Here is a 53,383-nt window from a genome sequence, read left to right as displayed (position 1 = left end):
TTTTTGCGAACCGGGCCGTCAACGTACCCACCCCTTTCGCAAACATCGGGTTTTTAGGGCACGGGGGCGAGGATGTACAAAAACACGGCCCCACAAATGGGGCGGGGGCCCGCCTTCTCGGCGGGCCCCGGCCCCTCCCGTGAAACGCCGAGCCCCTGGCTCGGCAGGCTCAGTCCATGTCGTCCCACGCGATCACGCCCCCCGAACCGAGATCGCCCAGCAGCGCCCGGAACCGCTCATATGCGGCCTGGCACGTCGAGTGCCGCTCATAGGAACGCGACGACACCGCTAACGCACCGCCGGCGGGTTCACGAAGTCGCCAGACCCAGCCGTTTCCCTCGGAGGTGTGGTGCACGCCCCCCGGTAAACCCTCGACCGCCGCGCACATTTCCTCGAACGCCGCTCTGCACTCGGCGTAGCTGCGGTACGTCAGGGCCGCTACGGCGACCACCCGCCCGTTCGTGGCGGTGAGTCGCCACAGGTAACTGCCGTCTGCGGATATGTCTATTTGGCAGCGCGTGCCGGGTACGGCCGCGCCCCCCTGTCTTGCCGCCATCCATCCCCACCCCTGCGGATCCCGTCTTCCGGAAGGCCGCATGTGCCGACGATGGTTCGCCGTTCATGCGGCACCCGCAGGGTAGTGAGACACGAGTGACAACGTTCGCCCTGCCTTAGTTGCCCCCGGCATGCTTCATGCGAAAGTTGCCCCTCGTTCACACAGCAGTCCTACAGCGGGCGCGAGAGCGGAACGAGGGCCTCCGGCGGCCGTCCCGGGGCGGGCCGCCGGGCCCGCGGTACGCGTAGGTGGTCGCCAGGTCCGCTGAAATTCCGGTTGAGTTTTCCCTTCGGCTTTCCATGGAATCGGCGCACCCGATATTCGGCCGCACTCCCTTTCCCGAAAAATCGGCAATCCTCTTCACTCGACCGCCAAAAACGTTCCGAAATCTCCACAGCGTGAGTACGCTGCCCACGTCAATTCGGGCCCGCCGAACGGGGATTGGCGGGTCGTGGCATTCAAACTTGGGGAATTCGGATGCGCATTTACTCTGCTGCCGTCGCCGCGTGCGGCGTCATAGCCCTGTCCGCACTCGCCGTGCCGGCCGCCCAGGCGGACGAGCAGTTCGGCGACACCGACATCACCAGCGTCGTCGTCAACAGCGGTGACCCCGTTGTCGTCGGCACGAGCGCGAGAACCGTCACCGTCGAGGTCACGGCGACCGACCCGACCGGCCTCGACGCGATCAACGCCACGCTCTACCACGGCTCGTACGCCGCCCAGGACGCCACCGTGGCCTCGACGGGGGCCTGCGGGCCGACGACCGCTGCGACCAGCACCTGCACGCTGACCTTCGACCTGGCCCCCGGCACCGCCCCGGCCAACGACGCGCTGGCCGGCTCCTGGAGCGTGAGCGCCTTCGCGATCGCCGCCGACGGCGACGCCGAGTTCCTGGACAGCGCGGCCACCTTCTCCCTGCAGCGCGAGACCCGGCTGACCGTCGACGCCACCCCTGAGCCGGTGAAGTGGGGCAAGGTCCTCACCGTCAAGGGCGGCATGCAGAACGCAGGCTGGGCGAACGGCACGAACGTCGCCGCCGAGGCCGGCCGGCCCGTGACGCTGCAGTTCCGCCAGAAGGGCTGCGCCACCTACAGCACCGTCAAGACCGTCAAGACCGCCGCCGACGGCACCCTCTCCACCACCGTCCGCGCGTACTCCGACGGCGACTACCGCTGGTCCTACGCCGGCACGGACGCGACCGCGGCCGCGGTGTCCGAGGGCGACTTCGTGGACGTGCGCTGACCCCTGAGAAAGCGGTGCCGGGCGGCCCACACGGGCGGCCCGGCATCGATCATCCGGTCGGCGTGCGATCGCCCGTCAGGCCACCGCCAGCAGAATCGCCAGCAGCACCGCGCCCGCCGCCGCGGGGCCCACGATCTCGTACGCCCAGCGCACGACCACGCCCTCGCCCTGCGCGGTCTCCGCCGTCCCCCGGCCCTCCTGCAGTTCCCGCAGATCGTCCATGGCCTGGTCGCTCGCCGCCCGGGTCGGACCGTCCGGCACGTTGCGGAGACCGCCCTGCACGAGGCCACGCGTGGTGTCCTCGCCGCTCGCCATCGCGCGTGCCTCGCGCCGGGCCGCCTTCTTGCGGGCGCGCAGCGACACCGGGATGGCCCAGAGCTGGAACTTCTTGCCGGACCGGTCGACGACCTCGTTCGAGTAGCCAGAGCGCAACGAGGCGACCTGCCCCCACGGCAGCACGATCACGCGGAAGGGGTTGCGGATGCGGAGGCGGTCCTCGTTCGCGTACACGGCGGGGCGGACGGTGAAGGCGACGATCAGCGGGACGACGAGGATCATCGCGGCGAGGGCCAGCCAGGGGGTGCGGCCGTTGCCCTGGAACAGGGCGTCGATGCCGAGCCAGGCGACGAGGCCCAGCAGGAGGACGCCGCCTGCGATGCCGCCGGAGGATCGGAAGACGCGGTCCTTGTTCTCGGGGTCCGGGGTGGTCATGCCGTTGATTCTGCCGCATGCCTGCGGCGGCTCGGCGGGGGCGCCCCTTCGCCGTGAGGGGTCTGGCCGTGCGCGGGTGCGGGCCCGTTGTGGCTGGTCGCGCAGTTCCCCGCGCCCCTTCACGTCGGACACCTCCCCCTCTCCTAGAAGGAACCGTTCTTCGGGGTGTACAGCCGCTACGCGCGTAGATATGCTCGTCTGGTGACCATGCCCACCACTGCACACACCCTCACGGACGTGGCGGCCTCCGAGAGCACGCTGCGTCGGTTCCTCCATGGGCTGCCCGGCGTCGACGCGGTCGGCCTGGAGGCGCGTGCCGCCTCGCTCGGTACCCGTTCCATCAAGACGACCGCGAAGGCGTACGCCATCGACCTCGCCATCTCGATGGTCGACCTGACGACGCTGGAAGGCGCGGACACCCCGGGCAAGGTCCGGGCGCTCGGCGCCAAGGCGGTCCGCCCCGACCCGACCGACCGTACGGCCCCCGCCACGGCCGCGGTCTGTGTCTACCCCGACATGGTGCCCGCCGCGAAGGAGGCCGTCGCCGGCTCCACGGTCAAGGTCGCCTCGGTCGCCACCGCCTTCCCGGCGGGCCGCGCGCCGATCGCCGTCAAGCTGGCCGACGTGCGGGAAGCCGTCGCCGCGGGCGCCGACGAGATCGACATGGTCATCGACCGCGGGGCCTTCCTCGCGGGCAACTACATGAAGGTGTACGACGAGATCGTCGCCGTGAAGGAGGCCTGCGGGGCGAGCGCCCGCCTGAAGGTCATCTTCGAGACCGGCGAGCTGTCGACGTACGACAACATCCGGCGCGCCAGCTGGCTCGGCATGCTGGCGGGCGCCGACTTCATCAAGACCTCGACCGGCAAGGTCGCCGTCAACGCCACTCCCGCGAACACGCTCCTCATGCTGGAGGCCGTGCGCGACTTCCGTGCCCAGACCGGCGTGCAGGTGGGTGTGAAGCCCGCCGGCGGCATCCGTACGTCCAAGGACGCGATCAAGTTTCTCGTCCTGGTCAACGAGACCGCCGGGGAGGACTGGCTGGACAACCACTGGTTCCGCTTCGGCGCGTCCTCGCTTCTGAACGACTTGCTGATGCAGCGTCAGAAGCTGGCCACCGGCCGCTACTCCGGTCCCGACTACGTGACGGTGGACTGATCCATCATGGCTTTTGAGTACGCACCCGCACCCGAGTCCCGCTCGATCGTCGACATCGCCCCGTCCTACGGCCTGTTCATCGACGGCGAGTTCGTGGAAGCGGCCGACGGCAAGGTCTTCAAGACGGTCTCGCCGTCCACCGAAGAGGTCCTCTCCGAGGTCGCCCAGGCCGGCGCCGAGGACGTGGACCGCGCGGTGAAGGCCGCCCGCAAGGCCTTCGAGAAGTGGTCGGCGCTGCCCGGCTCCGAGCGCGCCAAGTACCTCTTCCGCATCGCCCGCATCATCCAGGAGCGCGCCCGCGAGCTCGCCGTCCTGGAAACGCTGGACAACGGCAAGCCCATCAAGGAGACGAGGGACGCCGACCTTCCCCTCGTAGCGGCGCACTTCTTCTACTACGCGGGCTGGGCGGACAAGCTGGAGCACGCCGGCTTCGGTGCCGCCCCCCGGCCGCTGGGCGTCGCCGGCCAGGTCATCCCCTGGAACTTCCCGCTGCTGATGCTGGCGTGGAAGATCGCCCCGGCGCTGGCGACGGGCAACACGGTGGTGCTGAAGCCCGCCGAGACGACCCCGCTCTCCGCTCTGTTCTTCGCAGACATCTGCCGCCAGGCCGGTCTGCCCAAGGGCGTCGTCAACATCCTTCCGGGATACGGCGACACGGGCGCGTCCCTGGTGGCCCACCCGGACGTGAACAAGGTGGCCTTCACCGGCTCCACCGCCGTCGGCAAGGAGATCGCCCGCACGGTCGCCGGCTCGAAGAAGAAGCTCACCCTCGAACTCGGCGGCAAGGGCGCGAACATCGTCTTCGACGACGCCCCGATCGACCAGGCGGTGGAGGGGATCGTCAACGGGATCTTCTTCAACCAGGGCCAGGTGTGCTGCGCGGGATCAAGGCTGCTGGTCCAGGAGTCGATCCAGGACGAGTTGCTGGAGTCCCTGAAGCGCCGTCTGTCGACGCTCCGCCTCGGTGACCCGCTGGACAAGAACACGGACATCGGCGCGATCAACTCGGCCGAGCAGCTCTCGCGCATCACGTCCCTGGTCGAGCAGGGCGAGGCGGAGGGCGCCGAGCGCTGGTCCGCGCCGTGCGACATCCCCTCCTCCGGCTACTGGTTCGCCCCGACGCTCTTCATGAACGTCACCCAGGCCCACACCGTCGCCCGCGACGAGATCTTCGGCCCGGTGCTGTCCGTCCTCACCTTCCGCACCCCGGACGAGGCGGTCGCCAAGGCGAACAACACGCCGTACGGGCTGTCGGCGGGCATCTGGACCGAGAAGGGTTCACGGATCCTGGCGGTGGCGAACAAGCTGCGCGCGGGCGTGATCTGGTCCAACACGTTCAACAAGTTCGACCCGACCTCGCCCTTCGGCGGCTACAAGGAGTCGGGCTTCGGCCGCGAGGGCGGCCGCCACGGCCTGGAGGCGTACCTCGATGTCTGACCGTTTGAGCGTCTTCAAGACCTACAAGCTGTACGTCGGCGGGAAGTTCCCGCGTTCCGAGAGCGGCCGGGTGTACGAGGTGACGGACTCCAAGGGCAAGTGGCTGGCCAACGCGCCGCTCTCCTCCCGCAAGGACGCCCGGGACGCGGTGGTCGCCGCCCGCAAGGCCTTCGGCGGCTGGTCCGGCGCGACCGCGTACAACCGCGGCCAGATCCTCTACCGCGTCGCGGAGATGCTGGAGGGTCGCCGCGATCAGTTCACGCGTGAGGTGGCCGACGCCGAAGGGCTCTCCAAGTCCAAGGCGGCGGGGATCGTGGACGCCACGATCGACCGCTGGGTCTGGTACGCGGGCTGGACCGACAAGATCGCCCAGGTGGTCGGCGGCGGCAACCCGGTCGCGGGCCCGTTCTTCAACCTCTCCTCGCCCGAGCCCACGGGCGTCGTCGCTGTCCTCGCCCCCCAGGAGTCGTCCTTCCTGGGCCTGGTCTCGGTCGTCGCCCCGGTGATCGCGACCGGCAACACGGCGATCGTGGTGGCGAGCGAGAAGTCCCCGCTGCCCGCCCTGTCGCTGGGCGAAGTGCTGGCCACCTCCGACCTGCCCGGCGGTGTCGTCAACGTCCTCTCCGGCCGTACGGCGGAGATCGCGGCGCCCCTCGCCGCGCACCAGGACGTCAACGCGATCGACCTCGCGGGCGCCGGCACCGACGATGGCCTGGCGAAGGAACTGGAGATCGCGGCGGCCGACAACCTCAAGCGCGTCCTGCGTCCACAGCCTGTGGATTACACCGAGACCCCGGGCACCGAGCGCCTGACGGCATTCCTGGAGACGAAGACGGTCTGGCACCCGACGGGCTCGCTGGGCGCGTCCGGCTCGTCGTACTAGAGGCACTAGAGGTACCAGAGGTACTGGAGCCGCCGAGACCGGAGAGCCGCGCTTCCCCTCCGTCCAGGGGAGGCGCGGCTCTCTGTGATGCGCACTTCAAAGCCGGCCCACGGCTTCGATGAACAGCAAGTGAATGCCACACTGGTGTCCCGTGAGTTCCCAACCGGCCATACCGACGCGAGTCGTGCTGCTCTGCGGCCCCTCCGGCTCCGGCAAGTCCACGCTCGCCGCCCGCTCTGGTCTTCCGGTGCTGCGGCTCGACGACTTCTACAAGGAGGGCGACGACCCGACGCTGCCGCAGGTCCTCGGGAGCTCCGACATCGACTGGGACCACCCCGACTCATGGGACGCGGACACCGCCGTCGCCGCCATCGCGGAGCTGTGCCGCACGGGTCGTACGGACGTCCCGATCTACGACATCTCCCGCAGCGCCCGCACCGGCGCGGAGACCGTCGACATCGGCCGCACCCCGCTGTTCATCGCTGAGGGCATCTTCGCCGCCGAGATCGTCACCCGCTGCCGTGAGCTGGGCGTCCTGGCCGACGCGCTGTGCCTGAGCCGCGGACCGGTGCGCACCTTCCTCGGCCGTTTCCTGCGGGACCTGAAGGAAGGGCGCAAATCCGTACCGTTCCTGCTGCGGCGGGGCTGGCGGCTGATGCGCGCCGAGCGGTCCATCGTCGCCCGGCAGACCGCGCTGGGCGCACACGCCTGCGCCCGCGACGAGGCGATGGGGCGGCTGGCGGACGCGGCGGCCGGGCGGTGCGCGACGGCGCGTACGGCGGTCTAGGCGAGCCCTGGGCGTCGTACCGCACACACGAAAGCGGGACCGGACGGACCCCCCGGCCCTCCAGTCCCGCTCCTTTTGTGCTCCCCCGTGATCCCCGTGGTCCCCCGTGACCCCGTTGGTTCCCCCCGGAACCGCTCCCCCGTACTTCCCCCGTGCTCCCCCGTTACTTACGTCCCCCCCAGACCTTCAGGCGACAAGCTCCCCGAAGGACTCCTCCTCGTCACGGCCGAAGCTGAGGACCTCGTCCTCGCGCAGCCGGCGCAGGGAGCGCCAGATGCTGGACTTCACCGTGCCGACACTGATGTCGAGGATCTCCGCGATCTCCGGGTCGGTGCGGCCCTCGTAGTAACGGAGGACCAGCATCGTCCGCTGGAGTTCGGGCAGCCGGGCCAGCGCCTGCCACAGGACCGCGCGCAGTTCGGTGCCGCGCATCGCGTCCGTGTCGCCGGGCGTCTCCGGCAGTTCCTCGGTCGGGTATTCGTTCAGCTTGCGGCGCCGCCAGGCGCTGATGTGCAGGTTGGTCATCGTCCGCCGCAGGTATCCCCCGACGGCCGCCTTGTCACTGATCCGGTCCCACGCCCGGTACGTCGAGAACAGCGCGCTCTGCAGCAGGTCCTCGGCCTCGAAGCGGTCGCCGGTGAGGTGGTAGGCGGTTGCGTACAGGGAGGTGCGGCGCTCTTGGACGTAGGCGGTGAACTCCGCCTCCGACAGCGAGCGCCGACGCTCCCCCGAGTCCTCCCCGTACGCGGTTCCCCCGACCGTACCCATAGCGGCTACCGCCGCGGGCTCCCCCGTGAGACCGTCAACCACCGTCATGTACGCGGTGTGCTGACGCCCGGTGCCGCGAGCGCACCCCCGCCCGCTCACGGCACCGGACTTCTCGGAACCCCGGCCCCCGTTCACGTCGTGCAGACGCGTGACAACTGCGCTTGCGCTCGTGCTGTGCAGCGTGTTCATCTCGCGCCCCCCGTCGTGGACTTCCCGGTGTTCGGTCTCGCTCGGCCTTGTCTCCGGCCTCGCTTCCTTGCCTGTGCCCAAAAGCTTGCCGAGCCGACTTCATGGCCGTGTCCGTCGACTGTCACAGACCTGTCACAGGGGTCTGTGACAGGTACCTCACAGTCCGATCACGGAAAACAGCGCTACGTGCACGGAGCCGTACAAGTGTCGAAACCCCAGCCCCGCATGGGCCAGAATGAGCCCGTGCCTTCCCTGTTGCTGATCGAGGACGACGACGCCATCCGTACGGCCCTGGAGCTGTCACTGACGCGCCAGGGACATCGGGTTGCCACCGCTGCCACCGGTGAGGACGGTCTGAAGCTCTTGCGCGAGCAGCGGCCGGACCTGATCGTGCTGGACGTGATGCTGCCCGGCATCGACGGTTTCGAGGTGTGCCGGCGCATCCGGCGCACGGACCAGCTGCCGATCATCCTGCTGACCGCGCGGAGCGACGACATCGATGTGGTCGTCGGTCTCGAGTCCGGTGCCGATGACTATGTCGTCAAACCCGTGCAGGGACGGGTGCTCGACGCCCGGATCCGGGCCGTGCTGCGGCGCGGCGAGCGGGAGGCCAACGATGCGGCGACCTTCGGCAGCCTGGTGATCGACCGGGCGGCGATGACCGTGACGAAGAACGGCGAGGATCTTCAGCTCACGCCGACCGAGCTGCGGCTGCTCCTTGAGCTGAGCCGACGGCCCGGTCAGGCGCTCTCCCGGCAGCAGCTGCTGCGGCTGGTGTGGGAGCACGACTACCTCGGTGACTCACGTCTGGTGGACGCCTGTGTGCAGCGGCTGCGGGCGAAGGTGGAGGACGTGCCGTCGTCCCCGACGCTGATCCGGACGGTGCGCGGCGTCGGCTACCGGCTGGACAGTCCTCAGTGACACCAGCGCACGGGGGCTTCCGCGGCTGGGCCGCGGCACGCGCACGACAGGTGGCCCGGCTTCGCTTCACCAGTCTGCGGCTCCGGCTGGTCGTCGTCTTCGGTCTGGTCGCGTTGACCGCAGCGGTGTCCGCGTCCGCGATCGCGTACTGGCTCAACCGCGAGGCCGTGCTCACCCGCACTCAGGACGCCGTGCTGGCCGACTTCCAGCAGGAGATGCAGAACCGCGCGGGCGCCCTGCCCGAGCACCCCACTCAGGACGAACTGCAGCACACCGCGGGCCAGATGGCGAACAGCAGCCAGCGCTTCAGCGTGCTGCTCGTCGCCCAGGACGACAGCGGCCGGACCGTGTACGGCAACTCCGGCGCCCTGGACGGCTTCGCGCTCCAGGACGTGCCCAAGTCGCTGCGTACGGCGGTGAACAAGGAACAGGAGGTCAACGCGAACAACAAGTACGCGTACCACCTGTACTGGCAGCGCACCGTCGAGGACGGCACCCCTTATCTGGTGGCCGGCACGAAGGTGATCGGCGGCGGGCCGACCGGCTACATGCTCAAGTCGCTGGAGCCGGAGGCGAAGGACCTCAACTCTCTCGCCTGGTCGCTGGGGATCGCCACGGGCCTGGCGCTGATCGGCTCCGCGCTGCTCGCGCAGGCCGCCGCCACGACCGTACTCAAGCCCGTGCACCGGCTCGGGGTCGCCGCCCGGCGGCTCGGCGAGGGCAAGCTGGACACCCGGCTGAGGGTGTCCGGGACCGATGAACTGGCCGATCTGTCAAGGACGTTCAACGACGCGGCCGAGGCGCTGGAGAAGCGGGTCGCCGAGATGGCCGCGCGGGAGGATTCGTCCCGGCGGTTCGTCGCGGACATGAGCCATGAACTCCGTACGCCGCTCACCGCGATCACCGCCGTGACGGAGATCCTGGAGGAGGAGCTGGAGGCGGAGTCCGGGTCGATGGACCCGATGATCGAGCCCGCCGTACGGCTCGTCGTCAGCGAGACGCGGCGGCTGAACGACCTGGTCGAGAATCTGATGGAGGTCACCCGCTTCGACGCGGGCACCGCGCGGCTCGTCCTGGACGACGTCGACATCGCCGACCAGATCACCGCCTGCATCGACGCGCGGGCCTGGCTGGACGCGGTGGAGCTGAACGCCGAGCGCGGCATCCACGCCCGGCTCGATCCGCGCCGCCTGGACGTGATCATGGCGAACCTGATCGGCAACGCGCTCAAGCACGGCGGGTCGCCGGTGCGGGTGTCGGTGCGTGAGGCGGTCGAGGACGTCATCATCGAGGTGCGCGACCACGGGCCCGGCATCCCCGAGGACGTCCTGCCGCACGTCTTCGACCGCTTCTACAAGGCGAGCGCCTCCCGGCCGCGCTCCGAGGGCAGCGGGCTCGGCCTGTCCATCGCCATGGAAAGCGCGCACATCCACGGCGGCGAGATCACCGCCGCCAACTCCCCCGAGGGCGGTGCGGTGTTCACGCTGTCGCTGCCGCGGGACGCGTCGGAGCTGACGGCGCAGGAGACCGACGAGAAGAAGAACGGCAAGCGCGCGGAGGGGGAGGCCTGATGACCGTACGCCGATGGGCAGCCGTTCCCGTGCTCGCCCTGCTGCTGGCCGGGTGCGGGATCCGGGCCACCGAGGTGCCGACGGACTTCGGGCCCGCGCCGTCGCGCGTGCAGTGCGCGCAGACCGAGCAGGACGCCTCACCGCAGGCCTCGCGCGGGCTGCCGGTCCAGGTCTTCCTGCTGTGCCGCTCGTCGCTGGTGGCCGTCGACCGGACCGTACGGGTGCCCGACGGTGCCGTGGACTCCGAGCGGCGGGTGCTGGTGGCGCAGGAGCTCCTCGACGAGCTGGCCCAGACGCCGTCGGCGGCCGAGAAGGAGGCCGGGTACACCACGGACGTACGCGGCGGCATGACCGTCGGCGGCCCCCGCCCCGGCGACCCCGAGGACGCGCTGCGGCTGAGCAGCCCGCCCGAGGACCTCACCTCCTACGCCCTCGCCCAGGTCGTCTGCACCCTCTCCGACTCGGCCGCGGCCGAGGGCGACGGCTCGGTCATCCTCGGCGGCCCGGACACCGAGCCCGTACAGCGCTACGAGTGCACCGACGAGGTCCGCTCCAGGCCGGGGACGCAGGCGCCGCCGTCGACGGGGGTCACGGGCGGCTGACCTCGGTTCGAGCCCTGTGGCGCATGCCTCATACCTCTGTGTGTCGACTTTGCGGAACCGATCGTGCCGAGGGCCGCGTCTAGGGGGGCGTGCAGCGTGAAGGCTCCATCGGCGGCGGCGCCGCGATTCGCATCCGTGTGGCAGGGGGTGTCCTCCTCGCCGCACACCTCGCGCTCGTCGCCTGGCTCACGCTGCGTCCGCTGGACGTCCCCTGGGTGATGCCCGCCAATCTGCGTCCGTTCGCCGGCATCCGCGCCGATCTGGCACTGGGCTGGCCGGAGGCGGCCCGGCGCATCGGCGAAGGGCTCGCGCTCCTCGCGCCGCTGGGCGTGCTGCTCCCGCTGGCCCACGGCAGACTCCTCGCCTCCCCGCTCGGCTCCCTGGTCCGTACGATCACCGCGGGCGCCCTGATCTCGCTCGGCATCGAACTCCTGCAGACCGGCGTGCCCGGCCAGGTCGTCGACGTCGACTCGCTGCTGCTCAACACGGTGGGCGTGGCCCTCGCGCATCTCGCGCTGGTCCCGGTGGGCCGCTTTGCGCTCCGCCGCAGGACCGAGCGCAAACGGCGTACGACCGTCCGCCAGGAGGAGCCGGCTCAGGGTCGCACCCCGACGATTCCCAGGGTCGGGATCGCACCGTAGAGCGACGCTTTGCCCCCTTCGTCGCCGTAGCGTTGAAGACAGATGAGGCCACCACAGAGAAGGCCTCGCACCGACGCTCACGAAGGAGCCGCAATGACCGCCCTTGCCCGCCCCACCAACGGCCGCATGATCGGCGGAGTGTGCGCTGCGCTGGCACGGCGCTTCGGCACCTCCGCGACCACGATGCGCGTCATCTTCGTCCTGTCCTGTCTGCTGCCGGGCCCGCAGTTCCTGCTCTACATCGCGCTGTGGATCTTCCTGCCCTCGGAGGACAAGGCCCGCACGTCCTGGTAAGTGCCTCGCGTACTGGTAACTGCCGTGCGTATCAACGCCGATGGGGCGCACCCCCTGGATTGGGGTGCGCCCCATCGGCGCGCTTCGAAGGCTTCGCTCAGCCCACCGGCACCGCCTGGACCGGCACGGCCTGCACCGGCATCCCGCCGAGCAGCAGGGAGGCCGGGGCGGTGAGGCCCTGGGCCAGGGCCCAGCCGGCGAGGGTGGGGCCGGTGACCGGGGTGAGCACGTACGGCCCCTCGACGGCGCGCTCCTTCTCGCCGGCCGGCAGCGCCTTGGAGACGTCCTCCGCCGGCAGCGCCGTGGTGACCATCTTGGCGGTGTTCACCACCGACCCGGTGTCCGGAACGACGGCCGGGGCGGCGTGCGCGGCACCGGTTCCGGCTGCGGCGAAGGCGGCACCGAGCGCGGCGACACCGAGGGTCTTGGCAGCAGACTGCTTCATCGTGAATGCGTCCTTGAATAGGGCCGACGGGGATTGTTCACAACCGTAAACATCCCCCGCCGCCCACCGCAAATACCGAAATGCGGGCGGGTCGTGAATGCCGTCAGAATTTCGTGTGCGCTGACGCCCGGAAGCAGCCCAAGATCAATCCCCAATCATCCCCCGGATGCCGTAGAACCGCTGGTGGAAGCGTTCTCACGGAACAGCCATTCGGACTTCAGCTCGGCGTATCCCGGCTTGATGACGTCATTGATCATCGCCAGCCGTTCATCGAAAGGAATGAATGCTGACTTCATAGCATTGACCGAGAACCATTGCATGTCGTCAAGGGTGTACCCGAATGCCTCGACTAGGTGCTCGAATTCCCGGCTCATACTGGTGTGGGACATCAGCCTATTGTCGGTGTTCACCGTCGCCCGGAAATGCAGCCGCCGCAGCAGCCCGATCGGGTGCTCGGCGTACGAGGCCGCCGCACCGGTCTGCAGATTGGAGCTGGGGCACAGCTCCAGCGGGATGCGCTTGTCCCGTACGTACGAGGCCAGCCGCCCGAGCTTCACCGAGCCGTCGGCGTGCACCTGGATGTCGTCGATGATCCGCACCCCGTGCCCGAGCCGGTCGGCGCCGCACCACTGGAGGGCCTGCCAGATGGACGGCAGACCGAAGGCCTCGCCGGCGTGGATGGTGAAGTGGTTGTTCTCGCGCTTGAGGTACTCGAAGGCGTCGAGGTGCCGGGTGGGCGGGTAGCCGGCCTCGGCGCCGGCGATGTCGAAGCCGACGACGCCCAAGTCCCGGTAACGGTTGGCGAGTTCGGCGATCTCCAGGGCGCGGGCGGCGTGCCGCATGGCGGTGAGCAGGGCGCCGACGCGGATGCGGTGGCCGTTCGCACGGGCGGTCCGCTCGCCTTCCCGGAAGCCCTCGTTGACCGCCTCGACGACCTCTTCGAGGGTGAGCCCGCCTTCGAGGTGCTGCTCGGGCGCGTACCGCACCTCCGCGTACACGACACCGTCCTCGGCGAGGTCCTCCGCGCACTCGGCGGCGACCCGGACGAGCGCCTCACGGGTCTGCATGACGCCGACGGTGTGGGAGAACGTCTCCAAGTACCGCTCCAGGGAACCGGAGTCGGCGGATTCCCGGAACCAGACGCCGAGCTTGTCCGGGTCGGTCTCGGGGAGCTGGGAGTAGCCCGAAGCGCGGGCGAGGTCGACGATCGTGCCGGGGCGCAGCCCGCCGTCGAGGTGGTCGTGCAGCAGAACCTTGGGTGCCCGGCGGATCTGGTCCGAGCTCGGTGTGTTTCCCATCGGGGCAGTCTGGCTCGTCATTTTCGCACTCTAACTCCTACGCGCGTAGATCGCGCGTCGCGCGAATCCGTCGATACGCAACGGTGACCGTGCTGCAGGGTCGCGTACACCCCCACTTCTGACACTGTTCTGTCATGGCACAGCAAGCGACGCCGGTGCGCACGGCCCGGCTGGGGAGGACGCTCGGCCCGGAGCCGAGGGCGGTCGGCGGGGCGGTGCTGCTGCTCCCCGGCGGCGACGAGGTCTCCGCCCGCCGCCCCTCCCCGATGCTGGCAGCCGCGTCCGTACGGGCGTTGGGCCGCCGTCTGGCGCGCGCGGGCCGCGACGAGGGGCTGGTGACACACGTCGTGCACTACCGCTACCGCGGCTGGAACGGCAGCGAGGCGCATCTCGCCCGCGACGCGTCCTGGGCGGCCAGCGAGGTCGTACGACGCTATGGCGACGTCCCCGTCTGCCTCGCCGGCATCGACATGGGCGGCCGGGCGGCCCTGCGCGCGGCCGGTCACGACGCCGTCAACTCCGTGCTGGCGCTGGGCCCTTGGCTGCCGGAGGACGACGTGGCCGCGCCGCCCGAACCGGTGAAGCAGCTCGCCGGGCGGCGGGTGATGATCGTGCACGGCACGAACGACGAGCGCACCGACCCGGAGTTGTCGTTCCGGCTCGCGGAGCGGGCGAAGAAGTCCAACCGGAACGTATGCCGGTTCGAGGTCCACTCCGATCGGCATGGCTTGCAGCAGCATCGTGATGAAGTGCTGTCTCTTGCGGAGGACTTCGTGATGGGGGCGTTGTTCGGGCGGGCGTTTTCGCGGCCGGTGGAGGATGCGTTTGCGGCTCCGCCTCCTTTGGGGTTGCGTATGCCGCTTGCCTCCGGCTTTGGGCGGTCCCTTCGCCGTTGATGGTTGGGGTTGGTGGGCTGGTGCGGGTTTCGTCGGGGCTGGTCGCGCAGTTCCCCGCGCCCCTACGTCGGTAGCAGATTGCCTCGTTTTGACAGTAGGAACTTCTTGAAGGCGGCCACTGGGGGTGTGTCCGGGTGGCCGTCCAGCCATGCGACGCCGATTTCTCGTGCTGCTCTTGGGGCTGTGACTGTCAGTTCTACGACGCCTGGGCGTGGCACGGCCGGGGGCGGGAGGAGGGCTACCCCCAGCCCGGCGGCGACTAGCCCGCGCAGGGTTTCCGCCTCCTCTCCCTCGAAGGCGATGCGGGGTTTGAAGCCGGCCTCTTTGCAGAGGTCGTCGGTGATGCGGCGGAGGCCGTAGCCGGGTTCGAGGGTGACGAAGGTTTCGTCGGCGGCTTCGGCGAGGCGGATGCGTTTGCGGGTGGCGAGGCGGTGGTCGGCGGGGACGACGAGGCGGAGTTTCTGCTCGTCGAGGCGGCGGGCGACGAGGTCGGGGGCGTCGGGGACGGGTGAGGTGAGGCAGAGGTCCAGTTCTCCCGCGCGCAGCCGCTCGATCATCGCCTCGCCGTAGTTCTGGACGAGGCTGAACCTGACCCGCGGATGGTCGGCGCGGAAGGCGCTGATGAGGCCGGGGACGGTCTCCCATCCCATGGTGTGCAGGAACCCGAACGCGACCTTGCCGGCGGCCGGATCGGCGTCGGCGCGCACCTCGTCGGCGGCGCGCTCGATCTCGGCGAGGGCGCGCTCGACGGAGGTGAGGAAGGTGCGGCCGGCGGGGGTCAGGGACACCGTACGGCCGCGGCGGGCGAACAGGTCGACGCCCAGGTCCTGTTCGAGGCGGACCATGGCACGGGAGAGGGTGGACTGCGGGACGTTCATCTCCTGGGCGGCCCGGGTCACATGCTCGGTGCGCGCGACGCCGGCGAAGTAGGCGAGGCGGGGAGCGAGCAGCATCGTCATGGCTGTCATGTCTTCTGTGTCACTGGACGGTGACAGGCGGGCCTGTGACCTCTGCTGATGCACCATGGGAACGATTATGCCGATTCCATGCATTGGACGGATGAGTGCGGGCTCTTTACCTTCGAAGCATGCCTGCTGCCAGTACCGAGGCGTCCACCACCGTGGGCGCCGACTCCGTTGTTCCCACCGTCTCCGCCGTCTCCTCCGACTCCCGCATGGCTCCGGGAGGCCCCGGCTACCGCCGGATGAGCTTCGCCCTGTTCCTCGCGGGCGTGGCGACCTTCGCGCTGCTGTACTCCACCCAGGCCCTCCTCCCGCTGATCTCCGGCGAGTTCGGCGTGACGGCGAGTGACGCGAGCTGGACGGTGGCGGCGGCGACGGGCGGTCTGGCGCTGTTCGTCCTTCCGATGAGCGCGCTGTCGGAGCGTTACGGCCGTCGTACGGTGATGACGGCGTCGCTGGTGGTGGCGGTGACGGTCGGGATGCTGGTCCCGTTCGCCCCCTCGCTGCCCGCGCTGGTCGCGCTGCGGGCGTTGCAGGGCGCGGCGCTGGCGGGGCTACCGGCCTCCGCGACGGCGTATCTGGCGGAGGAGGTCCGGCCCAGGGCGCTGGTGACCGCCATCGGTCTGTTCGTCGCGGGCAACAGCGTCGGCGGGATGAGCGGCCGGGTCATCACCGGGTGGGTCGCGCAGGAGTGGGGCTGGCGGGTCGCGGTGGGCGTGATCGGCGCGCTCGCCGTGGCCTGCGCGGTGGCGTTCCGGCTGCTGCTTCCCTCCCCGAAGCACTTCAGGCCGGGCTCGCTGCGGCCCCGCGTGCTGGCCCGCACGGTCCGTGACCACCTCGCCAACCCGCTGCTGTGCCGTCTGTACGCGATCGGCGCGCTGTTCATGACCATCTTCGGCGGCGTGTACACGGTGATCGGCTACCGCCTGACCGAGGAGCCGTTCAGCCTCCCGCAGGGCATCGTCGGCTCCATCTTCCTGGTCTACCTGGTCGGCACGGTGTCGGCGTCCACGGCCGGGCGCCTGGTGGGACGCCTGGGCCGCAGGGGTGCGCTGTACCTGGCCGGCGGCACGACGGCGACAGGCCTCCTGCTGTCCATCGCGGACTCCCTCCCCCTGGTCCTGCTCGGCCTGATCCTCATCACGGCAGGCTTCTTCGCGGGCCACGCGGTCGCGTCGTCGGCGGTCAGCAAGACGGCGACGACGGGCCGCGCCCAGGCTTCGGCCCTATACCAGTCGGCGTACTACGTCGGCTCCAGCGCGGGCAGCACGGCCGGAGCGGTCGCCTTCCACGCCGGCGGCTGGGCCGGGACGGTGGGGGTCGGACTCCTGGCGGTTCTGGGAGTCGTGACGATCACCGTGTTCGGATCGGTGGCAGCGGCACGGGTCGCTGCGCGGCGGGGTCCGGTGGCGGCGCACTGAGACGCCGGGCGCGGCAACAGATGTTTCTCGCCCCCGCCGCCCCTACCCGTCCCATCCCTGGGGGCTGCGCCCCCAGACCCCGCTTCGGCCTGAACGGCCTCGTCCTCAAACGCCGGACAGGCTAAAAGTCAGCCCCTCCGGCGTTTGAGGAGCGGGGGTCCAGGGGGCAGAGCCCCCTGGCGGGGTCGAAGGGGCGGAGCCCCTTCAGGACGGGACGGGTAGGGGCGGCGGGGGCGAACTCTCCTGACCTGCACGTTCATCCACTCCACACGCCATTGTCAGTGGCCTGCGGTAGCTTCCGAAGTGCTGGACGCAATGAGGCGTACGACACAGGAACGGCCACAGGGGTGGGTGGACGATCGATGACCGACAGCACGGCGACGACAACAGACCTGGACACCAAGCTCGAAGCACACCGGGTCGAGCTGACCGGCTACTGCTACCGCATGCTCGGCTCGAGCTTCGAGGCGGAGGACGCGGTGCAGGACACCCTCGTCCGAGCCTGGCGCAGCTACGACAGGTTCGAAGGCCGATCCAGCCTCCGCTCCTGGCTCTACAGAATCGCGACGAACGTCTGCCTGGACATGCTCACGGCGGGCAACAAACGCGCCCGGCCGATGGACCTCACCGACTCCACCCCCCTCGCCCAGGCCGCCCTCTCCCCCCGCCCGGACAACACCTGGCTGGAGCCGATGCCGGACGCCCGCGTGCTCCCGACCACCGCCGACCCGGCGGAGGCGGCCGTCGCCAAGGAGTCCGTGCGGCTCGCGTTCATGGCGGCCCTGCAGCAACTCCCGCCCAAGCAGCGCGCGGTGCTGATCCTGCGGGAGGTCCTGGCCTGGAAGGCGAGCGAGGTCGCCGAACTGCTCGGCACGACGGTCGCGTCGGTCAACAGCGCGCTGCAGCGGGCGCGCGCGACGCTCGCGGAGCGGGAGCAGCCGGGGGCGGATGCCACCGTCTCGGACCCGCTGGACGAGGAGCAGCAGAAGCTCCTGGAGCGTTATGTCGCGGCGTTCGAGGGCTATGACATGACGGCCCTGACGGCGTTGCTGCATGAGGACGCGATCATGACGATGCCGCCGTTCGACCTGTGGCTGACCGGCGTCCAGGACATCACCGGCTTCATGACGACGCTCGGCGCCCCGTGCGCCGGCTCGCATCTGATGCCGGTCCAGGTCAACGGCCTGCCGGGCTTCGCCCAGTACAAGCCGGACCCGGAGAAGGGCGGCTTCACCCCGTGGGCGGTGCAGGTCCTGGAGATATCAGACGGCCGGATCACCGGGTTCCACTGCTTCCTGGACACCGAACGCTGGTTCCCGCTGTTCGGGCTGCCCCTCCATCTCGAAGCGGAGGCCGACCAGGTCGAGGAGGGCGTGTAGGGCGGGGTCGGGATCGCGGAGCCGGATCCGGCCTCCGGCCCGCCGGGCGGCGAGTTCCAGCCGGGCCAGCAGGTCGACGGTGCCGAGCCCCGGCGGTCCGAGCCCGCCGACGTCGCACACCACGACCTGGGTCCCCGTCGCCTCCAGCAGCGCCCGCACGTCGTCGCACAGCCCTGCCACCTCGTCCCGGGTGACGGGGCCGGCCAGCACGAGTACTGCGGGTGTCATGGCGTCCACGAGCGGTAGACCTGGCGGGCGGGCGTAACTCATCGGGGCGCCGCGCTCAACGTGCCGTACATCCAGACCGAAGGCTGCCGTACACCCGCGCGCGGCCCGCGAAGGATCACATTGACCTGCGTCCCGCCTTCCCCGGAGGGTTGGGTGCATGCCCCATGAATCTTCACCTCCGGCGATACGACACGGCTTCCTCACCGCTGAGGAGGCGCTGTGCAGGGGGTGCTGACGGGCTTCGCGGTGATCGCGGTCGTCATCGCGGTGGGGTATGTGCTCGGCCGCCGCGGCCACCTCGGCGAACACGGCCGCGAGGTACTGACCAAGCTGGCCTTCCACGTGGCGTCCCCGGCGTTGCTGTTCACCACCCTCGCGCAGGCCGACCTGTCGGTGATCTTCTCCAGCCGTCTGCTGGTGACCGCGCTGAGCACGGCAGGGGCTGCGGGCGTGTTCAGCGCGGTGGGTGCCGTACGCGGCTGGGGCCTCGGGCGTACGACGATCGGCGCGCTGTGCTCCAGCTACGTCAACTCGGGCAACCTCGGCATCCCGATCGCGGTGTACGTCCTGGGCGACGCCTCGCTGGTGGCGCCGGTGCTGCTGTTCCAGCTCCTGCTGCTGACGCCGGTCGCGTTGACGGTGCTGGACCTGTCGACCGCCCGGGACGGCAAGGAGCCGCTGTGGCTGAGACTCCTGACGCCGCTGCGCAACCCGATCGCCCTGGGCTCACTGGCCGGCGTCGCGGTTTCGGCGACCGGCCTCCGCGTCCCGGCCCCCGTCATGGACCCCGTGACCCTGATCGGCAACATGTCGGTCCCCGCCGTGCTGCTCGCCTTCGGCATCTCGCTGTGCGGCAGCACGATGCCCGGCCGGGGCCCGGACCGGCAGTTGGTCCTGCTGTCGGTGGCGCTGAAGTCGGTGGGTCAGCCCGCGGCGGCCTGGGCGCTCGCGGCCGGCGCCTTCGGCCTCCACGGCGCCCAACTCCTCGACGTGGTCGTGACGTCGGCGCTCCCGGCCGCGCAGAACCTCTTCACCTACGCATCGAGATACCGGGTGGGCGAGCGGCTCGCACGCGACTCGATCCTGCTGTCGACGGTGCTCTCGGTGCCGGTCCTGGTGGTCGTCGCGACCCTGCTCGGCTGAACCCCTCCTGGCATGCGAAAGGGACCGGAGCCCGAAGGCCCGGCCCCCATGAACGCGCGCGTCAGGCGATGCGCTCCAGCACCACCGGCGACGCTTTGAAGTCCGTCCCCGCCGCCGAGACGTCGTACGAACCCTCCACCGCCTCCAGGGCGTATGCGAAGCGTTCCGGCGTGTCCGTGTGCAGGGTCAGCAGGGGCTGGCCCTCGGTCACCGTGTCCCCCGGCTTGGCGTGCAGTTCCACGCCCGCGCCCGCCTGGACCGGGTCCTCCTTGCGGGCGCGCCCCGCGCCGAGGCGCCAGGCGGCGACGCCGATGTCGTAGGCGTCGAGGCGGGTCAGGACGCCGGAGGCGTTCGCCTTCACCACGTGCTGCTCGCGCGCCACCGGCAGTTCCGCGTCCGGGTCGCCGCCCTGCGCCGCGATCATGCGCCGCCAGACGTCCATCGCGGAGCCGTCGGCCAGGGCCTTCGCCGGGTCGGCGTCGCGGATGCCCGCCGCGTCGAGCATTTCGCGGGCCAGGGCGATCGTCAGCTCCACGACGTCCGACGGGCCGCCGCCCGCCAGGACCTCGACCGACTCGCGGACCTCGAGGGCGTTACCGGCCGTCAGGCCCAGCGGGGTCGACATGTCCGTCAGGAGCGCGACCGTCTTGACGCCGTGGTCCGTGCCCAGGCCCACCATCGTCGACGCCAGTTCCCGCGCGTCCTCGATCGTCTTCATGAACGCGCCCGTGCCGACCTTGACGTCCAGGACGAGCGACCCCGTACCCTCCGCGATCTTCTTCGACATGATCGAGGAGGCGATCAGGGGGATGGCCTCGACCGTGCCGGTCACATCGCGCAGGGCGTACAGCTTCTTGTCGGCGGGGGCGAGCCCGTCGCCCGCCGCGCAGATCACCGCGCCGACACCGTCCAGCACGGACAGCATCTCCTCGTTCGAGAGCAGGGCCCGCCAGCCGGGGATCGACTCCAGCTTGTCCAACGTGCCGCCGGTGTGACCGAGGCCTCGGCCCGACAGCTGGGGCACGGCCGCCCCGCACGCCGCCACCAGCGGCGCCAGCGGCAGCGTGATCTTGTCGCCGACGCCGCCCGTCGAGTGCTTGTCGGCCGTCGGCCGGGACAGCGACGAGAAGTCCATACGCTCGCCGGAGGCGATCATCGCGGCCGTCCAGCGGGCGATCTCCCGGCGGTTCATGCCGTTGAGCAGGATCGCCATCGCGAGCGCGGACATCTGCTCGTCGGCGACCTCCCCGCGGGTGTACGCGTCGATGACCCAGTCGATCTGCACGTCGCTGAGTTCACCGCGGTCCCGCTTGGTACGGATGACGGAGATGGCGTCCATGGCCATGGCGTTCCTTCCGAAAAGATCAAGAAAGTGCGCGGCCCCTCCGATCCGGTTCGGAGGGGCCGCACGGGAGTTACTTGGTGAGGTGCCCCGGCCCGAAGGCCTGCGGCAGCATCTCCGACAGCGGCAGGATTCCCGCCGGGGTCTCCAGCAGCAGGTCCGGGCCGCCGAACTCGTACAGCAGCTGCCGGCAGCGGCCGCACGGGACGAGGATGTCGCCCTTGCCGTCGACGCAGGTGAAGTGCGTCAGCCGGCCGCCGCCGGTGCGCTGCAGCTCCGAGACCAGCCCGCACTCGGCGCACAGCCCGAGCCCGTAGGAGGCGTTCTCGACATTGCAGCCGGAGACCGTGCGGCCGTCGTCGACCAGGGCGGCGACGCCGACCGAGTAGCCCGAGTAGGGGGCGTACGCATGGGACATGGCGTCCCTCGCCACCGACCGCAGGGCCTCCCAGTCGACGGTCACTTGCCTTGTCCCTTCCGGTACGGCATGCCGTTCGCCCTCGGCATCCTGAGCCGCTGGGCGGACAGCGCGAGGACGATCAGCGTGATGACGTACGGCGTGGCCGAGACGACCTGGTTGGGGACCTCGTTGGTGCCGGCGTACCAGGCGAACACCAGGGCTCCGACGATCAGCGTGATGACCGCCTGGACGTACTTCTTGCGTACGGCCAGCCAGATCGCGCCGATGACCAGCAGCAGCGCGCCGAGCAGCAGCAGCGCGTGAACGTTCTCGGAGCCGCCGCGCAGGTTGAGGCTGTCGGTGTAGCCGAACAGGCCCGCGCCGATGGCGAGTCCGCCCGGCATCCAGTTGCCGAAGATCATCGCGGCGAGGCCGATGTAGCCGCGACCGCTGACCTGGCCCTCCAGATAGAAGGGGTTGGCGACGATGGAGAGGAACACGCCACCGAGGCCCGCCAGGCCGCCCGAGATGATGACGGCCAGGTATTTGTACTTGTAGACGTTCACACCGAGCGACTCGGCCGCGACCGGGTTCTCACCGCAGGACCGCAGCCGCAGACCGAACGCCGTGCGCCACAGGATCCACCAGGTCGCGGGGATCAGCGCGACGGCGATCAGGGTCAGCCAGGAGACGTTGGTGATCAGGCCGCCGAGCAGTCCGGCGACGTCGGAGATGAAGAACCAGCCCTTTTCGTTGAGGTCCCGCAGGCCGTCGGAGAGTCCCGGCACCGTGAAGTTGCCGAGCGAGTCGACCGCCGGGGACTGCTTGGCGGAGCCGCCCTCGTGGCCCTCGAAGGCGAGGGGCGCGAGATAGCGGGTGGCGCCCAGGGCGAGGATGTTGATGGCCACACCGGAGACGATGTGGTTGACGTTGAAGGTGATGGTGACGAGGGCGTGCAGCAGACCGCCGACGCAGCCGCCGATGATGCCGACGAGGACACCGGTCCACGGGCCCCACTGGAATCCGGCCCAGGCGCCGAACCAGGTGCCGAGGATCATCATGCCCTCGAGGCCGATGTTGACGACGCCCGCGCGCTCGGCCCACAGACCGCCGAGACCGGCGAGGCCGATCGGCACGGCGAGCTGGAGCGCGGTGGACATCTGGCTGACGTTGGTGATGCCGTCGGCGCCGGTGATGATGCGGACGATCGAGGTCAGTGCCAGGGCTCCGGCGATGACCAGCAGCAGGACGGGCCACGTCAGACGGCGGCCGGTCGGCGCCGCGGGCTGCAGCGTGGGCTGGTTGACGTCGGTCGCCGAGATGGGGGCGGTCATCGGCCAGCCACCTCCTTCGTGGTGTTGGTGGCGCCGAGGACGTGACCGGCGGCCAGTTCAGCGCCGACGCGGCGCTGCTGGCGGCGCAGACCCCATTCGCGTACGGCCTCATAGGAGACGACGACCGAGAGCACGATCAGGCCCTGCATGATGACCGCGATCTCCTTGTCGTAGTCGTGGAAGTCCAGCTCGGGCGAGGCCTTGTCGAGCCAGGCCCACAGCAGGGCGGCGAAGGCGATGCCGACCGGGCTGTTGCGGCCGAGCAGGGCGATGCCGATACCGAGGAAGCCGATGCCGGTGGGGAAGTTGAGGTTGTAGGTGTGGGCGTCGCCGAGCAGGATCGGCAGGCCCGCCAGTCCGGCGATACCGCCAGACAGCAGCATGGCGGTGAGCACCATGCGCTTGGGGTCGACACCGCTGGCCGCGGCGGCGGTCTCAGAGGCGCCGGAGGCGCGCAGGTCGAAGCCGAACCGGGTGCGGTTGAGGGTGACCCAGAAGGCGATGCCGAGCACCACGGCGAGGATCACCAGACCGTAGATCTCGCCCGCGTCGCCCATGTCGATGCCCGGCACCCAGCCGGACTCGTACATCTCGCCGGTGGTGTTGTTGTTGCCGACCTTCACGCCGAAGACGTTCGGCAGCCACAGGTAGGCGATGACGGAGGTGGCGATCGCGTTCAGCATGATCGTCGCGACGACCTCGCTGACGCCCCGGGTGACCTTGAGGACACCGGCGATACCGGACCAGAAGGCGCCGGTGCAGACGGCGGTCAGGAGGAGCAGCGGGATCTGCAGGGCGGCCGGCAGGTTGGCGTGGGCGCCGACGATCGCGGCCATCATGGCGGCGAGCTGGTACTGGCCGTCGACGCCGATGTTGAACAGGTTCATCCGGAAGCCGATGGCCACCGCGAGCGCCGCGATGTAGTACATCGAGGCCTGGTTGATGACCAGGACCTGGATGTCGGAGAACCCGATCTGCTCGAACATGATCGTGAACGGCTCGACCGGGTTCTTGCCCGAGGCGATCAGCACGATCGAGCTCAGCGCGAAGGCCACGGCGAGCGCGATGACCGGTCCGGCCACTGCGAGGAGCACGCGCTCCTTGTCGAACTTCTTCATATCAGCGGGCCTCGTCTTCGCCGGGCTCAGGGGCGTCTTCGGGGGTTTCCTCGTGCTCCAGATGACCGGTGGCCGCACCGGTCATGGCCGAGCCGAGCTCCTCCGGGGTGATGGTGGCGGGATCGGCGTCGGCGACCAGCCTGCCGTTGTAGATCACGCGGAGGGTGTCGGACAGGCCGATCAGCTCGTCCAGATCGGCGGAGATCAGCAGCACGGCAAGCCCCTCCCGCCGCGCCTCGCGAATGTGATCCCAGATGGCAGCCTGCGCACCGACGTCCACACCGCGGGTCGGGTGGGAGGCGATCAGGAAGCGCGGCTTGTGGGTCATCTCGCGGCCGACGATCAGCTTCTGCTGGTTGCCGCCGGACAGCGAGGAGGCCGTGACGTCGATGCCGGGGGTGCGGACGTCGTACGCCTCGACGATCCGGCGCGTGTCCTCCTGCGCGGCCTTCGGATCGAGCCATACGCCCTTGGCGTTCGGCTTCTCGGTGACGTGCCCGAGGATGCGGTTCTCCCAGAGGGGCGCCTCCAGGAGCAGTCCATGGCGGTGCCGGTCCTCGGGGATGTACCCGATGCCCTGCTCACGGCGCTTACGCGTGGTCCAGCCGGTGATCTCCTCCTCCGCCAGCGTGATGGTGCCGGAGTCGGCGGCCTTGAGCCCGATGAGCGCGTCGACCAGCTCGGTCTGCCCGTTGCCCTCGACACCGGCGATACCGAGCACCTCACCAGCGTGAATGGTGAAGGTGATGTCGTCGAGCAGCGCCTTGCCCCCGAACGCCTCCAGCCGCAGCTTCTCCACGCTGATGACCGGACGATCGGTGACGGTCGACTCGGCGGTCTCTGGCGTGGGCAGCTCGCTGCCGACCATCATCTCGGCGAGCTGACGCGAGGTGGTCTCGGCGGGAACAGCGGTCCCCACGGTGGTCCCCCGCCGGATGACGGTGATCTCATCGGCGACCGACAGCACCTCGCCCAGCTTGTGCGAGATGAAGATGACCGACAGCCCCTCGGCCCGCAGCTCCCGCAGGTTGTCGAAGAGAGCGTCGACTTCCTGCGGCACGAGCACAGCGGTCGGCTCGTCCAGAATCAGAGTGGTCGCACCCCGATAAAGAACCTTCAGAATCTCCACCCGCTGCCGAGCGGCAACACCGAGCTCCTCCACCAGCACATCGGGCCGCACCCCGAGCCCGTACCGCTCGGAGATCTCCTTGATCTTCTTCCGGGCCCTGCCCCCGATGCCGTACAGCTTCTCGCTGCCCAGCACGACGTTCTCGAGGACCGTCAGATTGTCGGCGAGCATGAAGTGCTGATGCACCATGCCGATGCCGCGGGCGATGGCGTCGGCGGGACTGCCGAAGCTGACCTGCTCGCCGTCGATCGCGATGGTGCCCTCGTCCGGCTTCTGCATGCCGTAGAGGATCTTCATCAGCGTCGACTTGCCGGCGCCGTTCTCTCCGACGAGGGCGTGGACGGTGCCCTTGCGGACGGTGAGGTGGATGTCGTGGTTGGCCACGACGCCCGGGAAACGCTTTGTGATCCCGGCGAGCTCGACGGCGGTCACCTGACCGTTGACCGCCGCGCCGGCCGGAGGGCTGCTGGACGCGTTGATGGCGCACTCTCCTGGGGACGGGGGTCGTCTACGCGCGTAGCGCCCCTACGGCATTCAAAGGGGCCGACGCATCGCTGACAACGGGGTACGGGGAGAAGCCTCCCCGTACCCCGTTGAGCGGACGTAACCCCGCGGTTACACGCTGCTCAGGGTCTCGGTATTCAGCTGGACTTGACCTTGATCTCGCCGCTGATGATCTTCTCCTTGGCCGTCTCGATGGCTTCCTGGAGGGCGGCGTCGTCCGCGAACTTCGGGTTGGAGTCCGCGAGACCGACCTCGCCGCTCTTCAGATCGCCACGAACGATACCGGTCTCGGGCTTACCGTCCTCGACCGACTTCGCCAGGTTGTAGACCGCCTTGGCGACGTCCTTGGTCGCCGAGGTCAGGATGGATTCCTTGTACGTGGCGAGCGCTGCCTGCTTGTACTGGTCGGAGTCGACACCGATCGCCCACACCTTGTTGGCGGCGGCGGCCTCGATGACACCCTGACCCGAAAGCCCGGCCGCCGCGTACACGACATCGGCCTTCTTCTCGATCTGCCCCTCGGCGGCCGACTTGCCCTTGTCGGGGCTGGAGAAGCCGCCTTCCTCCGCGGTCTGCGTCAGATACTGCGACAGAACCTTGACCTTCGAGTTGGTGTCCTTGACACCCTGCTCGAAGCCGGCCTGGAACTTGTGAATCAACGGGATGTCCACACCGCCGACAAAGCCCACGGTGTTGGTCTTGGTGCTCTTGGCAGCCGCCACACCGGCGAGGTAGGAGGCCTCCTCCTCGGAGAACACCAGGTCGGCCACGTTGTCCGCCTGGACCTGGGAGTCGTCGACGATGCCGAAGGTGGTGTCCGGGTACTTCTCGGCGACCTCCTTGACGGCCGGCGCGTACGCGTAGCCGACGCCGATCACCGGGTTGTACCCCTGCTTCGCCAGCGAGGCCAGCCGCTGAGCCTTGTCGGCGTCCGTCTCCCCGTCCGTGGGCTCGACGTCGTCCGTCTCGTACCCGAACTCCTTCTTCGCCCTCTCCAGCCCCGCGAACGCGGCGTCGTTGAAGGACTGGTCGCCCTTGCCGCCGACGTCGTACGCGATGGCGAGGCCCTTGTCGCCGTCCGACTCCGACGAGGCGGAGGTGGACGTACCGCCACAGGCGGACAGAACGAGGGCGAGGGAGGCGGTCGCTGCGCCCGCGACCGCGAGGCGGGAAACCCGGCGCATGTTGTGGTGCTCCTGTCGTACGAGCGCCGGACGGTTCAGCTACGGCGCTGGCTTCGCCGCAGATTAACGCGCGTAGACAAGCCTGAAAACCCCTTCTGTCCACCTTGTTATCCGCCCGTGCCCAAGCGCTCCGCGGAGCCCGGTGCTGACGGGTGCCGCGAGTTGGGCCGCCGGCCGGGGGTCGGTCGCCCAGCCCGGCGCTGACGGGGCGCCGCGCCTTGGTGGCCGACCGGGCGTCGGTCGCGCGCCCGGCGCTGACGGGGTGCCGCCTGCGCCCACCCATGCCGCCCCAGGCGGCACGCATGCCCGCAGCTTGGCGGAACGGCGGCCCGCAGGCTGGGCGGGACGGCGGCCCGGCAGCTGGGCGGGACGAAGCGGCCACCTGCTGGGTGGGCGCCGCCCCGACCGCACGACAGCCCGCAGCTTGACGGATGCCACCGTGCTCCCGCAGTCGCGCGCGGCGGGAAGGGGACGGGGTGGGGGGTGTCCGCCCGCAGCGGCGGGCGTCAACGCCGCGCACCTCCGGACAAGCGGCAACCGCCCGACCGAGGACGGACACCCCCCCCCCCCCCCCCCCCCCCCCCCCCCCCCCCCGGCGCCCCCCCCCCCCCCCCCCCCCCCCCCCCCCCCCCCCCCCGGGCCCCCCCCCCCCCCCCCCCCCCCCCCGGCGCCCCCCCGCCCGCCCCCCGTACTCGCCCCATGCCGCCGCCGCACCCCCCCCACCCCCGCGCCCGCCCCCGCCCCCCCCCCCCACCCCGGCCCCGACCCACGACCCGTCGGCAGGCGCTACGCGCACCCCCACCCAGCCGCGCCCCCCGCCGGGAGGCACTCCGCACCCCCACACAACGCGAAGCGGGCCGGCACCCTATCCGGATGCCAGCCCGCTCCATGTCACCCCGACCGCGAACTACTCGGTCTTGACCTTGATGGACCCGTCGATGATCCCGGCCTTCGCCTTGGCCACCGCATCCGACAGACCCGCGATCTTCGCGAACTCCGGGTTGCTCTCGGCAAGCCCGACGCCGTTCACCTTCAGGTCGAAGGTCTGGACACCCGACAGCGGCTTACCGTCCTCGACCGACTTCGAAAGCGCGTACACCGCACCGCCGACATCCTTCAGAGCCGACGTCAGGATGTAGTTCTTGTACTGCGCCAGCGCCGCCTGCTTGTACTGGTCGGAGTCGACCCCGATCGCCCACACCTTGGCCTTGGCCGCAGCCTCGATCACACCCTGCCCGGACAGCCCGGCAGCCTGGTAGACGACGTCCGCCTTCTTCTCGATCTGCCCCTCGGCCGCAGCCTTGCCCTTGTCGGGGCTGGAGAAGCCACCCTCCTCGGCCGTCTGCGTCAGATACTGCGAGACGACCTTGACCTTCGGGTTGGTCTCCGCGACGCCCTGCTTGTAGCCGGCCTCGAACTTGTGGATCAGCGGAATGTCGACACCGCCGACAAAGCCAACCGTGTTGGTCTTGGTCGCCTTCGCGGCGGCAACACCGGCGAGGTAGGAGGCCTGCTCCTCGGCGAAGACGAGAGACGCGACATTGTCGCCCTCGACGACCGAGTCCACGATGCCGAACGTGGTGTCCGGGTACTTCGAGGCCACGGCCTCCATCGCGGGACCGTAGGCGAACCCGATGCCGATCACGGGGTTGTAGCCCTGCTTGGCCAGCGAGGACAGCCGCTGCTCCTTGTCCGCGTCCGTCTCGCCCTCGGTCGGCTCGACGTCATCCGTCTTGTAGCCGAACTCCTTCTGAGCCTTCTGCAGGCCCGCGTACGCGGCGTCGTTGAAGGACTGGTCGCCCTTGCCGCCGATGTCGTACGCGATGGCGAGACCCAGATCCTCCTTGGCCTCGTCACCACTGTCACTGCTGGTGCCACCGCACGCGGTCGCGGCGAGTGCGAGCGACGCGACCCCCACCGCGACGCGAGTCAGTTTGGATATCCGACGCATCGTGAAGTTCCCCATTCTCCAAGCCCCGCAGTGGGTGCTGAGTTCGGCGCACAGTAACGCGCGTAGACACTCCTGGGAACGGGGTTTCGCGTGGCCGTTATCCATTCGTGCCGATGGCCGGTTACGTCCTTGTGAACCACCGGATCGAAAGGTGTTCTTGGGACACCGCACCCCATGGGTCCCGCACGCTCCGTGTACCGGGGGTGCCGTCAGCGTGATGACGCCGGGACATGAACGCCATGCGCTCAGGCTGCCCCCGCCCAGCCCCGGCCGCAACCGGAACAAAGCACCGGAAAGGCCCGCCCTACACAGGCCCGCCCTACACCCCGCCCTCAAGCAACGCGGCCGCGGTGAACAGCTCCACGCCCACCGTGATCGCCGACTCGTCGGCGTCGAAGTCCCCCTGATGCAGATCGCGCACGGTCCGCTCCCCCGGCGTCCGCACCCCGAGCCGGGCCATGGCCCCCGGCACATGCTCCAGGTACCAGGAGAAGTCCTCGCCGCCGAGACTCTGCTCGGTGTCCTCCACGGACTCGACACCGCGCCGCGCGACCATGGCGTCCCGCAGCAATTCGGTGACGCCGGCGTCGTTGACGACGGGCGGCACGCCCCGCACGTAGTTGATCTCGGACTTGGCCCGGTACAGGTTGGCGATCTCATCGATCGCCGCATGCACGATGTCCGGCGCCTGCCGCCACGCCTCGATGTCCAGGCACCGCACGGTCCCGGACAGTTCGGCGTGCTGCGGAATGACGTTCGGAGCGTGCCCGGACTCGACCCGTCCCCAGGTCACGGCGAGTCCACTACGCGAATCGACGCGCCGCGAAACAAGAGCGGGCACATCAGTGACGACCCGAGCCGCCGCAGTCACGAGATCAGTAGTCAGATGAGGCCGAGCGGTGTGCCCACCGGGCCCGTCCAGAGCGATCTCCAGCCGGTCGCACGCCGACGTGATGGCCCCGGCCCGCAGCCCGATCCTCCCGGCGTCCACGCGCGGATCGCAGTGCACGGCGATGATCTGCCCCACGCCGTCCAGCACGCCGCACTCGATGGCATCGGCGGCACCACCGGGCAGCACCTCCTCGGCGGGCTGGAAGAGCAGCCGCACGGGCCGCGGCAGCTTCCCCTGCCGGTGCAGCTCGGCCAGCACGAGCCCGGCGCCCAGCACCACGGTCGTATGCACATCGTGCCCGCACGCATGCGCCCGATCGGGCACGGTCGAGCGGTACGAGCACTCGCTCTTCGTGTCCGGAATGGGCAGCGCGTCGATGTCGGCGCGCAGCGCGAGCATGGGGCGTACGCCGTCCAGGTCACCGATGTCACAGACGAGCCCGGTCCCGATGGCCAGCACGCGCGGGGCGAGGCCGGCCTTCTCGAGCCGTGCCTTGATGGCCGCGGTGGTGCGGAACTCCTGGTTGCCCAGCTCCGGGTGCATGTGCAAGTCGCGCCGGAAGGCGACGAGTTCGGCACGCAGCGCCTCGGGCAGCGTGCCGGCGAGCACGGCTTCCCCGGGGAGATCGGCCTCGGACTCCAGTGACATCAGTTGGTTCACCCTCTGAAGGGTAGGACGCCCGGGTGGCCAACTGACCCACGATCAACAAAAGTTCAACCCGTTAGGGGAAGAAAATCTGGCCGCCAGACGCATGGCTTTCGACTGAGATGGGTAAACTCGCCCGACTTCCGGCCGAGTGGATCATGAGATCCCGGTTACCCACTCTCCACGGATACCACGCCCACCGCGCCCCCGGCGGTTCTGTTCACCTGTCGGAACGGCGACCCGAGCCCGGCACACCCCGCCCGACCAGGGCCCCGACCACGCCCCCACGGCCCCCCGACCGCGGCTCCACCCGGCGCACGACCGACACTCCACGCCGCCGCGACCGGCAAGCGGGCGCCCGGGAAACAGCCGGCACCGGACAAGCAGCGGTCAGCCAAACCGGCCCCCCGACCCCGCCCGCCCCCACTAGCGTGCGCCCCGTGAACCCCGAAACCCCCGCTTTCCTCCACGCGACCCGGACCTCGTACGACGCCATAGCGAGCCCGTACAGCGACCGTCACGCCGACCATCTGGCCGACCTGCCCCTGGACCGGGCCCTGCTCACCGGCTTCGCCGACCTGGTGAAGGGCGCCGCGCCGCATCCCGTGGCCGACATCGGCAGCGGCCCGGGTGCCGTGACCGCCCGCCTGAACGACCTCGGCCTGCCGGTGTTCGGCATCGACCTCTCGCCGCGCATGGTGTCGCTCGCCACCCGGACGTACCCCGAACTCCGTTTCCACGTGGGCTCGATGACGTCGCTGGACCTTCCGGACGAGACCCTGGGCGGCATCGTCGCGCTCTACTCGGTGATCCACGTCCCCGACGATCATCTGCCGACGACGTTCGCGGAGTTCCATCGCGTCCTGGTCCCCGGCGGCCATGTGCTGCTCGCCTTCCAGACCGGCGACCACGACGGCTCCGAGCACCTCACGGAACGCTTCGGGCAGGAGATCGCGCTCGACTGCTACTGGCGCACCCCGGAGACGGTGGCCGACCACCTGGCCAAGGCGGGCCTCGACGTCCGCGCGCGCGTCGTACGCGAACCGCACGAGGACGAGAGCCGTCCCCGTGCGTTCCTGCTGGCCCGCAAGCCGGCGTAGCCCGCGGTCGGCTCAGACGGCCGTGACCGCCGACAGCCGGTGCACGTCCCGTGCCGTGCCGGTGACCCCGGACAGGAAGCCCTGCGCGCGGGGCGAGGCACTCTCCGTCAGCCAGGCGGGGTCGATGTCGCACACGGCGACCCGGACCTCTGTGCCGGACAGGGCGAGCGGCAGGGTGTGCACGACGGTGGAGGGGAAGCTGAGAATCGTCCGGCCGATGGGCCCGCGCCGGGCGATCAGCTCCAGCGGAAGGTCCGGCCGTACGATCTCCAGTCCCGTCTCGACCGCCAGCCGGTGGAGCTTCTCCGTGCCCTCCCGGCGGTGGGCGAAGTAGCGGGTGGCGCCGTGGGCCTTGGCGAGGGAGCGGACGGCCTCCAGATAGCTGTCGCCGTCCACCACGCCGGTCTCCACCAGCGAGGTGCCGACCATGTCCGCGCCCTTGGTGATCCGGGGCGGGCCGAATCGGAAGCGGGTCCAGGCGAAGGTGTTCGCGGTGACCGTCACTCCGGCCGGGGTCTGTGCCATCGGCATGGACGAGAAGATCTCCACCCGGCGCTTCTCGCCGGGCGTGAGGCGGCGGCGGGCCGAGGACGACACCGGGGCGAAGATCAGGTCCCTGGGCCCGGGGCGGCCGCCCTTGCGATGCCAGCGCACCAGGCGCTCACCGCTGGCCAGCTGGGCGACGAACTCCATCGTCGCCGTGCCGTCGTCGACGACCACCAGGTCACGTGCCTTGGTGATGGTCAGCAGCAGCTGGACGTAACGGGAGAAGGGGTCGCCGAGGACGACCCGGTCGGCCCGGCGGAGCATGCCCGTCAGACCGCCGATGGTGTGGAACGGCGCCATGGCACCGCCCCGCGCCTCCTCCCAGCGGACCTCGTGGCCCTCCTGACGGGCCAGCTCGGACATGCGTCGCAGCTGGCCGCGGGTCATCGGGTCGATCGGGGACAGGACCACCAGGGTGAGCCCCGCGTCGGGGCCCTCCTGGGTGTGCGGGGCCTGGGCATGCGCCCACTCCAGCACGTTCAGGAGCTGTACCGGACTCTCCACGAAGGCGAGAGTCTTCAGGCCGGCTGACCCGGCACGGGGGCTCATCGGCGAACGACCGTCCCGTCGTAAGGCGCTGTCTGCGCGCTGCGAACTCTAAGCGTTCTGGGGGGCGTTCGGGGCGGACACCGGCCGGTGTCCGCCCCGAATCGCTGTCTGAGGGGGATCAGACCTGGACCGGCTCGCCCGCGGCGGCGGCGATCTCCGCCTCGGCGACGACGCCGTTGACGCGGCGCAGCTTCTTCATCGGGCCCAGCTCGGACTCGTAGACCTTCTTGACACCGTCACCGAGGGAGGCCTCGATGGTGCGGATGTCACGGACGAGGCGGGTGAGGCCCTGCGGCTCGACGGAGGCGGCCTGGTCGGAGCCCCACATCGCGCGGTCCAGGGTGATGTGGCGCTCGACGAACACCGCGCCAAGGGCGACCGCGGCCAGCGTGGTCTGCAGGCCGGTCTCGTGGCCGGAGTAGCCGATCGGGACGTTCGGGTACTCCTTCTCCAGCGTGTTGATCACGCGGAGGTTGAGCTCCTCGGCCTTCGCCGGGTACGTCGAGGTGGCGTGGCACATGACGATGTTGTCCGAGCCGAGGACCTCGACCGCGTGGCGGATCTGCTTCGGCGTCGACATGCCGGTGGAGAGGATCACCGCGCGGCCGGTGGCGCGCAGCGCCTTCAGCAGTTCGTCGTCGGTGAGGGACGCGGAGGCGACCTTGTGGGCGGGGACGTTGAACTTCTCGAGGAAGGCGACGGCCTCGGTGTCCCACGGGGAGGCGAACCAGGCGATGTTCTTGGACTTGCAGTACTCGTCGATCTGGCGGTACTCGTCCTCGCCGAACTCGACGCGGTGGCGGTAGTCGATGTACGTCATCCGGCCCCAGGGGGTGTCGCGCTCGATGTCCCACTGGTCGCGCGGGGTGCAGATCTCCGGGGTGCGCTTCTGGAACTTCACCGCGTCACAGCCGGCCTCGGCGGCCACGTCGATCAGCTTGAAGGCGTTCTCCAGCTCACCGTTGTGGTTGATGCCGATCTCGCCGCAGACGTAGACGGGCTTGCCGGGGCCGACCTCGCGCGAACCGAACGAACGGATGCGGGTGTTGGTGCTCATGGTTTTCCTTACTTGGTGAGGGAATCGAGAGAGGGGCCGAGGATCCAGCTGGCGATCTCTCGGATCGCGCCGTCGCCGCCGGGGATGGTGGTGACCGCGCGTGCGGCGCCGCGCACGACGTCGTGGGCGCTCGCGACCGCCACGGGCCAGCCCACGAGGGCGAAGCACGGGAGGTCGTTGACGTCGTTGCCGACGTAGAGCACGCGCTCAGGCGCGATGCCCTGCTCCTCGCACCACTGCTTCAGCGCGAGGTCTTTCCGGTCGATGCCGTGCAGGACCGGAATCTGCAGCTTCCGGGCCCGGGCGGCGACGACCGGGTTCTGCTCCGTGGACAGGATCAGCATCTTCAGGCCCGACTTGCGCAGGGCCGCGATGCCGAGGCCGTCTCCGCGGTGCACGGAGACGAACTCCTTTCCATCGGCGTCGATCAGCACCCGGTCATCGGTCTGGGTGCCGTCGAAGTCAAGGACGACCGCGTCGATGTCGGCGGCGGTCGGCAGCGCACCGGGGCGGTCCGCGTCGAAGAGGGGGGCGAGCGCCCGGGCCCGCGCCAGCTCGTGGTGGTCGTCGATCTCCAGCACGCGGGCGGGGTCCGTGCGGACCAGCTCGGTGCGGCCGAAGAAGCGGTGCTGGTGCTTGCGGAAGCCGGCCGCGTCCATCGCGTAGGCGGCGCCGGTCTCCAGGAAATCCTGCGGGCGGTCCTGGCGGCGCGGGCGGAAGGACTTGTCGTGGTTGACGCCGTGGCCGCCGTCCTCGGCGCCCTCGTCGCCGTCCCGCCAGATGAACCCGTGGAACGCGGCCACGGTCACCGCGGTGTCCGCGCCGTTGTCGACGATCGCCGCGGCGACGCCGTCCACGTCCTCCCGGGCGATGAACGGGCTGGTGCACTGCACCAGCATCACCACGTCCACCGCGGACCCGTGCAGCGCCTCGTGCGCGTCCATGGCGTGCAGCACGGCGGCCTCGGAGGTCGCCGTGTCGCCGGCGATGGCGGCCGGGCGGAGCACGACCTCGGCGCCCGCCTGGCGGGCCGCGGCCGCGATCGCCTGGTCGTCGGTGGAGACGACGACGTCGGTCACCAGTCGCGCGGCACGGCATTCGCGCACCGCGCGGGCCACCAGCGGCACGCCCCCGACCGGGGCGAGGTTCTTGGCGGGCACGCCCTTGGAGCCGCCACGCGCGGGGATCACCGCGAGCACTCTGCGCACCGAAGCGCCTCGGTCTGCTTTCGAGTTGGTCATGGACATAACTCCTTGGACTGCTTGCGAAGGGCCTTGGTTGTCCTGCGAAGGCCACGCGTTCGCTCGCGAGGTGTGCGGGACGCGTCCCGGCGCCCCGGTCGGGTCGCTCACAGCTCCCCCATGCGCCGGATCACGGGCGCGACCCGCTGGACGCCGTGCCGGTACGCGCCGCGCGCCGCCCGGCGCACGATCTGCCGGACCGGTCCGGGCTCCTTGTCGGCGGCGGGCGCACCGGGCAGCGGACTGCCGTCCGGGCCGAGGTGGTGGCGGGCGAGTATGCCGGGCAGATAGCCGGGCGCGGTAGCGGGTGTGTAGTACGGGGTGAGGGGCGGCAGTTCGGACGAGGCGAGCAGCTTGGAGATCCGCTCACGGGCCGGGATGAAAGCGGACTCGTACGAGCCTCCCCCAGAGGGGGTACCCCCAGCCGCGACGCCCTGCCGGGACACCCACTCCTCGTCCGGGGTGGGCCGGTGTCCCTCGTCGAGCTGGTCCCAGGAGGCGAGGCAGCCGGACCCCACGAAATGGTGATTGCCGAGCATCTCGCGTACACCCAGGTCGGTGAGGATGACCGTGGGAATACGTCGGTGCAGGGCTTCCAGCGCCGCCGTGGAACTGACGGTGACCATCAGGTCGGTGCGGTCGAGGACCTCGCCCATGTGCCCGTACACCAGGCGGAAGTTGGCGGGCAGATCGGTCTTCTGTGCCAGCTTCTGGTAGGGCAACTCCTCGATGTGCGTGGTGTGTTCGCCCGGCTTGGAGCGCAGCTTGAGCAGCACCTCGCGCTCGGGGTGCTTGCGGGCGTGCTGAATCAGCCGGTCCAGCAGGTACGTACGGTCCTTGCGGCTCTCCGGGACCGAGGGCTGCGCGGCGAACACCACGGTGTACGGCTCGTGTTCACCCGTGTAGGCCGCGCCGCCCAGGAACGGCAGGGCGACTTCGGTGACCGACGAGGAGTCGGCGCCCACACCGTCGTACACACCCCGGAAACGGTCCGCGTCCTGGCGGGAGTTGGCGAGGACGAGGTCCGCGCCGTGCCGCAGCAGCAGGCCGTCGGCGAGCTTCTCGTAGACGACGCCGACATAGCCGGTGACGACAACGGGACGTTTCGGGCGTCCCTCCCAGACCCGCCCCAGGCCGTGCAGCATCGCCTGGACACCGCCGCCGACGAGGGCGAGCACGACGATGTCGTACTCCTCCTGGTCCATGGCACGCAGGAACTCGACCGCTGTGACCTCCCGCAGGGAGTCGGCCTGGACGCCGACTTCCGCCAGCTGGCGGGCGGTTGGGGTGGCCCGGCCGCGTAGCAGAAATCCGCTCAGGGCAGGGGCAACTTGCGTGTCGCCTCGCGGTCCGGTTTCCATGGACGGGCCCGGAGCGATACGACCCGCGGTCAAAGCACCCCATTTCCAGCGGGTGTCTGAGTCCGCGAGCACGGCGATCCGCGGGGGCTTGCTGGTACTTGCTGGCACGTCGAAGACGCTAGGAAGCATTTCCTATGTATAGCCCAACCGCGACTCAACAAAAGGTTAACAACAGCACCACGACAACCGAACTGGCCCGTCAGACCTGCGGAAGTACTTGGTATGCACCGTTCCGACACACTGAGTTCACCTGTAGTACGATCACCAGAAAGTTCTGCCGCCGGTGAGCCCTCTAGGCTTTCGCAGGTGCCAAAGCTTTCCGTGATCGTGCCGTTCTACAACGTGCAGCAATACGCCCCCGACATGCTCAGAAGCCTGCGCGCGAACGCCAGGCGCGACTTCGAGTTCATCCTGGTAGACGACAAATCCAAGGACGAAACCCCCGCGATTCTCGAACGGGCCGCCGAGGAACTCTCGGACGTCGCCCAGGTGCGCTTCATCCGCCACGAGGAGAACGGAGGGCTGGCCACCGCACGCAACACGGGCCTCGACGCGGCGACCGGCGAATATCTGACCTTCCTCGACGGCGACGACTGGATCGCCCCCGGCTACCTCTCCGACCTGGTCTCGGCCATCGAGGAGCTGGGCTGCGACTTCATCCGGACGGACCACGTCCAGGCCACCGCCCGCGCCCGCTCCGTGCACAGACACCCGCACGGCCGCCGTAACGAGGTGCTCAACCCGCGCGAGGCGATCCTCCCCGTCGACCGCACGACCTCCGTGGACTACGCCTACGCCTGGGCCGGCGCCTACCACCGCCGTCTGCTGGACAAGGGAGTGCTGCACTTCACCCACGGGCTGCGCACCGCGGAGGACCGGCCGTGGATCTGGAAGCTGCACCGCGAGGCGGAGTCGTTCGCCGTCGTCGGTCTGCTGGGCGTCTTCTACCGGCGGGGGGTCGCTTCCTCTCTCACTCAGATCGGTGACGTCCGTCAACTCGACTTCATCCGTGCCTTCGACCAGGTGATTGAGGAGACGGCGGCCGACCAGGACGCCGAGCGGCTGCTGCCGAAGGCCGTGCGGACGTACTGCGCGATCATCGCTCACCACCTGTCCGAGATCGAGAAGTTCGAGCCGGAGGTGGCCAAGCAGCTGCGGGCGATGTCCGCCGCGGCGATCAAGCGCATGCCGCAGGACCAACTCGTCGATGTGCTCGACACGATGGACCTGCGCCGGGCCAGCAAGCTGCGGCGGCTGCGGCGCAGGGTCACCACTGCGAAGGCGGCCGCCTGATGTCCTCGTCCCCCCGTACGACCCAGATCTTCTGCGCCTCGACGCTGTACGGAGCGGCCACGCTGGCCGCCGCGATCGACTCGGACTGCTTCGCCGAGGCGGACCGTCGGCTGCTGCTGGTGTTCAACAACGCCGGGACGCCGGAGACCACGCCGGGCGTCGACGAGATGCCGGGCTTCGAGTCACTGCGCGACCACTTCGACGGCGTGCTGTCCTACAACGAGGCCATCAAGCCCTTCCACCCCGGTGCCTGGACGCCGCGCCCGGACGACATCCCGTTGTTCGAGCGGTATCTGCGGCTGCTGTGGGACCTGGGCGAGGACCGGGTGGAGCTGGTCCTGGAGTCCATCCAGGTCAGCCCGGCGCTCACCCTGGCCCAGCTGTTCACCGGCGCCCCGATCGACGTCTACGCCGACGGCCTGATGAGCTACGGCCCCACCCGCAACAAGCTGGACCCGCTGGTCGGCACCCGGGTGCGGCGCCTGCTGCACCTGGACCTGGTACCCGGTCTGACGCCGATGCTGCTGACCGAGTTCGACGTCCCGGCGCAGGTCGTACCGGCGCCCGCGTTCCTGAAGGTGCTCAGCGGACTCGGCGGCGTCGTACCGGAGCTGCCGGTCCTGCCGGACAACGCGGCGCTGCTGCTCGGCCAGTACCTGTCCGCGCTGAACATCCTCTCCCCCAAGGAGGAAGAGGAGCTGCACGTGCGGATGATGCGCGGGGCCGTGGCGCGCGGGCACCGCTCGATCGTCTTCAAGCCGCACCCCACCGCACCGGCCCGCTACAGCCGGATCCTGGAGACCGAGGCCGAGAAGCTCGGCGTCGACCTCACCGTCCTGGACACCCCGGTCCTCGCCGAGGTGCTGTTCGAGAAGTCCCGGCCCGGACTGGTCGTCGGCTGCTTCTCGACGGCGCTGTTCACCGCCTCCGCGTTCTACGACCTCCCGGTCGCCCGTATCGGCACCGAGCCGCTCCTGGAGCGGCTGACGCCGTACCAGAACAGCAACCGCGTTCCCGCGGTGCTGGCCGACGCGGTGCTGCCGGACCTGGAGAACCGCAAGGGCGAGGAGACCGTCCCCGCGGACACGCTGTGGGCCCTGGTCACCGCCATAGGGTTCACCATGCAGCCGCAGATCTACGCGAGCCTGCGCCCGGTCGCGGAGCGCTACCTCTCCGAGCACTTCGGCCCCCGCACCCAGCGCTACTTCAAGCGCAAGCGACTCACCTCCCTCGGCCTGCCCGGCGGCATCCCGGAGCGACTGTCCTTCCTGCCCCGCAACGCGACGGCACGCCGGGTGGTCCGCAAGGCCCGCGCTCTGAAGAAGGCTGTGAAGCGCTGAGCGAATCAGGAGTGAACGCGGAGCCGATGCCAGGCAAACGCCGATAGGCCACCCAGCTACTCCGCCGATTCCATGGTGAGGCGGTGCCCGTGAACTCTAGGATCACGGGCACCGCCTGATTCGAACACCGTGAGGCACTCATGACGACGCTCGGCCGGCTCTACTCCATGTTCGACAGCGTCAAGCTGCCGGACGACCTGCCCTACACCCAGTGCAGCCAGTGGGAGCTGCAGTTCCTCTACCTCGTGGGGCGGCATCACCTCACCGGCAAGGGCCGGATCATCGAACTGGGCTCCGGCGGCGGCGGATCGACGTACGCCCTTGCGATGGGCCTGCAGGAGAACCCGGCCTTCGACGAGAAGACGGGACGGCTGCACGCGTACGACTTCTTCCGGGTCGGCAAGGGCACGTACGCCACGGAGAAGTTCTTCGACTCCGGGCACAAGCCGGAGGACGACGACTCGTTCCTGGACGACTTCAGGCGCCGTCTGGACCCCTTCCTTCCCTTCCTGGAGATCCACGCCGGCGACCTGTGGCAGACCTCGGACCCGTCGGACACCACCCCGGTCGAGTTCCTGCACATCGACATAGCCAAGACGGCCAAGGTCTTCAAGTGCGTGTCGGAGCGGTTCCTGACCCGCATGCAGCCCGGCACGGTCGTCCTCCACCAGGACTTCGCGGGGCCGCGTCTGCCCTGGCTGCACCACAGCACGGGCGCCCTGCTGCCGTACATCGAGATCGCGGGCCCGCCGATCCGCTCCACGCTCGCCTTCGAGGTGACCAAGCCGATCCCCACGGACGTGATGCACCGGATCACCGAGGACGCCTACACGGTCGACGAGAAGCTGAAGCTGATCTCCGCCGTCCAGGAGCGCGTCGACCGCGACCACACCGGCGGCATCCCCTTCAAGTCCGTGCTGGAGTTCTCCAAGGCGTTCGTCTGCCACTACGACGGCCAGCACAAGAGGGCCTGGTCGATCGCCAGGCCGCTGCAGACCGACGAGTACCTCAGCCGCACCCGCGCCGACCACTTCGCGCAGCTGAAGAAGGCGTACGAGAGCGCGCCGAAGGTGTCGACGATGTCGAGACTGAAGAAGCTGGTCGGCAAGGGGTGAGAACCGCCCGGAGCGGTCCGAGACCGGTCCAGGGCCCGGCGGTGCGAACGCGCGCCGCCGGGCCGGGTTCTGGGGCCGTGCAGACGGAAACCGTCGACAGCGCCCGCGAGAGCGACGGGCGGCCCCGAAGACCCGCGGAGCGCTTCGCGGCGTTGCGCCGACACCGACAGCTGGTGTTCGTGCTCGCCGTCGTGGCGCTCCTCGCCCAGATGGCGGTGGCGATGGTCACCACGGCCAGGGAGCAGTCCCCGACCACCGACGAGCCGGTGTACGTCGGCACGGCCACGGTCTATCTCAAAGAGCACAGCCTGCGGTACAACCCGGAGCATCCGCCGCTGGGCAAGCTCATCATCGCGACCGGTGTGCTCGTCGCCGACCCGCATCTCAAGCAGGGCTTCCGCGGTGACCAGAGCAGGCTCGGACGCCATCTGCTGTTCGAGACCGGCAACGACGCGCAGCGGCTGATGCTGTGGGCCCGTACGCCGATGATCGTGCTGACGCTGCTGTTCGGGCTGGTCGTCTGCGCGTTCGCCCGCGACCTCACCGGCCGCGCGGGCGCCCTGGCGGCGCTCGCGTTGTACGCCTTCTCGCCCGACGTCATCGCCCACGGGTCACTGGCCACCCTCGACGTGCCCGCGGCGGGCTTCGTGCTGACGTCGGTCTGGCTCACCTGGCGGGCCCGCCGGCGACCGGGGGTGTACCTCCCGCTGGCGGGGGCCGCGCTCGGCGCGGCCCTGGCCACCAAGATGACCACGCTGCCGGCTGTTCCCGTGGTGCTCCTTCTCGCCGTGCTGTCCGTCCTCGCAGCCCGGCGCGCACCCCGGCACGCCCCGCGCCGCATGGCACGGCTGCTCGCACCAGGAGTCGCGTGGGCGGCCGGGACGGCGCTGATCGCGGTCGCCGTGGTGTGGGCCTCCTATCTCGTGGTCGATCCGCGGCTGCACTGGACCGCGCCCGCCGGTATGCCCAAGGTGCACGGGCTGCGTGCCCTCGCCGCCGACCTGCTGCCGTTCCCCCGCGAGTACCGGGACGGAATGCTGCTCCAGTTCGGCAAGGGGGAGACCGTGGTGCGGGAGGGCTTCCTCTACGGCCGGCCCTACAACGGCGCGCTCTGGTACTACCTGCCGGCCGCCCTGCTGGTGAAGACGCCACTCGGCATGCTCGCTCTGTGGGCGGCCGGTGCCGTGGCCCTTTGCGCGATCCGGCAACTGCGACCCGCGGTCCCGTACGTGCTGCTTCCCACGGCCGTTCTGCTCGCCTCGGCCATGACCGGCGACCGCGACCTCGGCGTCCGGTACGCGATCTTCATGCCGTTCTTCCTCGCCGTCGCGGCGGCGGCCGTGATCGCCGTCCGGCGGCGGTGGGCGTACGCCGTGACGGCGACGCTCGTCGCGTTCGTCGGCGTCAGCTCGCTCAGCACGTACCCGTATTACCTGCCGTATGCGAACGAGGCGTTCGGCGGGCCTGCGAAAACCCACCTGTGGCTGCACGACTCGAACGTCGACTGGGGCCAGGACCTCGCCCGGCTCGCCGACCGCCTGCGGCACCGCTACCCGCACGACACGGTCTGGCTGGTCTACAAGGGCAGCGGCGAGCCCTCCTACTACGGCATCCACGCCTCCGACCCCATGACCGTCCCCCCGGACGAGGTCCGCGGACTGCTTGTCGTGTCGGACACCGCGGCCGCCACGGCGGAGGCCCCGCTGGCCGCGCTGATCGACGGCAGCAGCGCGGTGGACGAGGTCGGGCACTCGATCAGGATCTATCGCCGGCCCTGATGCTCAGCAGTCGGGGCGGTAGTACGACGCGACGGCCGGCTGGCCCGTGTAGTTGGGGCCGGCCTGCGGGTCGGCGCCGAGGTAGGTGAAGGGCAGGGTGACGGGACGCCCGCCGCGCAGGCTGAGGCGGTGGTCGCGGGCCGAGTAGTGGAAGCCGGCGGCGCGCAATGCCCGCAGGACCGCCCGGGAGAGGTCGCTGCCGTCGGGGCACCGCAGCGTCGAGGGGTCGAGATGGGCGACCAGCAGGCCGGTCTCTGTAAGCCACGAGGCGGCCCGCTCCAGCAGGGAGAGCCGGTCACCGATGTAGTGCAGCCCGTGGACGCAGGTGATCAAGTCATAGCGGCGCTCTGGGGACCAACGGCCGAGGTCAGCGGTGATGAGTTCGAGACCGTCGGGCAGCGCGGGCGGCATCAACGGGCCGACCAGGTCCACGCCGGTGATGGCGGCCTGCGGGAGCCGCCGCGCTGCCGCGTGGAGGGCAAGCCCTTCTCCGCTGCACATGTCCAGCCAGGCCGGGGCGGGGCCGTGGCTGTTCAGGAACTCGGCGGGGTCGAAGCCGAGTTCGCGACTGTAGCTGTTGACGCCCGCCAGGACCCGCTCGCGGTTCATGACGTTGTTGGCCACCACGGAATGGCCGGTCAACTCGTCGTCCTGGACCAACTGGGGCGGCAGTTGGGCCGCTGTCGGCGAAGCATCGTCGATCACCGCACCATTGTGCGACACGCGACGACGCTCCCGCGGCGCAGTTGCCGCGGGAGCGTCGTCGACATCCTCCGCGAGGACGTCGGGCATGGATCAGCCGCCGAGGATCGCGCGCAGATCCGCCGCGTTCGCCTCGGTCACCTTCCACAGTTCCTGCTGCCGGCCGTGCACGTCGGCGACGGTGGCCGCGTGGTCCTTGAGCAGGTCCTTGGAGCGCTCAACCAGCACCGCGGCGAGGTTGCGGTCGTGGACGGAGACGCCCCACTCGGGCCGTTCGATGTCGCGCAGGAAGTACGCCATCTTCGGGTGCGAGATCAGGCTGATGATGGGCGTGCCGCAGCCGAACGGGATCATTCCCGCGTGGCCGCGCATGCCGATCACCAGCTTGGTGCGGGCGTACAGGTCCCGGATGCCGTCGTTGTCGAAGTCGTACATCGGGATGACGGGCATCGAGATGCCGTGCTCGCGGCGCAGGTCGAAGACGATCTTCTCGTCGTCGAGCGAGTGGGCCACGCACTGGACTTCGGCCAGCTCGCCCAAGTCCCGTACCGCCTGCGCCATTTGGGCCAGGAAGTAGGCGTAGTCATGGCCGAAGCGCAGGCCCGCGCGGTCGTAGGCGGCGTTGATCAGGATGGTGTCGTCGCGGGTCGCCGGGTCCTGCCAGCCGGGCACGAGCTGGCGCGTCACCGTGGTCGGGCACGGCTGGAAGCGCACCTTGTCGTGCAGGTGGGCCGGGAGCATGGACCGCACCTTCTCGATCGAGCCGTGGTTGCGCAGCCCGAAGAAGGAGGACTTCTCGACCAGCAGGCGGAGCGAGTCGCGGAAGCGGTTGGCCCGGTAGGACTGTCCGTCGAAGGCGTTGAAGCCGACGGCGTACACCGCGATCGGGACGTCGATGCGGCGCATCAGGTCGTCCGGGACGTTCCACTGCCAGGCGCTGTTGCCGTTCGGCATGGTGTCCGGGATGAACAGGCCGCCACCGCCGATGACCAGTCCGCGGCGGGCGTTGACACGCTCCAGCGCGGCCTCGTCGAACAGCCGGTGGGCGTGCACGGAGTGCCAGCGGCGGGAGGTGGTGTCCGGCCCGAAGGCGCTGCGGACGCTCTCCGGGAGCAGCTTGTCGCCCGCGTTGCCCTGCCTGTCCATGTAGAAGGCGACGTGCGCGAGCTGGTCCTCGGCGGAGCCCTGCTCCTGCGAGGGAACGGCGGACGCGCGCTGCGCCCACAGGCGGCTGGAGCGGTGGGTGATGTCGACGGACAGGCCGCTCGTCGCGTACTTCAGCGCCGAGGCGTTGTCGCCGTGCACCCAGGCCATCTGGGCGAGCCGGGCGTAGGCGGTGGCGGCCCGGTTGGGGGCGGCCGTCGCCATCAGCAGCTGCGCCTTGGCCTCGTCGTAGCGGGAGACGCTCATCAGGGCGTGGCCGAGCACCTCGTGCGGCCAGGCCTCGTCGAGGTGGATACGGACGCTCTCCAGGATGTCCACGGCGTCCTGGTAGTTGCCGGTCGCGATGTGCGCGGCGGCCACCTTGCGGGCGGTCTCGACGTCACCGGTGCGGGCGACGTGCGGGGTGCCGTAGTGCACGACCAGGTCGTGGTGGAGGCCGCCGGAGGAGGAGAGGTAGGCGGCGTGGAAGTCGGCGTCGGCCAGCTCGAACTCGCGCCACTTCTCCTCGGCCAGGCTGTACCCGGCCTCGCCGCCCTGCCACGGCTTGTGACGGCCCGTGAAGTGCAGGATCGCGGTGTCCTCGGGGACGGGCAGGTCGCCGGAGAGCCGCCGCTTGACGAAGTTGTAGCGCGCGTCCAGGCGGATGAAGTCGCCGTCGAGGACGGCGTTCAGGATGCCCTGGTCGTGCTTGTCCAGCTCGTAGTCGCCGCTGCGTCCGGTCGCGTCGATCTTGGCGCAGAACTCGTCGCTCAGGTACTCGCGCTGGATGACCAGCAGACCCGAGTTGAGCTTGTGCTGCCCGTAGAAGAACTGCGACACGGCCGCCAGGCCATGGCGGAGCTTGAGGAGTTCACCGAGGTCGCCGAGGACGACCATGTCGGTGTCGAGCGTGATGACGGTGTCGTACTCACGCATCCGGAACACGTCGAGGATGAAGTACGCCTTGCGGACCAGGTAGTTGTCCTGGTCGCCCTTCTTGTACGAGTCGTAGTGCGCGTCGTTGACGCGGCGCAGCACGATGCGCGGGTGCAGGGCGCGGATCTTGGCGATCGAGCCGGGGCGCAGATCGTCGTAGAGGACGACGAAGTCCTCGCACACGCTCGGGTTGGACAGCGCGAGGCTGCGCAGCAGGACGAGGAAGCCGGGCAGGTAGTTCTCGTCGACGTAGGACGCGAAGGCGATCCGCCGCTTGCCGGTGAGGTCGGCCGCGGAGTGCGTGGCCTCGGTGGGGGCCCCGGTCAGGGAAGTGGTCGTCATCGCAGGGATATCCTCATGTCGGTCACGCTCTGGGCCCGCTCCATGACCCATGCCTTCTCGCTGGTGTACTCGTGGACGGACGTGATGGCGAGCTTCATCGCTTCCTGGACGCGGTAGGCGCCGCTCTCGTAGAAGTCGAAGCCGATCAGGTCCAGGGTGGGGCTGACGTCCAGGAAGTCCAGCAGGAACAGCATGTTGAAGCCGGTGGTCGGGATGCCGGACCACTGGTCGCTGGAGAGCCGGCCGATGTTGCGCACGGGCCAGCGCAGCGACTCGTCGCCGAGGTGGGTCTGCGCGCCGGGCACCAGCCGGTTGCGCAGCGACCACTTCCAGTCGCCGGAGATGCCGCCGAAGACGAGCCGGGTGTCGACCGGCTTCTCCCAGTTGAAGCCGTGCTTGTGGATCGTGGCGTGGATGTCGGTGCGGCTGCCGGTGTGCTTCGGGTCGATCTTGTACGAGTTGAAGCGCACCACGAGGTCGTACGCGTCGATCTCGGCGCCCATCGAACTGGCGCCGACCCGGCCGGAGTTGGCGATCAGGCAGACGGACTTGCCGGCGATCCGGTTGCGGAACTCGCCGAGGCTGATCCACTTCACCCCGCCGATCGACGGGTCGGCGACCGGGCCGCGCATCCGGCCGCGGCGCTGCTCGGCGTAGAGCTCGAGAACCTCGGTGAGCGCGGTGACATCGCTGTCGACGGCGATACGCAGGTCCAGGTACTGGCTGAGCAGGTCCTGGCGGTCGGCGACGGGGGCGCCGTCGTCCGCCAGCGCGAGCAGCGCGCCGACCATGCGGGGCTCGGCCGCGGCCCAGTCACCGAGGGCGTGGGCGGTGAGGCCCTCGGCCCAGATCTCGGTGGGGTTGCCGCGGGCGAACGCCTCGGCGCCCGGGACCTGACGCTTCAGCAACTGGAGCAGTTGCCGCTCACGGTCGGCGGCGACCTTCAGGCCGGCGATCTTCGCGGTGACGCCGAAGCCGTCCTCGTCGGTGAGGCCGAGGTAGCGCTCGTACGCCTCCTGCGCCTCGGTCTCCTCGCCGAGGGCCTCCAGCAGGCGGGCACGCAGCCGCCAGCCGGCGCGGGAGTTCTTGCGGTGGGCCAGCACGGTGTCGCTGATCACCAGGGCGAGGTTGAGCTCGTCGTCGTAGCCGCACTTGAGCGCCTGGTTGGCGACGGCGAGCAGGGCGTCGAGCAGTTCAGGGGCGATTCCGCCGCTGGGGACCGCCGCCGAGCCCTTGACCGCGCGCTTGAGCAGCGCTGTGGCACCGGACGCCGCGGCGGGCGCCGCCGTGGCGGGTGTTGTTCCCCACACCACCAGCAGCTTCCGCAACTGCTCGGAGAGTTCGATGCGGCGGCGGTCGATGCTTCCGACGAGTTTGCCGCTGTGTACAGCGCACGCGCGCAAGCAGTCGTCCAGCTCCCCCCCACGCGCACGTGCCCGTCTGTTCTGGACCCTCGTCATGGCGCTCCTGTTTTTTTGCCAAGCCAATGCTTCATGTTTGCTGCCGTGTACAGGCAAGTGGGGGGATCTTGAAACTGTTTACGCATCCGTGGGGGGATGGAGGAAAAAATTAGGAAGTCAAAACGACCTGAAGGTGAACTCCCTGCAACTAGACGGATAATCGTAGCCGCGTCAACCAAGCCGAGTCTGTGATTCGGACTAATGTGCTGGGGCCACCCACAGGAGAACCCGTCGAGGGGATTTTCGTGACCAGCATGACCGTCCGACCCGCGTCCGAGACGGCCCCAGTCCCGGACCGGAAGCCAGAACGGACGAAACGCCGCGAAACCCGACTGCGCGCCCTCGACGGCCTGCGGCTGGTCGCCGCCCTGATGGTGGCCGCCTACCACTACGGCGGCCGGGGCGGAGAGGTCACCACCGCCTGGGGCGGCTCGGCCAAGCACCAGTTCCCCACCCTCCACACCTGGTTCTCCTACGGCTGTCTCGGCGTCCAGATCTTCTTCGTCATCAGCGGCTTCGTGATCTGCATGAGCGGCTGGGGCCGGCCCCTGAAGTCGTTCTTCGCCTCCCGCGCCTCCCGGCTGCTGCCCGCGTACTGGGCCGCGATCCTGATCGTGACGGCCGTGTTCGCCCTGCCGATGGTCACCTACAAGGCACTGTCGCCGAGCGAGACCCTCGTCAACATGACGATGCTTCAGTATCCACTGGGCGTGGACCGGGTGCTCGGCGTCTGCTGGACCCTGTGGGCCGAGGTCCGCTTCTACGCGCTGTTCGCGCTGTGCGTCGTACTGCCGGGGGCGACCCGGCAGCGGGTGATCATGTTCTGCGCGGGCTGGACGTTGCTGGCGGCGATCGCGAAGGGCGCGAAGGAACCATTCCTCGACATCGTACTGATGCCCGAGTACGCGCCGTTCTTCATCGGCGGCGTCGGCCTCTACCTCATCCACCGCGACCGCAAGGACGTCTACGGCTGGGGCATCGTGGCGGTGAGCTGGCTGATCGGGCAGCACACCGTGGTGGAGAGCCTGTGGCGCGCACCCAGCCCGGACGCCTTCGCCAACCGCTCCCAGCTGGTGATCGTGGCCATCGTGACGTTCGGCTTCGTGGCCGTCGCCGCGATCGCGCTGGGCTGGCTGAACTGGGCGAACTGGCACTGGCTGACCGTGGCCGGAGCCCTGACGTACCCCTTCTACCTGGTCCACGAGCACCTCGGCTGGGTGGTGATACACGCGCTCCACAAGGAGATGTACGTATCGTCGGGGCTGACGTTCATCCTGACGATCGCTTCGATGCTGCTGCTGGCCTGGCTGCTGCACCGCTTCGTCGAAAAGCCACTCACACCGCGACTGCGAACCGCGCTCGCCAAGACGCGCTGACGGGGTTCGTCCCCCTAGGCTGGTGGCCGCAAGGCTGTCCGTTTGGAGGACTTTGTTCACCTGACGTTCAGTCGGCGGATAGATTGCCCGGCACTGATTGAGCAGGCTCGCTTCATGGCAAACCCACAGCAGATCTCCGCGGATCCCGGAGAACTCAAGGACGTCCCTGGCTGGTTCCCCCCACTGGACCAAGTGCTCTTCACCTGGTTCCTGGACCGGCAGGAAAGACTGGGGCAGCCCGGAGACCTGGTGGAACTAGGCGTCTTCATGGGCAAGAGCGCGATCCTGCTGGGTGAGCACCTGCGGGACGGCGAGAGGTTCACGGTGTGCGACCTGTTCGAGAGCGACGCTCCCGACGGGGCGAACCGGGCCGAGCACAACAAGTCGTACGGGTCCCTCACCCGGCAGGCCTTCGAGCGGAACTACCTCGCCTTCCACGACAGCCTCCCGAAGGTGATCCAGGGCCCCAGCTCCCTGATCTCGCAGGAGGTCGACCCCGGCAGCTGCCGCTTCCTCCATATCGACGCCTCGCACCTGTACGAGCACGTCCGCGACGACATCGGCGCCGCGCACGATCTGCTGCTGCCCGACGGCATCGTCGTCCTCGACGACTTCCGCTCCGAGCACACCCCGGGCGTCTCGGTCGCCACGTGGGAGGCCGTCCTCAACCGCGGGCTGCGCCCGATCTGCCTCAGCACGCAGAAGCTGTACGGCACGTGGGGCGACCCCGAGGCCGTCCAGGAGGAGCTGCTCACCATGATCCGGGAGCGTACGGATGTCGGGCTGAGCATTCAGGAGGCCGCGGGGCACCGGCTGGTGCGGACCCGTGCGAAGAAGGGGATGCAGTCGCCGGACTTCCCGCGCTCCCGCTACTACAAGGAGCCCGAGCCGGAACCGGTGGTTGCCCCCGCGCCGAAGCGCCGGCCCTCGCTTGCCCGGCGCATCGGGCGGGATCTGCTGCCGCCGATCGTTACGCGGGCGGCGCGGGCGCTCCGCGGGTAGTGCCGCGCTGTGTCGTCTTTCGGCTGCGGCGCCGTCGTGGCTGGTCGCGCAGTTCCCCGCGCCCCTTTGGGGCGCGGCTGCTGACCGTCAGCCGATGCCGTAGCGTGCCTCGATCCCGGCAATGATCAGGGCCAGCCCCTCCTCTAAGTGCTGGTCGAAATCCTGGAAAAGTTCCGCGCCCGCCTTGGCCGACAGAGGGTAGTCGGCCATCAGGCGGGCGCGTTCTGTTACGTCGAAGCCCTCGCGGCGCTCGCCCGGCAGCGGCTCGACGCCCTGTTCCTCGGTGACGAAGCCGAGGGTGTAGAGGTACGTCGTCTGGGTCGCGCGGACCGCCTGGGCGAGGGTGAACCCGGCGGCCGTGAACAGGCGCAGGTTCTCCTCCATCTGCCCGGCGTGCTCCAAGGCGGTGAAGCGTGAGCCGCTGAACACCTTGGCGCCGTCGCGGTAGCCGAGCAGTTCCGTGCGCAGCCCACGGTTGGACTTGAGCAGCCGCTCCTGCCAGGTGTCCCCGGGATCGAGTGACGTCCCGGCGGTCATCCGGCGGTACATCTCCGTCGCCATTTCGTCGAGCAGTGCCTGCTTGTCCTTGAAGTGCCAGTACAGGGCGGGCGCCTTGACGTCCAGCTCCCCGGCGATGGCGCGCAGGGTCAGGCCGTCCAGACCGACCTCGTTCAGAAGCTTCAGGGCGGTGTCCGCGACCCGCTTGCGGTCGAGGGGCGCTCGGCGTTCCGTGCTCACGCTTGACAGCTTAACAGCGTTAAGGGCACTCTCGTCGGCAATGGCACTTAACAGCGTTAAGGAGAGTGGATCATGACTGTTTCCACAGACGTGCTGATCGTCGGCGCGGGCCCCACCGGACTGGCCCTCGGCGTGGACCTGGCCCGGCGTGGCGTGGACGCCCTGGTGGTGGAGCGGGCGGACCGGCTGTTCCCGGGCTCACGCGGCAAGGGCATCCAGCCGCGCACGATGGAGGTCTTCGACGACCTGGGCGTGCTGGACGCGATCCGCGCGGCCAGCGGCGGCTACCCGGTCGGGATGATCTGGCAGGACGGCCGACGGGCGGGCGAGCACCACATGTTCGACCCGATCGAGGCGACGGAGGACGCGCCGTACAACAGGCCGTGGATGGTGCCGCAGTGGCGCACCCAGGAGATCCTGTTCGCCCGGCTGGCGGAACTGAGCGCTCCGCTGGATGCGCCACGATCGGCCGTCGATCATCTGCAGGCCGGTGGGGGCTGGTCGCGCCCGCGCGGCGGAGCCGCATATCGATACGGCCCCGCGCCCTTCAGGGCGCGGCCGAAGCGCAGCCGACTCGGCCAAGGCCGCTCGGGCGGACCGGTCGAGTTCGGCCGTGAGGTCGTGTCGGTCGAGCAGGATGCGGCGGGCGTGACCGCGCACTTCGCCTCGGGGGAGCAGATCCGCGCCCGTTACCTCGTCGCCGCCGACGGGGGCCGCTCGGCCGTGCGCCGGGCGCTGGGCATCGGGATGACCGGGGAGACGGTGGACCCGAGCCCGATGCTCGTGGCCGACGTACGGATCACCGGCCTCGACCGCGACAACTGGCACATCTTCCCGCCGCGCGAGGGCGAGGACTACCTCTCGATCTGCCCGCTCGCCGGCACCGAGGACTTCCAGCTGACCGCCCGCTTCCCCGAGGGCACCGCTCCCGACCTGTCCCTCGACGGCATCCGCAAACTCGTCGCCGACCGCTCGCACCTCGCCCCCGACGACGTGACCGAAGTGCGCTGGGCCTCGGACTTCCGCCCGCGAGCGGCCCTCGCGGACCGATTCCGCGACGGCCGCGTCTTCCTCGCGGGAGACGCGGCGCACGTGCACTCGCCGGCCGGCGGGCAGGGGCTCAACACCAGCGTGCAGGACGCGTACAACCTGGGCTGGAAGCTGGGTGCGGTGCTGCGGGACGGGGCGGCCGAGACGCTGCTCGACACCTACGAGGAGGAGCGGCGGGCCGTCGCGGCGGACATGCTGGGGCTGTCGACCAGCGTGCACCGCGGGGAGGTACGGCGAGGCGCGGCAACCCAGCAACTGGGTCTCGGCTACCGGGACTCGACGCTGACGCGGGAGACCCGTGACGCCCCGGGCCCGGTGCGGGCGGGCGACCGCGCACCCGACGGCACGCTGGACGGCGTACGGCTGTTTGACGCGTTCCGAGGGCCGCACTGGACGCTGCTGGCCATCGGCGCCCCGGCCCCTCGGGTTCCGGAGTCGGTGCGGGTTGTCGGCGGGGCGGGGCTGGGGACGTACGGGAGCGGGCTGTTTCTTGTACGGCCGGACGGTTATGTGGGGTGGGCCGGTGACCGGGCTGCCGGGCTCACGGACTTCCTGGCCCGCGTCGGCCAGGTCGCTCAGAACGCGTCGCTGGGCACATAAGCGCCCCAGACCTCCCGCAGCGCGTTGCACACCTCCCCCACCGTCGCCCGGGCCCGCAGCGCCTCCTTCATCGGACACAGCACGTTGTCCTGGCCCTCGGCGGCCTTCTTCAGGGCCGCGAGGGCCGAGTCCACCGCCCGCTGGTCCCGCTCCGCCCGCAGCTTGGCGAGGCGTTCCACCTGCTGGCGCTCGATGGCCGGGTCGACGCGGAGGGGCTCGTACGGCTCTTCCTCGTCGAGGCGGAAGCGGTTGACGCCTACGACGACCCGCTCGCCGGAGTCCGTCTCCTGGGCGATCCGATACGCGTTGCGCTCGATCTCGCCCTTCTGGAAGCCCCGCTCGATCGCCGCGACCGCGCCGCCGAGGTCCTCGACCTTCGTCATCAGCTCGACCGCCGCCGCCTCCACGTCGTCGGTCATCGACTCGATGACGTAGGAGCCGGCGAAGGGGTCCACGGTCGCCGTCACGTCCGTCTCGTAGGCCAGCACCTGCTGGGTCCGCAGGGCCAGGCGCGCGCTCTTGTCCGTGGGCAGCGCGATCGCCTCGTCGAAGGAGTTGGTGTGCAGGGACTGGGTGCCGCCGAGCACCGCGGACAGGGCCTGTACGGCGACGCGGACCAGGTTCACCTCGGGCTGCTGGGCCGTGAGCTGCACGCCCGCCGTCTGCGTGTGGAAGCGCAGCATCAGCGACTTGGGGTTCTTCGCACCGAACTCGTCCCGCATCACCCGGGCCCAGATCCTGCGCGCCGCGCGGAACTTGGCGACCTCCTCCAGGAGCGTCGTACGCGCCACGAAGAAGAAGGACAGACGGGGCGCGAAGTCGTCGACGTCCATGCCGGCCGCCACCGCCGTACGGACGTACTCGATACCGTCCGCCAGGGTGAAAGCGATCTCCTGCACGGGCGAGGCGCCCGCCTCGGCCATGTGGTAGCCGGAGATCGAGATGGTGTTCCACTTGGGGATCTCGGCGCGGCAGTACTGGAAGATATCCGCGGTCAGCCGCAGGGAGGGCTTCGGCGGGAAGATGTACGTCCCGCGCGCGATGTACTCCTTCAGTACGTCGTTCTGGATCGTGCCGGTGAGCCGGTCGGCGCTCACCCCCTGCTCTTCCGCCACCAGCTGGTACAGGAGCAGCAGCAGTGCCGCGGGCGCGTTGATCGTCATGGACGTGGAGACCTGGTCCAGCGGGATTCCGCCGAACAGCACCCGCATGTCGTCGACCGAGTCGATCGCCACGCCCACCTTGCCGACCTCGCCGTGCGCGATCGGAGCATCGGAGTCGTGGCCCATCTGGGTGGGCAGGTCGAAGGCGACCGAGAGGCCGGTCGTGCCGTGCGCGATCAGGTCCCGGTAGCGGGCGTTGGATTCCGTCGCCGTGCCGAAACCGGCGTACTGGCGCATCGTCCACGGGCGGCCCGTGTACATGGACGGGTACACGCCCCGGGTGAAGGGGTACGACCCCGGCTCGCCCAGCTGCCGCGCCGGGTCCCAGCCGTCGAGCGCCGACGGCCCGTACACCGGCTCGATGGGCAGTCCGGACTCCGACTCGCGCGTCATGCGTATGCCTCCCGCGTTGCTCGGCCCCGGTCACCACCATGCCGCCAAGTTCGCAACCCGTCACCCGCGGGGAACATCTCAGGTGACATACAGCTCGGCAGTGAGACGACGGGGACTGGATGCGTAACAGGAGCATGGAGAGATCGTGGGCAGGCGCGCTCGCCGGAGTGTGCGTGCTGACCGGGTGCACGGTGCAGGCCGCGGGCTCGGAGGGCGGACAGCCGCCGCCCGTGCGCATAGAGCTCTCCCGTACGCCGACGGCCGACGACAAACCCGGCTCCACCCCCAGCACCAAGCCGTCCACGCCGACCCCCGCCCCTCCCAAGGTCCTGTGGAAGCCCGGCGACACCGGGCGGGACGTGCGTGAGCTGCAGGCCCGGCTGCGGCAGGTCGCCTGGCTCTTCGACGGGCCGACGGGGACGTACGACGACCTGACCGAGCAGGCGGTCAAGGGGTTCCAGGGCAAGCGCGGGCTGCCGAAGACCGGGCAGACCGACGCCGTCACCTGGCAGCGGCTGCTGGACATGACGCGGGAGCCGGGCCACTGGGACCTGTATCTGATGGGCGGCCAGCCGGCCGACGCGCCCGACGCGCGCTGCATGACCGGCCGGGTGCTGTGCATCAGCAAGACGAGCCGGACGCTGCGCTGGATGATCGACGGGCGGACCGTCCTGACGGTGCCGGTGCGGTTCGGCTCGCAGTACACACCCACCCGGGAAGGTGTGTTCAGCGTCTACTGGAAGTCGCGGCATCACGTGTCGACGCTCTATGACTCGCCGATGCCGTACGCGATGTTCTTCAGCGGCGGCCAGGCGGTGCACTACTCGTCGGACTTCGCGGCCACCGGGTACGCCGGTGCCTCGCACGGCTGCGTCAACGTACGGGACGAGGCGGCGATCGCGCAGCTGTTCGCGCAGGTGAGGAACGGCGACAAGGTCGTCGTCCACTGGTGAGAAGCGGTGTGGGGCGCGGGCGGGACCGGGGGAACGAAGTCCGCCCCCCCCCGTCTGCACAGCCGTAGAGAGGGGGGGGCACCCCGGCTCTGGGAGAGCCGCATTCCCCACTGC

General features: G+C 69.8%; 47 protein-coding genes. 23 read left to right on the top strand and 24 right to left on the bottom strand.

Going from position 1 to position 53,383, the window contains the following annotated elements; genetic code table 11:
* Nucleotides 1-169: 169 nt before the first annotated feature.
* Complete coding sequence (locus tag AB0I98_RS07165) at nt 170-556, bottom strand: DUF1508 domain-containing protein (protein ID WP_362936437.1); 387 nt, start codon at nt 554-556, stop codon at nt 170-172.
* Between the two features lie 477 nt (nt 557-1,033).
* Here AB0I98_RS07165 and AB0I98_RS07160 point away from each other — a divergent pair, with 477 nt between their 5' ends.
* The gene (locus AB0I98_RS07160; RefSeq protein ID WP_362936434.1) at nt 1,034-1,798 is read left to right on the top strand and encodes a calcium-binding protein; all 765 of its coding nucleotides are present in this window, start codon (nt 1,034-1,036) and stop codon (nt 1,796-1,798) included.
* 75 nt (nt 1,799-1,873) lie between these two features.
* Here AB0I98_RS07160 and AB0I98_RS07155 read toward each other — a convergent pair whose 3' ends face one another.
* On the bottom strand, nt 1,874-2,509 hold the full coding sequence (locus AB0I98_RS07155; protein ID WP_362936431.1) for a PH domain-containing protein: 636 nt from the start codon (nt 2,507-2,509) through the stop codon (nt 1,874-1,876).
* A 207-nt stretch (nt 2,510-2,716) separates the two neighbouring features.
* On the opposite strand from AB0I98_RS07155, the gene deoC reads away from it, so the two are divergent.
* From deoC to AB0I98_RS07135, 4 genes are all read left to right on the top strand, one after another.
* Nucleotides 2,717-3,667 carry a deoxyribose-phosphate aldolase gene (deoC, locus tag AB0I98_RS07150; protein ID WP_362936500.1) on the top strand — a complete coding sequence of 317 codons (951 nt, stop codon included), beginning with the start codon at nt 2,717-2,719 and terminating at the stop codon, nt 3,665-3,667.
* 6 nt (nt 3,668-3,673) lie between these two features.
* A complete protein-coding gene (locus AB0I98_RS07145; RefSeq protein WP_362936428.1) occupies nt 3,674-5,104 on the top strand; it encodes an aldehyde dehydrogenase family protein in 1,431 nt (476 codons plus the stop codon).
* On the top strand, nt 5,097-5,987 hold the full coding sequence (locus AB0I98_RS07140) for an aldehyde dehydrogenase family protein (protein ID WP_362936425.1): 891 nt from the start codon (nt 5,097-5,099) through the stop codon (nt 5,985-5,987). Before AB0I98_RS07145 ends, AB0I98_RS07140 begins: the two co-directional genes overlap by 8 nt.
* Nucleotides 5,988-6,138: 151 nt before the next feature.
* Nucleotides 6,139-6,774 (top strand): uridine kinase, encoded by a 636-nt coding sequence (locus AB0I98_RS07135; protein ID WP_362936422.1) that lies wholly within the window; start codon nt 6,139-6,141, stop codon nt 6,772-6,774.
* Nucleotides 6,775-6,960: 186 nt separating this feature from the next.
* Here AB0I98_RS07135 and AB0I98_RS07130 read toward each other — a convergent pair whose 3' ends face one another.
* Complete coding sequence (locus AB0I98_RS07130; protein ID WP_362936419.1) at nt 6,961-7,731, bottom strand: SigE family RNA polymerase sigma factor; 771 nt, start codon at nt 7,729-7,731, stop codon at nt 6,961-6,963.
* Nucleotides 7,732-7,974: 243 nt separating this feature from the next.
* Between AB0I98_RS07130 and afsQ1 the strand changes: the two genes are divergently transcribed.
* The 5 genes from afsQ1 (at nt 7,975) to AB0I98_RS07105 (ending at nt 11,760) form a co-directional block, all read left to right on the top strand.
* Entirely contained in the window at nt 7,975-8,652 is a 678-nt protein-coding gene (gene afsQ1, locus AB0I98_RS07125) for a two-component system response regulator AfsQ1 (RefSeq protein ID WP_055611283.1), read from the top strand.
* Nucleotides 8,649-10,223: a HAMP domain-containing sensor histidine kinase gene (locus AB0I98_RS07120; protein WP_362936416.1), complete on the top strand. Its 1,575-nt coding sequence runs from the start codon at nt 8,649-8,651 to the stop codon at nt 10,221-10,223. The genes afsQ1 and AB0I98_RS07120 overlap by 4 nt, the downstream gene beginning before the upstream one ends.
* Nucleotides 10,223-10,825 (top strand): hypothetical protein, encoded by a 603-nt coding sequence (locus AB0I98_RS07115; RefSeq protein ID WP_362936413.1) that lies wholly within the window; start codon nt 10,223-10,225, stop codon nt 10,823-10,825. The genes AB0I98_RS07120 and AB0I98_RS07115 overlap by 1 nt, the downstream gene beginning before the upstream one ends.
* Nucleotides 10,826-10,914: 89 nt before the next feature.
* Entirely contained in the window at nt 10,915-11,466 is a 552-nt protein-coding gene (locus AB0I98_RS07110; RefSeq protein ID WP_362936410.1) for a VanZ family protein, read from the top strand.
* A gap of 93 nt (nt 11,467-11,559) precedes the next feature.
* Nucleotides 11,560-11,760, top strand: a complete 201-nt coding sequence (locus AB0I98_RS07105; RefSeq protein WP_362936407.1) for a PspC domain-containing protein — start codon at nt 11,560-11,562, stop codon at nt 11,758-11,760.
* A 97-nt stretch (nt 11,761-11,857) separates the two neighbouring features.
* Here the strand turns inward: AB0I98_RS07105 and AB0I98_RS07100 are convergent, their stop codons facing one another.
* Both AB0I98_RS07100 and AB0I98_RS07095 read right to left on the bottom strand, forming a co-directional pair.
* Nucleotides 11,858-12,205, bottom strand: a complete 348-nt coding sequence (locus AB0I98_RS07100; protein WP_362936405.1) for an ATP-binding protein — start codon at nt 12,203-12,205, stop codon at nt 11,858-11,860.
* Nucleotides 12,206-12,360: 155 nt separating this feature from the next.
* Complete coding sequence (locus AB0I98_RS07095) at nt 12,361-13,524, bottom strand: adenosine deaminase (protein WP_362936402.1); 1,164 nt, start codon at nt 13,522-13,524, stop codon at nt 12,361-12,363.
* Nucleotides 13,525-13,637: 113 nt separating this feature from the next.
* Between AB0I98_RS07095 and AB0I98_RS07090 the strand changes: the two genes are divergently transcribed.
* The gene (locus tag AB0I98_RS07090; RefSeq protein ID WP_362936399.1) at nt 13,638-14,399 is read left to right on the top strand and encodes an alpha/beta hydrolase; all 762 of its coding nucleotides are present in this window, start codon (nt 13,638-13,640) and stop codon (nt 14,397-14,399) included.
* 62 nt (nt 14,400-14,461) lie between these two features.
* Here AB0I98_RS07090 and AB0I98_RS07085 read toward each other — a convergent pair whose 3' ends face one another.
* The gene (locus AB0I98_RS07085; protein WP_301983519.1) at nt 14,462-15,424 is read right to left on the bottom strand and encodes a LysR family transcriptional regulator; all 963 of its coding nucleotides are present in this window, start codon (nt 15,422-15,424) and stop codon (nt 14,462-14,464) included.
* A gap of 62 nt (nt 15,425-15,486) precedes the next feature.
* Between AB0I98_RS07085 and AB0I98_RS07080 the strand changes: the two genes are divergently transcribed.
* Complete coding sequence (locus AB0I98_RS07080) at nt 15,487-16,782, top strand: MFS transporter (RefSeq protein WP_362936396.1); 1,296 nt, start codon at nt 15,487-15,489, stop codon at nt 16,780-16,782.
* A 362-nt stretch (nt 16,783-17,144) separates the two neighbouring features.
* Nucleotides 17,145-18,161: a sigma-70 family RNA polymerase sigma factor gene (locus tag AB0I98_RS07075; protein WP_362936394.1), complete on the top strand. Its 1,017-nt coding sequence runs from the start codon at nt 17,145-17,147 to the stop codon at nt 18,159-18,161.
* On the opposite strand, the gene AB0I98_RS07070 is transcribed toward AB0I98_RS07075, so the two are convergent.
* Nucleotides 18,045-18,431 carry an STAS domain-containing protein gene (locus AB0I98_RS07070; RefSeq protein ID WP_362936391.1) on the bottom strand — a complete coding sequence of 129 codons (387 nt, stop codon included), beginning with the start codon at nt 18,429-18,431 and terminating at the stop codon, nt 18,045-18,047. The two genes, AB0I98_RS07075 and AB0I98_RS07070, sit on opposite strands and share 117 nt — an antisense overlap.
* Before the next feature lie 177 nt (nt 18,432-18,608).
* Between AB0I98_RS07070 and AB0I98_RS07065 the strand changes: the two genes are divergently transcribed.
* Nucleotides 18,609-19,532 (top strand): AEC family transporter, encoded by a 924-nt coding sequence (locus tag AB0I98_RS07065; RefSeq protein ID WP_362936388.1) that lies wholly within the window; start codon nt 18,609-18,611, stop codon nt 19,530-19,532.
* A 61-nt stretch (nt 19,533-19,593) separates the two neighbouring features.
* Here AB0I98_RS07065 and AB0I98_RS07060 read toward each other — a convergent pair whose 3' ends face one another.
* The 8 genes from AB0I98_RS07060 to AB0I98_RS07025 form a co-directional block, all read right to left on the bottom strand.
* The gene (locus AB0I98_RS07060; protein WP_362936385.1) at nt 19,594-20,877 is read right to left on the bottom strand and encodes a thymidine phosphorylase; all 1,284 of its coding nucleotides are present in this window, start codon (nt 20,875-20,877) and stop codon (nt 19,594-19,596) included.
* Nucleotides 20,878-20,947: 70 nt separating this feature from the next.
* Nucleotides 20,948-21,337 carry a cytidine deaminase gene (locus tag AB0I98_RS07055; protein ID WP_362936382.1) on the bottom strand — a complete coding sequence of 130 codons (390 nt, stop codon included), beginning with the start codon at nt 21,335-21,337 and terminating at the stop codon, nt 20,948-20,950.
* On the bottom strand, nt 21,334-22,608 hold the full coding sequence (locus tag AB0I98_RS07050; RefSeq protein WP_362936379.1) for an ABC transporter permease: 1,275 nt from the start codon (nt 22,606-22,608) through the stop codon (nt 21,334-21,336). Before AB0I98_RS07050 ends, AB0I98_RS07055 begins: the two co-directional genes overlap by 4 nt.
* Nucleotides 22,605-23,726 carry an ABC transporter permease gene (locus tag AB0I98_RS07045; RefSeq protein ID WP_362936377.1) on the bottom strand — a complete coding sequence of 374 codons (1,122 nt, stop codon included), beginning with the start codon at nt 23,724-23,726 and terminating at the stop codon, nt 22,605-22,607. The genes AB0I98_RS07050 and AB0I98_RS07045 overlap by 4 nt, the downstream gene beginning before the upstream one ends.
* Nucleotide 23,727: 1 nt before the next feature.
* A complete protein-coding gene (locus AB0I98_RS07040) occupies nt 23,728-25,287 on the bottom strand; it encodes an ABC transporter ATP-binding protein (RefSeq protein ID WP_362936374.1) in 1,560 nt (519 codons plus the stop codon).
* 209 nt (nt 25,288-25,496) lie between these two features.
* Nucleotides 25,497-26,543 carry a BMP family ABC transporter substrate-binding protein gene (locus AB0I98_RS07035; RefSeq protein ID WP_362936372.1) on the bottom strand — a complete coding sequence of 349 codons (1,047 nt, stop codon included), beginning with the start codon at nt 26,541-26,543 and terminating at the stop codon, nt 25,497-25,499.
* A gap of 907 nt (nt 26,544-27,450) precedes the next feature.
* Nucleotides 27,451-28,494 carry a BMP family ABC transporter substrate-binding protein gene (locus AB0I98_RS07030; protein WP_362936370.1) on the bottom strand — a complete coding sequence of 348 codons (1,044 nt, stop codon included), beginning with the start codon at nt 28,492-28,494 and terminating at the stop codon, nt 27,451-27,453.
* Between the two features lie 319 nt (nt 28,495-28,813).
* On the bottom strand, nt 28,814-30,034 hold the full coding sequence (locus tag AB0I98_RS07025) for a M20 family metallopeptidase (RefSeq protein ID WP_362936497.1): 1,221 nt from the start codon (nt 30,032-30,034) through the stop codon (nt 28,814-28,816).
* A gap of 437 nt (nt 30,035-30,471) precedes the next feature.
* Between AB0I98_RS07025 and AB0I98_RS07020 the strand changes: the two genes are divergently transcribed.
* Nucleotides 30,472-31,131, top strand: a complete 660-nt coding sequence (locus AB0I98_RS07020) for a class I SAM-dependent methyltransferase (protein ID WP_362936367.1) — start codon at nt 30,472-30,474, stop codon at nt 31,129-31,131.
* Between the two features lie 12 nt (nt 31,132-31,143).
* Here AB0I98_RS07020 and AB0I98_RS07015 read toward each other — a convergent pair whose 3' ends face one another.
* The 4 genes from AB0I98_RS07015 to AB0I98_RS07000 all read right to left on the bottom strand — a co-directional run bounded on the left by AB0I98_RS07015 (nt 31,144) and on the right by AB0I98_RS07000 (nt 35,993).
* Nucleotides 31,144-32,226 carry a hypothetical protein gene (locus AB0I98_RS07015; protein WP_362936364.1) on the bottom strand — a complete coding sequence of 361 codons (1,083 nt, stop codon included), beginning with the start codon at nt 32,224-32,226 and terminating at the stop codon, nt 31,144-31,146.
* A 118-nt stretch (nt 32,227-32,344) separates the two neighbouring features.
* Nucleotides 32,345-33,283: an N-acetylneuraminate synthase family protein gene (locus AB0I98_RS07010; protein ID WP_362936361.1), complete on the bottom strand. Its 939-nt coding sequence runs from the start codon at nt 33,281-33,283 to the stop codon at nt 32,345-32,347.
* An 8-nt stretch (nt 33,284-33,291) separates the two neighbouring features.
* A complete protein-coding gene (locus AB0I98_RS07005; protein WP_362936358.1) occupies nt 33,292-34,524 on the bottom strand; it encodes an N-acylneuraminate cytidylyltransferase in 1,233 nt (410 codons plus the stop codon).
* A gap of 107 nt (nt 34,525-34,631) precedes the next feature.
* A complete protein-coding gene (locus AB0I98_RS07000; RefSeq protein WP_362936355.1) occupies nt 34,632-35,993 on the bottom strand; it encodes a DUF6716 putative glycosyltransferase in 1,362 nt (453 codons plus the stop codon).
* Nucleotides 35,994-36,191: 198 nt separating this feature from the next.
* On the opposite strand from AB0I98_RS07000, the gene AB0I98_RS06995 reads away from it, so the two are divergent.
* The 4 genes from AB0I98_RS06995 to AB0I98_RS06980 all read left to right on the top strand — a co-directional run bounded on the left by AB0I98_RS06995 (nt 36,192) and on the right by AB0I98_RS06980 (nt 41,411).
* Nucleotides 36,192-37,178: a glycosyltransferase family 2 protein gene (locus AB0I98_RS06995; RefSeq protein ID WP_362936352.1), complete on the top strand. Its 987-nt coding sequence runs from the start codon at nt 36,192-36,194 to the stop codon at nt 37,176-37,178.
* A complete protein-coding gene (locus AB0I98_RS06990) occupies nt 37,178-38,518 on the top strand; it encodes an alpha-2,8-polysialyltransferase family protein (protein ID WP_362936349.1) in 1,341 nt (446 codons plus the stop codon). Before AB0I98_RS06995 ends, AB0I98_RS06990 begins: the two co-directional genes overlap by 1 nt.
* A gap of 140 nt (nt 38,519-38,658) precedes the next feature.
* Nucleotides 38,659-39,633 (top strand): hypothetical protein, encoded by a 975-nt coding sequence (locus tag AB0I98_RS06985; protein ID WP_362936346.1) that lies wholly within the window; start codon nt 38,659-38,661, stop codon nt 39,631-39,633.
* Nucleotides 39,634-39,842: 209 nt separating this feature from the next.
* The gene (locus AB0I98_RS06980; RefSeq protein WP_362936494.1) at nt 39,843-41,411 is read left to right on the top strand and encodes a phospholipid carrier-dependent glycosyltransferase; all 1,569 of its coding nucleotides are present in this window, start codon (nt 39,843-39,845) and stop codon (nt 41,409-41,411) included.
* A 3-nt stretch (nt 41,412-41,414) separates the two neighbouring features.
* Here AB0I98_RS06980 and AB0I98_RS06975 read toward each other — a convergent pair whose 3' ends face one another.
* From AB0I98_RS06975 to AB0I98_RS06965, 3 genes are all read right to left on the bottom strand, one after another.
* The gene (locus AB0I98_RS06975; RefSeq protein ID WP_362936344.1) at nt 41,415-42,116 is read right to left on the bottom strand and encodes a class I SAM-dependent methyltransferase; all 702 of its coding nucleotides are present in this window, start codon (nt 42,114-42,116) and stop codon (nt 41,415-41,417) included.
* Between the two features lie 90 nt (nt 42,117-42,206).
* On the bottom strand, nt 42,207-44,534 hold the full coding sequence (locus AB0I98_RS06970) for a glycosyltransferase (protein WP_362936341.1): 2,328 nt from the start codon (nt 44,532-44,534) through the stop codon (nt 42,207-42,209).
* Nucleotides 44,531-45,937: a glycosyltransferase family 29 protein gene (locus AB0I98_RS06965; protein ID WP_362936338.1), complete on the bottom strand. Its 1,407-nt coding sequence runs from the start codon at nt 45,935-45,937 to the stop codon at nt 44,531-44,533. The genes AB0I98_RS06970 and AB0I98_RS06965 overlap by 4 nt, the downstream gene beginning before the upstream one ends.
* A gap of 311 nt (nt 45,938-46,248) precedes the next feature.
* Here AB0I98_RS06965 and AB0I98_RS06960 point away from each other — a divergent pair, with 311 nt between their 5' ends.
* Together AB0I98_RS06960 and AB0I98_RS06955 are read left to right on the top strand one after the other, a co-directional pair.
* Nucleotides 46,249-47,370, top strand: a complete 1,122-nt coding sequence (locus AB0I98_RS06960) for an acyltransferase (protein WP_362936335.1) — start codon at nt 46,249-46,251, stop codon at nt 47,368-47,370.
* A gap of 114 nt (nt 47,371-47,484) precedes the next feature.
* Entirely contained in the window at nt 47,485-48,372 is an 888-nt protein-coding gene (locus AB0I98_RS06955; protein WP_362936332.1) for a class I SAM-dependent methyltransferase, read from the top strand.
* Between the two features lie 87 nt (nt 48,373-48,459).
* Here AB0I98_RS06955 and AB0I98_RS06950 read toward each other — a convergent pair whose 3' ends face one another.
* Entirely contained in the window at nt 48,460-49,110 is a 651-nt protein-coding gene (locus tag AB0I98_RS06950) for a TetR/AcrR family transcriptional regulator (protein ID WP_362936329.1), read from the bottom strand.
* Between the two features lie 72 nt (nt 49,111-49,182).
* On the opposite strand from AB0I98_RS06950, the gene AB0I98_RS06945 reads away from it, so the two are divergent.
* A complete protein-coding gene (locus AB0I98_RS06945; RefSeq protein ID WP_362936326.1) occupies nt 49,183-50,760 on the top strand; it encodes an FAD-dependent oxidoreductase in 1,578 nt (525 codons plus the stop codon).
* Here the strand turns inward: AB0I98_RS06945 and AB0I98_RS06940 are convergent.
* Nucleotides 50,736-52,316, bottom strand: coding sequence for a methylmalonyl-CoA mutase family protein (locus AB0I98_RS06940; protein ID WP_362936323.1), 1,581 nt, complete (start codon nt 52,314-52,316; stop codon nt 50,736-50,738). The two genes, AB0I98_RS06945 and AB0I98_RS06940, sit on opposite strands and share 25 nt — an antisense overlap.
* 134 nt (nt 52,317-52,450) lie before the next feature.
* On the opposite strand from AB0I98_RS06940, the gene AB0I98_RS06935 reads away from it, so the two are divergent.
* A complete protein-coding gene (locus AB0I98_RS06935; protein ID WP_362936320.1) occupies nt 52,451-53,269 on the top strand; it encodes a L,D-transpeptidase family protein in 819 nt (272 codons plus the stop codon).
* The last annotated feature ends 114 nt before the right edge of the window (nt 53,270-53,383 follow it).

This window comes from Streptomyces sp. NPDC050211 (assembly GCF_040656035.1).
In the GTDB taxonomy this organism is placed as follows: domain Bacteria; phylum Actinomycetota; class Actinomycetes; order Streptomycetales; family Streptomycetaceae; genus Streptomyces.
Note: the sequence above shows the minus strand (reverse complement) of the source record. Positions and strands in the feature narration are given on the sequence as shown.

Bases quoted from the DNA above. Each gene is read 5' to 3' on its own strand.
- AB0I98_RS07165 (WP_362936437.1), bottom strand. From the start codon at position 556: ATGGCGGCAAGACAGGGGGGCGCGGCCGTACCCGGCACGCGCTGCCAA.
- AB0I98_RS07160 (WP_362936434.1), top strand. From the start codon at position 1,034: ATGCGCATTTACTCTGCTGCCGTCGCCGCGTGCGGCGTCATAGCCCTG.
- AB0I98_RS07155 (WP_362936431.1), bottom strand. From the start codon at position 2,509: ATGACCACCCCGGACCCCGAGAACAAGGACCGCGTCTTCCGATCCTCC.
- deoC (WP_362936500.1), top strand. From the start codon at position 2,717: ATGCCCACCACTGCACACACCCTCACGGACGTGGCGGCCTCCGAGAGC.
- AB0I98_RS07145 (WP_362936428.1), top strand. From the start codon at position 3,674: ATGGCTTTTGAGTACGCACCCGCACCCGAGTCCCGCTCGATCGTCGAC.
- AB0I98_RS07140 (WP_362936425.1), top strand. From the start codon at position 5,097: ATGTCTGACCGTTTGAGCGTCTTCAAGACCTACAAGCTGTACGTCGGC.
- AB0I98_RS07130 (WP_362936419.1), bottom strand. From the start codon at position 7,731: ATGAACACGCTGCACAGCACGAGCGCAAGCGCAGTTGTCACGCGTCTG.
- AB0I98_RS07115 (WP_362936413.1), top strand. From the start codon at position 10,223: ATGACCGTACGCCGATGGGCAGCCGTTCCCGTGCTCGCCCTGCTGCTG.
- AB0I98_RS07105 (WP_362936407.1), top strand. From the start codon at position 11,560: ATGACCGCCCTTGCCCGCCCCACCAACGGCCGCATGATCGGCGGAGTG.
- AB0I98_RS07100 (WP_362936405.1), bottom strand. From the start codon at position 12,205: ATGAAGCAGTCTGCTGCCAAGACCCTCGGTGTCGCCGCGCTCGGTGCC.
- AB0I98_RS07095 (WP_362936402.1), bottom strand. From the start codon at position 13,524: ATGACGAGCCAGACTGCCCCGATGGGAAACACACCGAGCTCGGACCAG.
- AB0I98_RS07090 (WP_362936399.1), top strand. From the start codon at position 13,638: ATGGCACAGCAAGCGACGCCGGTGCGCACGGCCCGGCTGGGGAGGACG.
- AB0I98_RS07085 (WP_301983519.1), bottom strand. From the start codon at position 15,424: ATGGTGCATCAGCAGAGGTCACAGGCCCGCCTGTCACCGTCCAGTGAC.
- AB0I98_RS07080 (WP_362936396.1), top strand. From the start codon at position 15,487: ATGCCTGCTGCCAGTACCGAGGCGTCCACCACCGTGGGCGCCGACTCC.
- AB0I98_RS07075 (WP_362936394.1), top strand. From the start codon at position 17,145: ATGACCGACAGCACGGCGACGACAACAGACCTGGACACCAAGCTCGAA.
- AB0I98_RS07070 (WP_362936391.1), bottom strand. From the start codon at position 18,431: ATGAGTTACGCCCGCCCGCCAGGTCTACCGCTCGTGGACGCCATGACA.
- AB0I98_RS07060 (WP_362936385.1), bottom strand. From the start codon at position 20,877: ATGGCCATGGACGCCATCTCCGTCATCCGTACCAAGCGGGACCGCGGT.
- AB0I98_RS07050 (WP_362936379.1), bottom strand. From the start codon at position 22,608: ATGACCGCCCCCATCTCGGCGACCGACGTCAACCAGCCCACGCTGCAG.
- AB0I98_RS07045 (WP_362936377.1), bottom strand. From the start codon at position 23,726: ATGAAGAAGTTCGACAAGGAGCGCGTGCTCCTCGCAGTGGCCGGACCG.
- AB0I98_RS07035 (WP_362936372.1), bottom strand. From the start codon at position 26,543: ATGCGCCGGGTTTCCCGCCTCGCGGTCGCGGGCGCAGCGACCGCCTCC.
- AB0I98_RS07030 (WP_362936370.1), bottom strand. From the start codon at position 28,494: ATGCGTCGGATATCCAAACTGACTCGCGTCGCGGTGGGGGTCGCGTCG.
- AB0I98_RS07025 (WP_362936497.1), bottom strand. From the start codon at position 30,034: ATGTCACTGGAGTCCGAGGCCGATCTCCCCGGGGAAGCCGTGCTCGCC.
- AB0I98_RS07015 (WP_362936364.1), bottom strand. From the start codon at position 32,226: ATGAGCCCCCGTGCCGGGTCAGCCGGCCTGAAGACTCTCGCCTTCGTG.
- AB0I98_RS07010 (WP_362936361.1), bottom strand. From the start codon at position 33,283: ATGAGCACCAACACCCGCATCCGTTCGTTCGGTTCGCGCGAGGTCGGC.
- AB0I98_RS07005 (WP_362936358.1), bottom strand. From the start codon at position 34,524: ATGACCAACTCGAAAGCAGACCGAGGCGCTTCGGTGCGCAGAGTGCTC.
- AB0I98_RS06990 (WP_362936349.1), top strand. From the start codon at position 37,178: ATGTCCTCGTCCCCCCGTACGACCCAGATCTTCTGCGCCTCGACGCTG.
- AB0I98_RS06985 (WP_362936346.1), top strand. From the start codon at position 38,659: ATGACGACGCTCGGCCGGCTCTACTCCATGTTCGACAGCGTCAAGCTG.
- AB0I98_RS06980 (WP_362936494.1), top strand. From the start codon at position 39,843: ATGGCGGTGGCGATGGTCACCACGGCCAGGGAGCAGTCCCCGACCACC.
- AB0I98_RS06970 (WP_362936341.1), bottom strand. From the start codon at position 44,534: ATGACGACCACTTCCCTGACCGGGGCCCCCACCGAGGCCACGCACTCC.
- AB0I98_RS06960 (WP_362936335.1), top strand. From the start codon at position 46,249: ATGACCGTCCGACCCGCGTCCGAGACGGCCCCAGTCCCGGACCGGAAG.
- AB0I98_RS06955 (WP_362936332.1), top strand. From the start codon at position 47,485: ATGGCAAACCCACAGCAGATCTCCGCGGATCCCGGAGAACTCAAGGAC.
- AB0I98_RS06945 (WP_362936326.1), top strand. From the start codon at position 49,183: ATGACTGTTTCCACAGACGTGCTGATCGTCGGCGCGGGCCCCACCGGA.
- AB0I98_RS06940 (WP_362936323.1), bottom strand. From the start codon at position 52,316: ATGACGCGCGAGTCGGAGTCCGGACTGCCCATCGAGCCGGTGTACGGG.
- AB0I98_RS06935 (WP_362936320.1), top strand. From the start codon at position 52,451: ATGGAGAGATCGTGGGCAGGCGCGCTCGCCGGAGTGTGCGTGCTGACC.